Origin of the sequence: Lysobacter dokdonensis DS-58 (assembly GCF_000770795.1) — a bacterium.
Lineage (GTDB): Bacteria > Pseudomonadota > Gammaproteobacteria > Xanthomonadales > Xanthomonadaceae > Noviluteimonas > Noviluteimonas dokdonensis.
The window spans coordinates 1-56,537 of sequence record NZ_JRKJ01000010.1; the positions used below are offsets into that span (position 1 = coordinate 1).

At 67.8% G+C, this 56,537-nt stretch carries 51 protein-coding genes and 1 pseudogene (1 of these 52 running past the window's edge); 33 read left to right on the forward strand and 19 right to left on the reverse strand.

Annotation, left to right across the window (positions count from 1 at the left end; translation table 11 throughout):
* Nucleotides 1–2,419, reverse strand: a 2,419-nt coding sequence (gene rne / locus LF41_RS09080; RefSeq protein ID WP_036168823.1) for a ribonuclease E, incomplete at its 3' end; no start/stop codon positions are given.
* 444 nt (nt 2,420–2,863) lie between these two features.
* Between rne and LF41_RS09085 the strand changes: the two genes are divergently transcribed.
* Nucleotides 2,864–3,829 (forward strand): RluA family pseudouridine synthase, encoded by a 966-nt coding sequence (locus tag LF41_RS09085; protein ID WP_052116288.1) that lies wholly within the window; start codon nt 2,864–2,866, stop codon nt 3,827–3,829.
* Here the strand turns inward: LF41_RS09085 and LF41_RS09090 are convergent.
* A complete protein-coding gene (locus LF41_RS09090) occupies nt 3,826–4,176 on the reverse strand; it encodes a 4a-hydroxytetrahydrobiopterin dehydratase (RefSeq protein ID WP_036168828.1) in 351 nt (116 codons plus the stop codon). The genes LF41_RS09085 and LF41_RS09090 overlap by 4 nt on opposite strands.
* A gap of 56 nt (nt 4,177–4,232) precedes the next feature.
* On the opposite strand from LF41_RS09090, the gene LF41_RS09095 reads away from it, so the two are divergent.
* Both LF41_RS09095 and LF41_RS09100 read left to right on the forward strand, forming a co-directional pair.
* Nucleotides 4,233–4,826, forward strand: a complete 594-nt coding sequence (locus tag LF41_RS09095; protein WP_036168830.1) for an NfuA family Fe-S biogenesis protein — start codon at nt 4,233–4,235, stop codon at nt 4,824–4,826.
* 30 nt (nt 4,827–4,856) lie between these two features.
* Nucleotides 4,857–6,578, forward strand: coding sequence for a hypothetical protein (locus LF41_RS09100; protein ID WP_052116289.1), 1,722 nt, complete (start codon nt 4,857–4,859; stop codon nt 6,576–6,578).
* Nucleotides 6,579–6,648: 70 nt separating this feature from the next.
* Here the strand turns inward: LF41_RS09100 and LF41_RS09105 are convergent, their stop codons facing one another.
* A complete protein-coding gene (locus tag LF41_RS09105; protein WP_036168832.1) occupies nt 6,649–7,083 on the reverse strand; it encodes a c-type cytochrome in 435 nt (144 codons plus the stop codon).
* 8 nt (nt 7,084–7,091) lie between these two features.
* Entirely contained in the window at nt 7,092–7,511 is a 420-nt protein-coding gene (locus tag LF41_RS09110) for a c-type cytochrome (RefSeq protein ID WP_036168967.1), read from the reverse strand.
* Between the two features lie 320 nt (nt 7,512–7,831).
* Here LF41_RS09110 and LF41_RS09115 point away from each other — a divergent pair, with 320 nt between their 5' ends.
* Genes LF41_RS09115 through LF41_RS09125 form a run of 3 tightly spaced genes read left to right on the forward strand, consistent with a single transcriptional unit; the run spans nt 7,832 to nt 15,594 of the window.
* The gene (locus LF41_RS09115) at nt 7,832–8,971 is read left to right on the forward strand and encodes an efflux RND transporter periplasmic adaptor subunit (protein ID WP_036168834.1); all 1,140 of its coding nucleotides are present in this window, start codon (nt 7,832–7,834) and stop codon (nt 8,969–8,971) included.
* Nucleotides 8,972–8,998: 27 nt separating this feature from the next.
* Nucleotides 8,999–12,493 (forward strand): efflux RND transporter permease subunit, encoded by a 3,495-nt coding sequence (locus LF41_RS09120; RefSeq protein WP_052116290.1) that lies wholly within the window; start codon nt 8,999–9,001, stop codon nt 12,491–12,493.
* Entirely contained in the window at nt 12,490–15,594 is a 3,105-nt protein-coding gene (locus tag LF41_RS09125) for an efflux RND transporter permease subunit (protein ID WP_036168836.1), read from the forward strand. Before LF41_RS09120 ends, LF41_RS09125 begins: the two co-directional genes overlap by 4 nt.
* Here LF41_RS09125 and LF41_RS09130 read toward each other — a convergent pair whose 3' ends face one another.
* The 7 genes from LF41_RS09130 to ykgO all read right to left on the reverse strand — a co-directional run bounded on the left by LF41_RS09130 (nt 15,595) and on the right by ykgO (nt 21,000).
* Nucleotides 15,595–16,818 carry a TraB/GumN family protein gene (locus LF41_RS09130; RefSeq protein WP_036168838.1) on the reverse strand — a complete coding sequence of 408 codons (1,224 nt, stop codon included), beginning with the start codon at nt 16,816–16,818 and terminating at the stop codon, nt 15,595–15,597.
* A gap of 26 nt (nt 16,819–16,844) precedes the next feature.
* Nucleotides 16,845–17,771, reverse strand: coding sequence for an alpha/beta hydrolase (locus LF41_RS09135; protein WP_036168840.1), 927 nt, complete (start codon nt 17,769–17,771; stop codon nt 16,845–16,847).
* Between the two features lie 19 nt (nt 17,772–17,790).
* A complete protein-coding gene (locus LF41_RS09140) occupies nt 17,791–18,399 on the reverse strand; it encodes a TetR/AcrR family transcriptional regulator (protein WP_036168842.1) in 609 nt (202 codons plus the stop codon).
* Nucleotides 18,400–18,448: 49 nt separating this feature from the next.
* Complete coding sequence (locus tag LF41_RS09145) at nt 18,449–19,339, reverse strand: carbon-nitrogen hydrolase (protein ID WP_036168844.1); 891 nt, start codon at nt 19,337–19,339, stop codon at nt 18,449–18,451.
* Entirely contained in the window at nt 19,336–20,373 is a 1,038-nt protein-coding gene (locus LF41_RS09150) for an agmatine deiminase family protein (protein ID WP_036168846.1), read from the reverse strand. The genes LF41_RS09145 and LF41_RS09150 overlap by 4 nt, the downstream gene beginning before the upstream one ends.
* Complete coding sequence (locus tag LF41_RS09155; protein WP_036168849.1) at nt 20,373–20,750, reverse strand: hypothetical protein; 378 nt, start codon at nt 20,748–20,750, stop codon at nt 20,373–20,375. The genes LF41_RS09150 and LF41_RS09155 overlap by 1 nt, the downstream gene beginning before the upstream one ends.
* 124 nt (nt 20,751–20,874) lie before the next feature.
* Entirely contained in the window at nt 20,875–21,000 is a 126-nt protein-coding gene (gene ykgO, locus LF41_RS09160) for a type B 50S ribosomal protein L36 (RefSeq protein WP_010342887.1), read from the reverse strand.
* 102 nt (nt 21,001–21,102) lie between these two features.
* On the opposite strand from ykgO, the gene cmk reads away from it, so the two are divergent.
* From cmk to LF41_RS09205, 9 genes and pseudogenes are all read left to right on the forward strand, one after another.
* Nucleotides 21,103–21,789 carry a (d)CMP kinase gene (gene cmk / locus LF41_RS09165; RefSeq protein ID WP_036168850.1) on the forward strand — a complete coding sequence of 229 codons (687 nt, stop codon included), beginning with the start codon at nt 21,103–21,105 and terminating at the stop codon, nt 21,787–21,789.
* 98 nt (nt 21,790–21,887) lie between these two features.
* The gene (rpsA, locus tag LF41_RS09170; protein WP_036168852.1) at nt 21,888–23,573 is read left to right on the forward strand and encodes a 30S ribosomal protein S1; all 1,686 of its coding nucleotides are present in this window, start codon (nt 21,888–21,890) and stop codon (nt 23,571–23,573) included.
* Between the two features lie 75 nt (nt 23,574–23,648).
* A pseudogene (locus LF41_RS09175) lies at nt 23,649–23,963 on the forward strand (integration host factor subunit beta); the annotation flags it as partial.
* A 48-nt stretch (nt 23,964–24,011) separates the two neighbouring features.
* Complete coding sequence (locus tag LF41_RS09180; RefSeq protein WP_052116291.1) at nt 24,012–24,284, forward strand: lipopolysaccharide assembly protein LapA domain-containing protein; 273 nt, start codon at nt 24,012–24,014, stop codon at nt 24,282–24,284.
* A 3-nt stretch (nt 24,285–24,287) separates the two neighbouring features.
* Nucleotides 24,288–25,469, forward strand: a complete 1,182-nt coding sequence (gene lapB, locus LF41_RS09185) for a lipopolysaccharide assembly protein LapB (protein ID WP_425599472.1) — start codon at nt 24,288–24,290, stop codon at nt 25,467–25,469.
* Nucleotides 25,469–26,461, forward strand: a complete 993-nt coding sequence (locus LF41_RS09190) for an MraY family glycosyltransferase (RefSeq protein WP_052116292.1) — start codon at nt 25,469–25,471, stop codon at nt 26,459–26,461. Before lapB ends, LF41_RS09190 begins: the two co-directional genes overlap by 1 nt.
* Entirely contained in the window at nt 26,458–28,365 is a 1,908-nt protein-coding gene (locus LF41_RS09195) for a polysaccharide biosynthesis protein (RefSeq protein WP_036168857.1), read from the forward strand. Before LF41_RS09190 ends, LF41_RS09195 begins: the two co-directional genes overlap by 4 nt.
* A complete protein-coding gene (gene galU / locus LF41_RS09200) occupies nt 28,365–29,285 on the forward strand; it encodes a UTP--glucose-1-phosphate uridylyltransferase GalU (RefSeq protein ID WP_036168859.1) in 921 nt (306 codons plus the stop codon). The genes LF41_RS09195 and galU overlap by 1 nt, the downstream gene beginning before the upstream one ends.
* A gap of 19 nt (nt 29,286–29,304) precedes the next feature.
* Nucleotides 29,305–29,820 carry a hypothetical protein gene (locus tag LF41_RS09205; protein ID WP_036168860.1) on the forward strand — a complete coding sequence of 172 codons (516 nt, stop codon included), beginning with the start codon at nt 29,305–29,307 and terminating at the stop codon, nt 29,818–29,820.
* A 21-nt stretch (nt 29,821–29,841) separates the two neighbouring features.
* Here the strand turns inward: LF41_RS09205 and LF41_RS09210 are convergent, their stop codons facing one another.
* The 3 genes from LF41_RS09210 to LF41_RS09220 are packed head-to-tail and all read right to left on the reverse strand — an operon-like array spanning nt 29,842 to nt 34,103.
* Nucleotides 29,842–31,047: an acetyl-CoA C-acyltransferase gene (locus LF41_RS09210; protein WP_036168862.1), complete on the reverse strand. Its 1,206-nt coding sequence runs from the start codon at nt 31,045–31,047 to the stop codon at nt 29,842–29,844.
* 5 nt (nt 31,048–31,052) lie between these two features.
* Complete coding sequence (locus LF41_RS09215; protein WP_036168864.1) at nt 31,053–33,428, reverse strand: 3-hydroxyacyl-CoA dehydrogenase/enoyl-CoA hydratase family protein; 2,376 nt, start codon at nt 33,426–33,428, stop codon at nt 31,053–31,055.
* 54 nt (nt 33,429–33,482) lie between these two features.
* A complete protein-coding gene (locus LF41_RS09220; protein WP_036168866.1) occupies nt 33,483–34,103 on the reverse strand; it encodes a TetR/AcrR family transcriptional regulator in 621 nt (206 codons plus the stop codon).
* A gap of 258 nt (nt 34,104–34,361) precedes the next feature.
* On the opposite strand from LF41_RS09220, the gene ndk reads away from it, so the two are divergent.
* From ndk to LF41_RS09275, 11 genes are all read left to right on the forward strand, one after another.
* Complete coding sequence (gene ndk / locus LF41_RS09225) at nt 34,362–34,787, forward strand: nucleoside-diphosphate kinase (protein ID WP_036168868.1); 426 nt, start codon at nt 34,362–34,364, stop codon at nt 34,785–34,787.
* A 34-nt stretch (nt 34,788–34,821) separates the two neighbouring features.
* Nucleotides 34,822–35,973: a dual-specificity RNA methyltransferase RlmN gene (gene rlmN / locus LF41_RS09230; protein ID WP_237577705.1), complete on the forward strand. Its 1,152-nt coding sequence runs from the start codon at nt 34,822–34,824 to the stop codon at nt 35,971–35,973.
* Nucleotides 35,960–36,778 carry a type IV pilus biogenesis/stability protein PilW gene (gene pilW, locus LF41_RS09235; RefSeq protein ID WP_036168873.1) on the forward strand — a complete coding sequence of 273 codons (819 nt, stop codon included), beginning with the start codon at nt 35,960–35,962 and terminating at the stop codon, nt 36,776–36,778. The genes rlmN and pilW overlap by 14 nt, the downstream gene beginning before the upstream one ends.
* Nucleotides 36,775–37,602: a helix-turn-helix domain-containing protein gene (locus LF41_RS09240; RefSeq protein ID WP_036168875.1), complete on the forward strand. Its 828-nt coding sequence runs from the start codon at nt 36,775–36,777 to the stop codon at nt 37,600–37,602. The genes pilW and LF41_RS09240 overlap by 4 nt, the downstream gene beginning before the upstream one ends.
* Nucleotides 37,603–37,698: 96 nt before the next feature.
* The gene (locus LF41_RS09245) at nt 37,699–38,337 is read left to right on the forward strand and encodes a YfgM family protein (RefSeq protein WP_036168876.1); all 639 of its coding nucleotides are present in this window, start codon (nt 37,699–37,701) and stop codon (nt 38,335–38,337) included.
* Nucleotides 38,337–39,542, forward strand: coding sequence for an outer membrane protein assembly factor BamB (gene bamB / locus LF41_RS09250; protein WP_036168878.1), 1,206 nt, complete (start codon nt 38,337–38,339; stop codon nt 39,540–39,542). The genes LF41_RS09245 and bamB overlap by 1 nt, the downstream gene beginning before the upstream one ends.
* Before the next feature lie 16 nt (nt 39,543–39,558).
* On the forward strand, nt 39,559–40,959 hold the full coding sequence (der, locus tag LF41_RS09255) for a ribosome biogenesis GTPase Der (protein WP_036168880.1): 1,401 nt from the start codon (nt 39,559–39,561) through the stop codon (nt 40,957–40,959).
* A 6-nt stretch (nt 40,960–40,965) separates the two neighbouring features.
* Nucleotides 40,966–41,529 carry a molybdenum cofactor guanylyltransferase gene (gene mobA / locus LF41_RS09260; protein ID WP_036168883.1) on the forward strand — a complete coding sequence of 188 codons (564 nt, stop codon included), beginning with the start codon at nt 40,966–40,968 and terminating at the stop codon, nt 41,527–41,529.
* A gap of 1 nt (nt 41,530) precedes the next feature.
* Nucleotides 41,531–42,748: a molybdopterin molybdotransferase MoeA gene (locus LF41_RS09265; RefSeq protein WP_036168885.1), complete on the forward strand. Its 1,218-nt coding sequence runs from the start codon at nt 41,531–41,533 to the stop codon at nt 42,746–42,748.
* A 23-nt stretch (nt 42,749–42,771) separates the two neighbouring features.
* On the forward strand, nt 42,772–43,899 hold the full coding sequence (moeB, locus tag LF41_RS09270; protein ID WP_036168887.1) for a molybdopterin-synthase adenylyltransferase MoeB: 1,128 nt from the start codon (nt 42,772–42,774) through the stop codon (nt 43,897–43,899).
* A gap of 31 nt (nt 43,900–43,930) precedes the next feature.
* Nucleotides 43,931–44,941: a DUF2272 domain-containing protein gene (locus LF41_RS09275; protein WP_161786944.1), complete on the forward strand. Its 1,011-nt coding sequence runs from the start codon at nt 43,931–43,933 to the stop codon at nt 44,939–44,941.
* A 1-nt stretch (nt 44,942) separates the two neighbouring features.
* Here the strand turns inward: LF41_RS09275 and LF41_RS09280 are convergent, their stop codons facing one another.
* From LF41_RS09280 to LF41_RS09290, 3 genes are read right to left on the reverse strand one after another with little or no spacing between them, the layout of a single operon-like run.
* The gene (locus LF41_RS09280; RefSeq protein WP_036168888.1) at nt 44,943–45,140 is read right to left on the reverse strand and encodes a hypothetical protein; all 198 of its coding nucleotides are present in this window, start codon (nt 45,138–45,140) and stop codon (nt 44,943–44,945) included.
* Nucleotides 45,140–45,928, reverse strand: a complete 789-nt coding sequence (locus LF41_RS09285) for an alpha/beta hydrolase (RefSeq protein WP_036168889.1) — start codon at nt 45,926–45,928, stop codon at nt 45,140–45,142. Before LF41_RS09285 ends, LF41_RS09280 begins: the two co-directional genes overlap by 1 nt.
* A complete protein-coding gene (locus LF41_RS09290) occupies nt 45,925–46,239 on the reverse strand; it encodes a DUF1244 domain-containing protein (RefSeq protein WP_036168890.1) in 315 nt (104 codons plus the stop codon). Before LF41_RS09290 ends, LF41_RS09285 begins: the two co-directional genes overlap by 4 nt.
* A 77-nt stretch (nt 46,240–46,316) precedes the next feature.
* On the opposite strand from LF41_RS09290, the gene folD reads away from it, so the two are divergent.
* From folD to tadA, 5 genes are all read left to right on the forward strand, one after another.
* Complete coding sequence (folD, locus tag LF41_RS09295) at nt 46,317–47,189, forward strand: bifunctional methylenetetrahydrofolate dehydrogenase/methenyltetrahydrofolate cyclohydrolase FolD (RefSeq protein ID WP_161786945.1); 873 nt, start codon at nt 46,317–46,319, stop codon at nt 47,187–47,189.
* A 42-nt stretch (nt 47,190–47,231) separates the two neighbouring features.
* Nucleotides 47,232–48,689 carry an IMP dehydrogenase gene (guaB, locus tag LF41_RS09300; RefSeq protein ID WP_036168892.1) on the forward strand — a complete coding sequence of 486 codons (1,458 nt, stop codon included), beginning with the start codon at nt 47,232–47,234 and terminating at the stop codon, nt 48,687–48,689.
* A 48-nt stretch (nt 48,690–48,737) separates the two neighbouring features.
* A complete protein-coding gene (gene guaA, locus LF41_RS09305; protein WP_036168893.1) occupies nt 48,738–50,309 on the forward strand; it encodes a glutamine-hydrolyzing GMP synthase in 1,572 nt (523 codons plus the stop codon).
* Nucleotides 50,310–50,419: 110 nt separating this feature from the next.
* On the forward strand, nt 50,420–50,836 hold the full coding sequence (locus LF41_RS09310) for a YciI family protein (RefSeq protein WP_272913790.1): 417 nt from the start codon (nt 50,420–50,422) through the stop codon (nt 50,834–50,836).
* 26 nt (nt 50,837–50,862) lie between these two features.
* Nucleotides 50,863–51,312 (forward strand): tRNA adenosine(34) deaminase TadA, encoded by a 450-nt coding sequence (gene tadA, locus LF41_RS09315; RefSeq protein ID WP_052116298.1) that lies wholly within the window; start codon nt 50,863–50,865, stop codon nt 51,310–51,312.
* Between the two features lie 13 nt (nt 51,313–51,325).
* On the opposite strand, the gene LF41_RS09320 is transcribed toward tadA, so the two are convergent.
* Complete coding sequence (locus LF41_RS09320; protein WP_036168900.1) at nt 51,326–51,787, reverse strand: DUF2721 domain-containing protein; 462 nt, start codon at nt 51,785–51,787, stop codon at nt 51,326–51,328.
* Between the two features lie 41 nt (nt 51,788–51,828).
* Here LF41_RS09320 and orn point away from each other — a divergent pair, with 41 nt between their 5' ends.
* Nucleotides 51,829–52,401 carry an oligoribonuclease gene (gene orn, locus LF41_RS09325; protein ID WP_036168902.1) on the forward strand — a complete coding sequence of 191 codons (573 nt, stop codon included), beginning with the start codon at nt 51,829–51,831 and terminating at the stop codon, nt 52,399–52,401.
* Nucleotides 52,402–52,435: 34 nt separating this feature from the next.
* The gene (locus LF41_RS09330; RefSeq protein WP_152599966.1) at nt 52,436–55,270 is read left to right on the forward strand and encodes a ligand-binding sensor domain-containing diguanylate cyclase; all 2,835 of its coding nucleotides are present in this window, start codon (nt 52,436–52,438) and stop codon (nt 55,268–55,270) included.
* Here LF41_RS09330 and ppsA read toward each other — a convergent pair.
* Nucleotides 55,267–56,537 carry the 3' portion of a phosphoenolpyruvate synthase gene (gene ppsA, locus LF41_RS09335; protein ID WP_036168906.1) on the reverse strand. The gene runs 1,099 nt beyond the window's last position, so 1,271 of the gene's 2,370 nt are visible here — the last part of the coding sequence; its start codon lies beyond the right edge, outside the window — the gene reads right to left on this strand; it ends in the stop codon at nt 55,267–55,269. The two genes, LF41_RS09330 and ppsA, sit on opposite strands and share 4 nt — an antisense overlap.

Here is a 56,537-nt window from a genome sequence, read left to right on the forward strand (position 1 = left end):
CTTCGACGCCGTCGGCCTCGTCGTGCTCCATGCCTTCGACGTTGGCCTCGTTCGCCATTTCGCCTTCCGCGCCACCCTGGCCGCGACGACGGCGACGGCCACCACGACGTCCGCGACGGCGACGGCCGCCGCCTTCGCCGGATTCGGCCTGCGCGTCCTGCACGAACTCGTTGCCACCGGCGGCCGGCTGCGCGGCCTCGGCGGCCTGCGATGCATCGGCGACAGCCACCACGGCATCCGCGGCGGGTGCGTTCATCGCGGGCACGATGGCGACGGCTGCAGCCTGCGCGTCCGAAGGCTTCGCTTCGGCGGCCTTCGCCGCGTCGGCTGCGGCCTGCTGCTCGCGCTGCTGGCGCTTGGCTTCGTTGCGCGCCAGTTGGTCCGCACGCTGCTGTTCGGCACGCTGCTGCTGTTCGAGACGGCGCTGTTCCTTCTGCGCTTCGTCGAGCTGCGGCTTGGGCTGCTTCTGCTGCTGTTGCTGCTTGGGCTGCTGCGGTTGCTTGGGCTGCTGCGCTTGCTGCGGGCCCTTCTGCTGCTGGCCGGCCTTCTGGTCGCGGCGTTGGTCGTCGCGGCGGCCCTGCTGGTTGCGGTTGCGTCCGTCGCGCTGGTCACGGCGGCCATCGCGGTTGCGATTGCGCTCGTCCTGCGAACGGGCCGCGGGCGAGGGCGATGCGGCCACCGGTTCTGCGCCCCCGAACAGGCGCTTGAAGAAGCCGGCGAGTCCGCCGCTCGAACGTGCGGCCACCGGCGCTTGCGCGACGGCGACGGGCGCGGCGGCCGGCTTGGCTTCCTCGCGCACTTCTTCGCGCACGGGCGCGGGCTGCGCGGGACGCACGTTGGTGACGGCCGGCAGGTTCGGGATGTTGAGGTGGGCCTTGGTCAGCGCATGCGTGGCGAGCTTGCGCGGCGTGCCGCGCTGGTAGCTCGGCTTGCTGCTTTCTTCGCCGAGTTCGTTCTCGCGGATGCGGGTGACTTCGAAGTGCGGCGTCTCGAGCTGATCGTCTGCGACGATGACGATCGGCGCGTCGTGGCGCTTTTCGATCTCGCCGAGCGCGCGGCGCTTTTCGTTGAGCAGGTAGTTGGCGATTTCCGTCGGCGCCTGCACCAGCACCTGGCCGGTGTTTTCCTTCATCGCGTGTTCTTCGGCAAGGCGAAGGATGGACAGCGAGAGGGATTCGACGCTGCGCATGCGGCCGTGGCCTTCGCAGCGCGGGCAGACGAGCTGGCTGGATTCGCCCAGGCTCGGGCGCAGGCGCTGGCGCGACATCTCCAGCAGGCCGAAGCGCGAGATGCGGCCGAGCTGCACGCGCGCGCGGTCGTACTTGAGCGAGTGCTGCAGCTTGTTCTCGACTTCGCGCTGGTGCTTGTTGGACGCCATGTCGATGAAGTCGATGACCACCAGGCCGCCGAGGTCGCGCAGGCGCAACTGGCGGGCGACTTCTTCGGCCGCTTCCAGGTTGGTCTGGAACGCGGTTTCTTCGATGTCGCCGCCCTTGGTGGCGCGCGCGGAGTTCACGTCGACCGCGGTCAGGGCTTCGGTCTGGTCGATCACCAGCGCGCCGCCGGAGGGCAGGCGCACGGTGCGCTCGTACGCGTTCTCGATCTGCGATTCGATCTGGAAGCGGTTGAAGAGCGGGGTGTCGTCCGTGTAGTGCTTGAGCTTGCGCATGTTGTGCGGCATGACCTGCTGCACGAACTCGCGGGCTTCGTCGAACATTTCCGGCGTGTCGACGAGGATCTCGCCGATGTCGGCGCGCATGTAGTCGCGCAGGGCGCGGATGATCAGGCGCGATTCCTGGTAGATCAGGAACGGGCTCGGCTTGCTGAGCGCGGCCTCGGCGATGGACTTCCACACCTGCAGCAGATAGTCGAGGTCCCACTGGAGTTCTTCGGCATCGCGGCCGACGCCGGCGGTGCGGATGATCACGCCCATGTCGTCGGGGATCTGGAGCTTGTCCATCGCCTCCTTGAGGGCGGCGCGGTCGTCGCCCTCGATGCGGCGCGAGACGCCGCCGGCGGTGGGCGAGTTGGGCATCAGCACCATGTAGCGGCCGGCGAGCGAGATGAACGTCGTCAGCGCCGCGCCCTTGTTGCCGCGTTCTTCCTTGTCGACCTGGACCACGATTTCCTGGCCTTCGCGCAGGAGTTCACGCAGGCCGGCCTTGTTGTGGTCGACGCCCTGCTGGAAATAGTCGCGGGAGATTTCCTTGAGCGGAAGGAAGCCGTGGCGCTCGCCGCCGTATTCGACGAAGGCCGCTTCGAGCGAGGGCTCGAGGCGCGTGATGCGGCCCTTGTAGATGTTGGACTTCTTCTGTTCCTTCGACGGTTGTTCGATGTCGATGTCGTAAAGGGTCTGACCGTCGACGATGGCGACGCGCAGTTCTTCCGCCTGCGTCGCGTTGATGAGCATTCGCTTCATTGTGCGTTCCTCGCGCGCTGTCGCACGCGGAACGCCGTGGGCGTTCGCCTCTGGATACCGCGGCGCCATCGGCGCGCCATCGCAGGCGCATCGCTGTCGCGTCTTGATATGCCAGCGCTACGACACCACGGCATGCCGCGGGAGCGCTTGTATTGCCTATGTCCAATTTGCGGGCCGGCGACGTGGCGGCCGGGGGGCGTTCGCGTCGCGCGGGTCGTTGTTCAGCGCCGATGTCTGACGCATCGGGCGATGGCCGGGCCTGCCGACGAGCCGCTAACATGGCCGCCCCGGGGGCGGTGGTCGCGCACTGTGTCGGGGATCGCGGGAGGCGGGCTTTCGGCCCGTTGGCTGCGCGGGAACGCGGGTTTCGCGGTCCTTCGCGCAATCTCCCTGCGAAATCAAACCCTTACTTCGCGCGGCGAGTGTAGCAGGTCAAAGGCGACGATGGACCCCACGCAACCGGCCCCGAGCCGCCCCGCGGCTCCCGCGCGCACCGTGAAGGTGCCCGAGGATCGCGACGGGCAGCGCCTCGACAACTTCCTCCTTGGGCAGTTGAAGGGCGCGCCGCGCTCGCTCGTCTACAAACTGGTGCGCTCCGGCCAGGTGCGCGTGAATGGCGGCCGCGCGAAGGCCGAGCGCAAGCTCGAAGCCGGCGACGAAGTCCGCATCCCGCCCGTGCGCCTGGGGGAAGAAGCCGACCGGGGCACGCCCGCGCGCGGTTTGCTGGAGGCGATGGACGCCAGCATCGTCTTCGAGGACAACCGGCTGCTCGCGATCAACAAGCCTTCCGGCGTGGCCAGCCACGGCGGCAGCGGCATCAGCTTCGGCGCGATCGAAACGCTGCGCGCGCTGCGGCCGAAGGACAACCTCGAACTGGTGCACCGACTGGACCGCGATACCTCCGGCTTGCTGGTGCTCGCGAAGAAGCGCTCGGCGCTGACCGAACTCCAGGCGTTGATGCGCGAAGACGGCGGCATCGCCAAGCGCTACCTCGCGCTGCTGGTCGGTCGCTTGCCGAACGGCACGATGACGGTCGACGCGCCGCTCCACATCGGCCTGCGCCAGGGCGGCGAGCGCCACGTGCAGGTGCATGCCGACGGCAAACCGTCGGTGAGTCACTTCAGGGCGCTGGAACGCCGCGGCGGCCAGTCTTATTGCGAAGTGCGCATCGAAACCGGCCGCACGCACCAGATCCGCGTGCACGCGCAGCACATCGGGCATCCGATCGCCGGCGACGACAAGTACGGCGATCCGGCCGCCAACAAGCGCCTGCGCGAACAGGTGGGGCTGAAGCGGATGTTCCTGCACGCCTCGACGCTGGAATTCGCGCTCGATGGCGGGAAAGCGCCGTACTCGCTCAACGCGCCGCTGGCGCCGGAGCTGGTCGACGTCCTGGATCGCCTCGCCTAGGCCTTCGGGCCGGCGAGGCGCTCGGTCTTCGCCGCGAGGATGAAGTCGTTCTCGCTCAGGCCGCCCACGTCGTGCGTGGAGAAGCGGACCACGCAGCGGTCGTAGTGAACTCCGAGGTCCGGGTGGTGGTCTTCGGCATTGGCGATGTATGCCAGTGCGTTCACGAACCCCATCGTCCGGTAGTAATCCTTGAAATTGAACGTCTTCACGAGCGCGTGGCCGTCCTCGGCCAGCTCCCAGCCGGGAATCTGCGGCAACAGCTCGCGCACGCGGGCTTCGTTGAGCTTGTGCTCGGTGCCGCGGCGCGGGATGCAGTGGGCGTCGGCGAGGGCGATCAGGTCGGACATGGGGCGGCTCCGCTGCGTTGCGCGCTGTACCGGAAGGGGTGGCTAGAATAGCCCGCATGATCCAACTCTCCGAATCCGCGCAGGCGCATTTCCGCCGCCTGATCGAACGCGAAGCCCTGCCGGGCCTCGGCGTCCGCCTTTCCGCCGTGCATCCCGGCACGCCCCGCGCCGACGTGCGCCTCGAATTCGCCGAGCCGGCCGATCTCAGCGGTAACGAGTGGGCCATCGATTGCGAGGGCTTCACGCTCTACATCGACCCGGCGAGCGCGCCGTTCCTCGATGCGGCCGAGATCGACTTCGTGCAGCAGCCCACCGGCGGGCAGTTGCAGATCCGCGCGCCCAAGATCAAGGGCGAAGCGCCGGCGGAGACCGCATCGCTGGTCGAGCGCGTGCGGTGGGTGGTCGAACATGAGGTCAATCCGCAGCTCGCGCAGCATCGCGGGCATGTGTCGGTGCAGGAAGTGACGGCAGACGGCGTCGTGCTGTTGCGCTTCGGCGGTGGTTGCCACGGCTGCGGCATGGCGGATGTCACGCTGAAGCAGGGGATCGAGCAGACGCTGATGACGCGCGTGCCCGGCGTCACCGCGGTGCGCGATGCGACCGACCATGCGACAGGCACGGCACCTTACATGCCGCGCGACGCCGCCTGACCGTTCGCGTCGAGAACGGCTCCCCTCCGAGTGTTCTCCGCCGCCGACATCATCGAAGCCCTCGCGCACCGGCGCCGGGTGAAGTCCATCCGGCCGCAGGCGCCGGGCACGTTTCCGCCAGGCTGGCAAGCGTGGTTCGACGGCATGCACGCCTCGCCGCATGCGGTGAAGGGCGCGCTGCCTGCGACGTTCATCGAAGAACTCGTGCAGCGGCCGCTCGCATCGCCGCCGGCGCGCGATGCGCAGCTCAATCGCTGGCGCGCGTTCGCGACCTTGTGGCGCCAGCAGTGGCATCCACCGATCCCCGAAGAGCGCGGGTTGCGGTGGTTCGCTGCGTCGTTCAGCGCGGTGCTGCATTTGTGTTTCGCATTCCTGCTGTTGTGGCTGGCATACGTGTTCGTTCCACCGCCGCCACCGGCGGGCGAGGGCGAGCAGGTGGTGCAGGCCGAGTTCATCGGCACCGGCACGCCGGAGGAAACCGGCGGCGGCGCGCCCGAAGGACCGCAACCGGAACCCGCGCAGACTGCGGCTGCGCCGTCTCCGCCCGCGGCCACGCCGCAACCGTCGAACGCACCGGTGCAACCGCCACCGCCGCCGCAGCCGGAAGAACCCGCGCCGGCGCCTGAAACCCCGGTCGCCGCGCAACCGCCGCCGCAGGCCGAACCGGAACCGCAGCCCGTCGTCGAAGTCCCGCCCGCACCGCAACCTCTGCAGGTGACGGAAGTGCCGCAGCCCGACACGTCGTTCGTGTTGCCGCCGCCGCGGCCGCGCGAAGTGGACGTCGCGCCGCGTGACCTGGCGGTGCCGCAATTGCGCCAGCCGACGCAGGCGATCTCGCGCGTCGAAACGCAGCGGCAAACCATCGACACGCAACGCGTCGAAGTGCAACGCATCGCGATCACGCCGCCGCAGGTGCGCGGCGAAGAGTCGGCGCGGTTGACGCAGCAGATCCGGATCACCACCGCGCCGTCGCAATCGCGCGAGATCGCGTTGCCGACATTGCGCGGTGAAACGCGCGCGATCCCGATGCCGTCGCGCGGCACGACACCGGGCGCGACGGCGCCGGGAGCGTCGACGTCGAATGCACCGTCGAGCGCGCCAGGGTCGTCGACCGCAGCGACGAGCGCCGCACCGGGCGGACAGCAAGCGCCGGGCAGCGGCACGTCGCCCGCCGCGCAACCGGGCGCCGGCACGACGCCGAATGCACCGCCAGGCGCATGGCCCTCGCCGAACCGGGGCGACGATTGGGGCGTGGGCACGCGCAACACGCCGGGCGGCAAGCCGGGGTCGGGCGCGAAGCCGGGCATCTACGATGCGCAGGGCCGCCCGAATCTCGGCGAACCCCCGACGCCGGGGCAGAACGCGCCGGGCACGATGGAAGCGCACATCGCCAACCTGGATCGCGCGGGCCGCTGGCTCAAGCGCCCGCCGATGGATTACACGCCGACGACGTTCGACCAGTACTGGGTGCCGAACGAAACCCTGCTGCAGGAATGGGTGCGCAAGGGCATCAAGTCGCTGTCGATCCCGATCCCGGGCACCGACAAGAAGATCTCCTGCGTCATTTCGATCCTGCAGTTCGGTGGCGGTTGCGGCCTGACCGATCCGAACGCGAACGCGCAGGCCGCGCGTGCACGACCGCCGCCGGACGTGCCCTTCAAGCCTTGGTTGCAGGAAGACAACGGCAGCATCAAGAAAGCGCCGCCGCCGCCGAACACGTCGGTGCAGCCGCCCGCGAGCACGAATCCGTAGACGCAGAAAGGCCCGCATTCGCGGGCCTTTTTCCAACCGGTTCCCCGCGTGGCGGGGAAGGGATTGTCCGTTACTGCACGTTGTGCAGGTCGGACAGGTGGCTTTCCGTCGAGTGGAAATACGCACCGAGGTCGGCGATCTGCTGGTCGGTGAGTTCCTTCGCCTGTGGGCTCATCAGCGCGTTCTCGCGATCGCCCTTGCGGTAGGCGAGCAGCGCGTGCTCGATGTAATCGGAGTACTGGCCGCCGAGCTTCGGGTAGGTCTTGTCGGTCGGCACGTTGCCTTCGGCGCCGTGGCAATCCACGCACGCGAAACCGTTGCGCTTGGTCGTGGCGAGCTTCATGCCCGCTTCGATGTTGCCCGACGGCAGGCCGGCGGACGAGGACTTCGGCGCTTCGCCTTCCGCGTGGCCGCCTTCGGTGTGGCCTTCCTCGCCGTTGCCGGAGCAGGCGGTGAGCGCGAGGGCGAGCAGGGCGATGGCGAACGCGGGCTTCTTGATCGTCATGGGGTGGCTCACTTCTTCGCGTTCACGGTCGAGAGATAGGCGGCGATGTCGGCGATGTCCTGCGCCGAGAAGCTTTCCGCCTGCGCCTGCATGGTCGGATGCTTGCGGTTGCCTTCGCGGTATTCGGTGAGCGCCGAGGCGATGTACTGCGGCGACTGGCCGCCGATGCGCGGCACGTGGTAGCTCGGGTAGGCGTTCTTGTAACCCTCGATGCCGTGGCAACCGCGGCAGGTGAAGGTGAGTTCCTTGCCCTTCGCCGGATCGCCCTGGAGGTCGGCGGCCTTGGCTTCCGCGGGCGCGGCCGGCTTGGCGACCGAAGCGGCTGCCGGTGCGGCGGCCGTGGCCGGCGCGGCGGCGGTCTGCTGCGCGTGGGCAGCGAAGAGCAGGGGCGCCAGCAGCAGGCCGGCGGCGATCGTCAGCGGTCGCATCATGAAGTCAGTCCACGGTGGAAGTTCGGTCGCGCGACGCGTGCGTCATGCGGGCGTCTCGCAAGCGGCGAAGTATAGCTTGCACGTGAATGGAACCGGCAAACGGGTGGCCGCGATCGCCTTGCGCGCGCGTGCAACCGGTCGGACGCCCGCCGCATCCATTGATCGATCACGCGCAACTCCACTCGCAACCAGCGTCCGCTTCTCTCCTTCTGCGCATCAAGCAGGAATCCTCCGTGAAGTCACCATGACCTATGGCGCATGGCGGTAACAAAGAGGGAGTGATTTACTTGACTACAACACCCAAGGGGTCAGCCCACATGTCCGCCAACGCCTCCATCCACGGCCGCACGCTGCGCGCCGGTGCCCTCCTGATCGCCTGCGCCCTGGCGCTGACCGCCTGCAAGAAGGGGGACGGAGACGCCCAGGCCAAGGGCAAGGAAGGGGAAAAGGGCCCCGAGGCCATCCCGGTCGAGGTGATGGCCGCCACCAAGCGGCCGATCGCCGCCAGCTACACCGGCACCGCGCCGCTGGAAGCCCGCGGCGAATCGCAGGTGGTCGCCAAGACCTCCGGCGTCGCGCTCCAGGTGCTGGTGCAGGAAGGCCAGCAGGTGCACGCCGGCCAGGTCCTCGTGCGCCTGGATTCCTCGCGCGCCGCGTTGCAGGCCGCGCAGACCGCCGCGCTGATGGGCAAGCTCGAAGCCAACTACAAGCGTTCGGTCACGCTCGCCGAGCAGAAGCTCATGAGCGCCAACGACATCGACACGATCCGCTACGACCTCGAGAACGCGCGCGCCGCCAATCGCCTCGCCAATCTCGAACTGTCGTACGCGAACGTCGTCGCGCCGATCTCCGGCGTCATCGCCGAACGCAAGATCAAGGACGGCAACTTCGTCCAGATCAACACGCCGATCTTCCGCATCGTCGACACCTCGCGCCTGGAAGCCACGCTCAACGTGCCCGAACGCGAAGTCGCCACGTTGCAGCAGGGCCTGAAGGTCGACCTCGCCGTCGACGCGCTGCCCGGCAAGAAGTTCGCCGGCACCATCGACCGCATCGCGCCCGTCGTCGACGCGGGCAGCGGCACGTTCCGCGTGATCTGCTCCTTCGAAGGCGGCGGCGCGCTGCAGCCGGGCATGTTCGGCCGCATCCGCATCGACTACGACCAGCGCACCGACGCGCTCGTCGTGCCGCGCATGGCGCTGCTCGAAGACGAAGGCGATCCGGCCGTGTTCGCGGTGAAGGCGGGCAAGGCCGTGCGCGTGCCGGTGAAGCTCGGTTACCTCGACGGCCAGTGGGCCGAAGTGCGCGAGGGCCTGAAGCCGGGCGACCAGGTCGTCACCGCAGGCAAGGTGGCGCTGCGCGAAGGCAGCGCGGTGCAGATCGTCGGCGACCAGGCCAAGCCTGCCGCGCCGGCGGCCGGCAAGGGTGGCGTCGCCGCCGCCACCGCCGCGCGCTGATCGACGACAACGCCCCGGAGCTCGCGCGTGAATCATTCCTCCGATCCTGCATCGTTCAACGTCGTCGAGTTCTCCACGCGTCGCCGCGTCACGGTGATGATGGCGACGCTGACGTTCCTCATCTTCGGCTTCATCGCGTTGACCAACCTCAAGGTCAACCTGCTGCCGGACCTCAGTTATCCGACGCTGACGGTGCGCACCGAATACACGGGCGCGGCGCCGGCGGAAATCGAAACGCTGATCACCGAGCCGGTGGAAGAAGCCGTCGGCGTGGTGAAGGGCCTGCGCAAGCTCAAGTCGGTGTCGCGCACGGGACAGAGCGATGTCGTGCTCGAGTTCGCGTGGGGCACCGACATGGACAAGGCCTCGCTCGAAGCGCGCGACAAGATGGAAGCGCTCGCGCTGCCGCTGGAAGCCAAGCCGCCGGTGCTGTTGCGATTCAATCCGTCGACCGCGCCGATCATGCGCCTGGTGCTCGCCAACAAGGGCCAGGATTCGCAGGGCGCGCTCACCGCGTTGCGCCGTTACGCCGACGATGACCTGAAGAAGAAGCTCGAACCGGTCGAAGGCGTCGCCGCGGTGAAGGTCGGTGGCGGTTTGGAAGATGAAGTGCAGGTCGACATCGACCAGCAGAAGCTCGCGCAGCTCAACCTGCCGATCGACACCGTCATCCAGCGCCTGCAGCAGGAGAACATCAACATCTCCGGCGGCCGCCTGGAAGAAGGCTCGCAGCGTTTCCTCGTGCGCACGGTCAACCAGTTCGCGACCGTCGACGAGATCCGCGACATGCTCGTCACCACGCAGGCCGCCGGTGGCGGCAGCGCGCAGAGCGCGGCCGAAGAAATGGCGCGCGTGGCCGCGGCCACGGGCAATGCCGCCGCGATGGCGGCCGCCTCCGGCGTGCAGAGCGCATCCAACGGCAGTTCCGCCGCGGCCGGCGGCATGCCGATCCGCCTGAAGGACATCGCCGACGTGCGCCAGGGCTACAAGGAGCGCGAGGCGATCATCCGCCTCGGCGGCCATGAAGCCGTCGAGCTGGCGATCTACAAGGAAGGCGACGCCAACACGGTGTCGACTGCCGACGCGATCCAGTTGCAGATCGATGCGATCAAGAAGCAGATGCCGCCGGACATCGAACTGACCGTCATCGACGACCAGTCGCAGTTCATCCGCCACGCCATCGCCGACGTGAAGAAGGACGCCATCATCGGCGGCCTGCTCGCGATCCTCGTGATCTTCCTGTTCCTGCGCGATGGCTGGAGCACGTTCGTCGTCGGCCTGTCGCTGCCGGTGTCGATCATCACCACGTTCTTCTTCATGGACCAGTTCGACCTGAGCCTCAACGTGATGTCGCTCGGCGGCCTGGCGTTGGCGACGGGCCTGGTGGTCGACGACTCGATCGTGGTGCTCGAATCGATCGCCAAGGCGCGCGAACGCGGCCTGGGCATCGTCGAGGCGGCGATCGCCGGCACGCGCGAAGTCTCGATGGCGGTGGTCGCCTCCACGCTCACGACGATCGCGGTGTTCCTGCCGCTGGTGTTCGTCGAAGGCATCGCGGGGCAGCTGTTCCGCGACCAGGCGCTGACGGTCGCGCTCGCGATCTTCATTTCGCTCGTCGTGTCGATGACGCTGATCCCGATGCTCTCCTCGATCCGCGGCCGCGCGCCGCTGGCGTTCAAGGAAGAAGCGCCGCATCCGCGCTGGGAACCGACGCGCTGGTGGCAGATTCCCTTCGCGTGGGTCGGCCGCATCATCGGCATGCTCTTCCGTTTCCTCTCGCTCGGTTTCTTCTGGTTGTTCGTGCGTGGCTGGCGCGGCCTGGTGGCCGTCGTCGGGCCGGTGATGCGCACCGCCAGCCGCTTCGCGATGGGCATCTACGAACGCCTGGAAGCCACGTACCTGCGTACGCTGCCCAACGCGCTCGAACATCCGCGCAAGGTGCTCGCCATCGCCGCGCTGGCGTTCTTCGCGACGCTCGCGGTCGTGCCGTTGCTCGGCGCCGACCTGATCCCGCAGCTGGCGCAGGATCGTTTCGAAATGACGGTGAAGCTGCCGCCCGGCACGCCACTGCGCGACACCGACCAGGTCGTGCAGGAACTGCAGCGCCAGCACGGCAAGGACGAGAATCTCACCGCGTTGTACGGCGTGAGCGGCACCGGCACGCGCCTGGATGCCAGCCCGACCGAAAGCGGCGAGAACATCGCCAAGCTCTCGGCCGTGATGAAGGACGGCGGCAGCGAAGCAGTCGAAGCGGAAGTCACCGAAAAGCTGCGCGCGAGCATGGCCAATCGCACCGACGCGCAGCTCGACTTCAGCCGCCCGGAACTCTTCAGCCTCTCCACGCCGCTGGAAATCGAACTGCAGGGCCCGGACTTGCCGCAGATCGAAGCCGCCGGCCGCAAGTTCGCCGCAATGCTGCGCTCGAACGACCACTACGCCGACGTGACCTCGACGGTGGAGCAGGGCTTCCCGGAGATCCAGATCAAGTTCGACCAGGACCGCGCGGCCGCGCTCGGCCTGACGACGCGCCAGATCGCCGACGTCGTGGTGAAGAAGGTGCGCGGCGAAGTCGCCACGCGCTATTCCTTCCGCGACCGCAAGATCGACGTGCTGGTGCGTGCGCAGGCGACGGACCGTGCGTCGGTCGACGACATCCGCAACCTCATCGTCAATCCGAACAGCAGCACTCCGGTGCGCCTGTCGTCGGTCGCCGACGTCGTCGCGGGCACGGGTCCGAGCGAAATCCACCGCGCCGACCAGGTGCGCGTGGCGATCGTCTCGGCCAACCTGCGCGACATCGACCTCGGCGCGGCCGTGCAGGAAGTCCGCAAGATGGTGGCCGACTCGCCGCTCGGTGCGGACGTGGGCATGCACATCGGCGGCCAGGGCGAGGAACTCGATCGCTCGGTGAAGTCGCTGCTGTTCGCCTTCGGCCTCGCGGTGTTCCTCGTCTATCTCGTGATGGCCTCGCAGTTCGAATCGCTGCTGCACCCGTTCGTCATCCTCTTCACGATTCCGCTCGCCCTCGTCGGCGCGGTGCTCGCGTTGCTGTTGACGAATTCCGCGATCTCGGTGGTGGTCTTCATCGGCCTGATCCTGCTGGTCGGCCTGGTGGTGAAGAACGCGATCATCCTGATCGACAAGGTGAACCAGTTGCGCGAGGAAGGCGTGCCCAAGCGCCAGGCCTTGATCGACGGTGCGCGTTCGCGCCTGCGCCCCATCGCGATGACCACGCTCTGCACGCTGTTCGGTTTCGCTCCGCTCGCATTGGCGATGGGCGAGGGCGCCGAAGTGCGCTCGCCGATGGCGATCACCGTGATCGGCGGCCTGCTGGTGTCGACGCTGCTGACGCTGGTCGTGATCCCGGTGGTGTACGACCTGCTGGATCGCCGCTCGGACGAGTACTACGCCGAGAAGCTGCGCAAGCAGCGCGCCGAAGCGAAGAAGGCCAAGTCGCTCATCGAACATGACCAGGATCCGTTGAACGGTTCGGGCGACTCCGCGCCGGAGGCCGCCCAGTGAGCGTCGCCGAGCTCAGCATCCGGCGGCCCGTCACCACGATCATGTTGTTCGTGTCGATGGTGGTCGTCGGACTGATCGCCGCGGTCCGCCTGCCGCTGGAAGCGATGCCCGACGTCTCTGCACCGTTCCTCTTCATCCAGCTGCCCTACGCGGGCTCCACGCCGGAAGAAGTCGAGCGCACGATCCTGCGGCCCGTCGAGGAAACGCTCTCGACGATGACCGACGTCAAGAGCATGGAAGGCAACGCGACGTCCGAGCAGGGCAGCGTGTTCGTCATGTTCTCCGACTGGGACCGCGACATCGAGATCGCCGCGGCCGAAGCGCGCGAACGCATCGACGCCATCCGCGACGACCTGCCCGACGACATGCAGCGTTATTTCGTCTGGAAGTGGTCGACGAGCGACGAGCCCGCACTCGAGCTGCGCCTGACCAGCAAGTCGCTCGACCTGACGAAGGAATTCGATCGCATCGACCGCGTCTACAAGCGGCGCCTCGAACGCCTGCCGGGCGTGGCGAAGGTCGAAGTGGAAGGCGCGCCGCAGAACGAGGTCGAAATCGCGATCGACCAGGACCGCCTCAACGCGCACGGCCTGGCGCTCAACGATCTCGACCAGCGCCTGCGCGCGGTCAACTTCTCCGTGTCCGCCGGCCAGATCGACGATGGCGTCCAGCGCCTGCGCGTGCAGCCGATCGGGGAGCTCACCGACCTGCAACAGTTGCGCGACATCTCGCTCGCTCGCGGCGTGCGCTTGTCCGACGTCGCCGACGTGCGCCTGAAGCCCGAAAAGATGCCCTACGGCCGTCGCCTCGACGGGCGCCCGGCGGTGGGGATCGACGTTTACAAGGAACGTGACGCCAACCTCGTCGACGTCTCCCGCAACGTGCGCGCCGAACTCGACGCGATCAACGCCGAGCAAGGCACCAACGACATCGACCTGCTGGTGCAATGGGACGCGGGCGAGAGCGTCACCGGCTCGCTGCTGAGCCTGGCCGAGGCCGGCGGCATCGGCCTGCTGCTGTCGATCGCCGTGCTGTACTTCTTCCTGCGCCACTGGCCGTCGACGATGATGGTCACGCTGGCGATCCCGATCTGTTTCATCATGACGCTCGGCTTCATGTACTTCGCCGGCGTGACGCTCAACGTGCTGTCGATGATGGGCCTGCTGCTCGCCATCGGCATGCTGGTGGACAACGCGGTCGTGGTGGTGGAGAGCATCTACCAGGAACGCGAACGCCTCGGCGGCGAGCCCAAGCTCGCGTCGATCATCGGCACGCGCCACGTCGCCATCGCGCTGTCCGCCGGTACGTTGTGCCACTGCATCGTGTTCGTGCCGAACCTGTTCGGCGAAAAGAACATGATCAGCATCTACATGGGCCAGATCGCGATCACGATCTGTGTCTCGCTGCTCGCCTCGTGGCTGGTGGCGGTGAGCCTGATCCCGATGTTGTCGGCGCGCATGAAGACGCCGCCGGCCGTGCGCGACGAGAACGGCCTGATCTCGCGCCTGCAGCGCCGCTATGCGCGCCTGCTGCGCTGGACGCTGAACCATCGCGGCGCGAGCGTGCTTGGCATCCTGATCATCGTCGTGGCCAGCATCGGCCCGGTGATGTGGACCAAGTCGAACATGTTCGGCGGCGACGATGTCGGCGAGATCGACATCTTCTATCAGTGGAAGGGCGCCTACACCAAGGAACAGATGTCGGCCGAAATCCTGAAGGTCGAGAAATACCTCGACGCGCACCGCAAGGAATTCGGCATCGACCAGGTGTTCTCGCGCTATCGCGAGCAGGGCTGGGCGGGCACCAACGTCAAGCTGGCGACGAAGGACCGCGAAGCGGTCGCCAAGATCACCGAAGCGATGCGCAAGGACCTGCCGAAATCGGCACGCGCCAACATCGGCATCGGCGACCAGGGCGGCCCGGGCGGCGACCAGCAGGGCAAGGAAGTGCAGGTGATGCTCGTCGGCGACTCCACGCAGACGCTCAACGAGATCGCCGAAGACGTCGTGCCGCTGCTCGCGCGCCACAAGGAATTGCGCGACGTGCGCGTCGACAGCGGCGACCGCAACAGCGAGCTGACGGTGCAGGTGGATCGCGATCGCGCGGCGGCGTTCGGCTTCAGCGCGAACGACGTGGCGACCTTCGTCGGCCTGGCGTTGCGCGGTGCCCCGTTGCGCGAGTTCCGCCGCGGCGACACCGAAGTGCCGGTGTGGGTGCGTTTCGCCGGCGCCGACGATTACGGCACGGAAGACCTCGCCAGCTTCACCGTGCGTGCGCCCGACGGCCGCAGCGTGCCGCTGCTGGCGATGGTGAACGTGCAGGTGCGTCCGGCGGCTTCGTCGATCGAGCGCACGAACCGCCAGACGACGCTGACGATCACCGCCGGCATCGCCGAGAAGTCCACGCAGCCCGAAGCGAAGAAGGCCATCGAGGACACGCTGGAGAAGGCGCGCGAAGGCTTCCCGCCGGGGTACAGCTATTCGTTCGACCGCCCGCAGTTCATGAGCGACGACGCGGCCGTCAAGCAGATGATGTTCAACCTCGGCATCGCGCTGTTGATGATCTACGTGGTGATGGCGGCGGTGTTCGAATCGCTGCTGTTCCCCTCGGCCATCATGAGCGGCGTGCTGTTCTCGATCTTCGGCGTGTACTGGCTGTTCTGGCTCACCGGCACCGAGTTCAACATCATGGCCTTCATCGGCATCCTGGTGCTGATGGGCGTGGTGGTGAACAACGGCATCGTGATGGTCGAGCACATCAACAATCTGCGCCGACGTGGACTGTCGCGCACCGATGCGCTGGTCGAAGGCAGCAAGGAACGCCTGCGCCCGATCCTGATGACGATGGGCACGGCGATCCTGGCGATGGTGCCGATCGCGGTGGGCAATACGCAGATGGCCGGCGACGGCCCGGCGTACTACCCGATGGCGCGTGCGATCGCCGGTGGCCTGGCGTTCTCGACCGTGGTCAGCCTGCTGTTCCTGCCGACGATCTACGCGATGCTCGACGACCTGCGGCTCGGCACGGTGCGCACGATCCATCGTGCGCGCGGGAAGACCACGCCCGTCGCCGCGTCGGTGACTGCGATCAGCGCGGACTGATCAGCCGAGCAACTTGCCCAGCATGCGGGCACCGCCGAGCCACACACCGACGGCGGTGCCCAACGAGGTCATGAAGAAGTTGAGCAGCACGCGTGCGACGCGATTGCGGTACCAGCCGCGCACGCTCTGCACGTCGTCGCGCAGTGCCATGAAATCGGCGTAGGTCGGCTTGCGCACCCATGCTTCCACCAATGCGCTGATCGTGCCGGACGCCAGCGCCGGATGCAGTGGCGTCACGGGCGATGCGAAGAACGCGGCGATGATGCTGAGCGGATGACCGCCCGCCGCCGCGCAACCGACCGCGCCGAGCGAACCGGTGATCAGCACCCAGTACAGCATCAGGTCCGCGCCGACATCCAGGCCGCCGCGCCAGAACCCGAACGCGAATCCGCCGAGCACGAACACCGCCAGGATCAGCGTGAACCACGGGAAGGACGACTTCTCCTTCACCGTTTCGAGCTCGGCGCGGATGTCGGCCGGCGAACGCGTTTCGTCGCGCAGGTGCTTCGCCAGGCCTTGCAGGTGACCCGCGCCGACCACGGCCAGCACGTTGCGCGCGCCGCTTTGCGACGTCGCGCTCTCGCGCAGGCGCGCGGCCATGTAGCGGTCGCGCTCGCCGATGACGGTGTCGTACAGCTCGGGGCTTTCCTGGGCGAATTCGCCGAAGCTCGATTCGAGCAGGTCGCCTTGCTTGAGCTTCTCGATTTCGTCGTGGCCGACTTCCTCGTCACCGAACAACGAGGCGACGATGCCGCCGCCGAGTTTCGCGCGGCCCCACCAACCGAGCCGTTGCGAGGCGCGCTTGAAGGTCAGGCCGACATCGCGGTCGATCAGGTGCACGGCCAGTTCGCGTTCGCGCGCGTCGTTGACGGCGGCCTTGAGTTCGGCGCCCGGTTCGATACCGAGTTGTTCGGCGAGGCGGCGCTGGTAGGCGGCCAGGCCCAGGTTCGCCGCGAACAACGCCGTCTTGCCCTCGCGCAACACTTTCACCAGGTCCATGCGCGCCAGCGCATCGGGATCGCTCAGCGCGGCGAGGCGTTGCGGGTCGAGTTCGACGGCGACGGTGTCGTAGTCGCCACTCGCGATCGCCGCGTGCACGGCATCGACGCTGGCGCGCGAGACGTGCGCGGTGCCCAGCAAGGTGTAGGTGACGCCATCGCGTTCGACGCGGGCGTGCGGCTGGTCGACGAGCGGGGCGGGGGACTGCGCGGTGGGGTCGGTCATCCGCGCAGTATCGCCGTTCGCCTCCGTCAGGCGAAGCCGTACGGCAGGTTCGGCGAGGACACCACGCGGTCTCCGACGGTTTCACCGTGCGCGAAGCGCAGCGCCGCCGCGATGACGCCGGCGTCGCCCGCGATGCGGTTGTGGCCCAGGCCACGCGTGCTGAGCAGGTGCGAGTCGGGCCAGTAGCGCGCGTAGCGCTCGCCTTCCGACCACGGCACCTCGCGGTCCTCGACGTCGTGCACGATGAGCGCGGGCCGCGCGATGCACGGCGCGTTGCGATGCGCCTGCAAGTCGTCGAAGGCGATGCCCACGTGCCGCTCGAACGAGCGGATCAGCGCCCGCCACAGCCGCTGCGGCAGGGCGATGGTCGTGGCGAAGCGTTCGGTCGCCGCTTCCGGATCCGCCGCCGGCGCGATCAGCACGACGCGATCGGCCTGCAATCCGTGCGCGAGCGCGACGCTCGCGGCCGCGCCGCCGAGCGAATGCGCGACCAGCAATGCGGCCGGTCCGAAGCGTGCGCCCACAGCGAGCAGGGTGTCGGCGAATGCGGGCAGCGTGGCGTGTTCGCCCGTGCTGCGGCCATGCGCCGGCTGGTCGAACGCGACGACCGCATAGCCTTCGGCGCGCAGTCGCGGAACCCAGGGCAGGAAGCGCGTGCCGTGGCTCGACCACCCATGCGCGAACAACACGTACGGCTGGCGACGCGGATCGCCCCATGTGTAGGTCGCGATGCGCTTGCCGTCGACCGTGATCTCCTCGATGCGCGCGTCGCCGCAGGGCGCGGCGAGTGCACGGGCGCGGCTGGAGCGGAAGGGCGTGGAAAACAACTTGCCCGCCGCGCGCAGTGTCGGCTTCGGATTCAGCACGCCGAAGACACGGAAGCCGAGACGGATGGTCGCGAGCTGCAGGGAAGCGCGAACGGTCGTGCTAATTGTGGAGGTGTTCTTGGCCATGGGGGCCTCCGTCGTGCGATCAGCGTTGGGGGGAGTTCGACGCGATCCACCGTTCGACGGCCACATCGCCGTGGCGGCGCGCGACGTCGTAGCCGAACAGGCCGGCTTCGTGGTGGACGGTCAGCGGGATGGCGTAGAGCTCGAAGACGTATTGGTCGACATCGCCGGCGGCGAGATGGCCCGCATCGATGGACAGTTGCACCGCGCGCGCGAGTTCGCTGCGCCAGCGGCGTTCGTTGTGGACGACCTGGTCGTGCAATGCACCGGGGCGGTCGTCGTATTCCATGACCGACGCCATGAGCACGCAGCCGCCGCCCGCGGTGTTGCGCACCCATTCGAACCAGTTCTGCATGATCGCGCGCACGCGCGGCAAGCCACGCGGTTGCGACAGCGCGGGCATCAACACGGCGTTGCCGAAACGCAGCGCCGCTTCTTCCAGGACGGCGAGCTGCAGGTCTTCGCGCGAACCGAAATGCGCGAACACGCCGCTCTTCGACATGCCCACCGCGGCGGCGAGCGGACCGATCGACAAGCCTTCGACGCCCGAGGCGCGGGCGATGTCGTAGGCGCGGCCGACGATCGTGTCGCGGGTGGCGGCGCCTTTCGGGGTGGCGGTCGGGGTACTCATGGTCGCGGACAATAGCACGACCGTTCGTTTGTGGATGACCGCTCGTCGGTCAATCCCGATATCGTTTCAGGAGATCCTGGTAGGCATCGATGCGACGGTCGCGCAGGAACGGCCAGATGCGGCGGACGTGCTCGCTGCGTTCCATGTCGACCTCGGCCATCAACACCTGGGGCTCGTCCGTCTGGGCTTCGGCGAGGAACTCGCCCTGCGGGCCGAGCACGTGGCTCGAACCCCAGAAGCGGATGCCCGAGGCGCCGATGGGCGAGGGCTCGTGCCCGACGCGATTGCAGCTCAACACCGGCAGGCCGTTGGCGACCGAGTGCCCGCGATGGCTGAGGATCCACGCGTTGCGCTGTCGGTCCTTCTCGGATTGCTCGTCGTCGGGGTCCCAACCGATTGCCGTCGGGTAAAGCAGCAGTTCCGCGCCGGCGAGCGCCATCAGGCGCGCACCTTCCGGATACCACTGGTCCCAGCAGACCATGACGCCGAGGCGGCCGACCGAGGTGTTGATCGGTTCGAATCCCAGATCGCCCGGCGTGAAGTAGAACTTCTCGTAGAAGCCCGGGTCGTCGGGGATGTGCATCTTGCGGTACTTGCCCGCGGTGGAGCCGTCGCTGTCGAAGACGACCGCGGTGTTGTGGTACAGGCCCGTCGCGCGTTTTTCGAATAGCGAGGTCACCAGCACGACATTGTGCTGTTTCGCCAACTTCGACAGTCGCTCGGTGCTCGGGCCCGGGATCGTTTCGGCGAGGTCGAACTCGCACACGTTCTCGTGCTGGCAGAAGTACGGGCCGTTGTGCAGTTCCTGCAGCATCACCAGCTTCGCGCCGTTGCCCGCCGCTTCCGCCACGCGTGCTTCGATCACTTCCAGGTTCGCATCGGCCGCGCCGTGGTTGCGTTCCTGGATGAGCGCGACGGGCAGGGAAGTCTTGGGATTCATCGGACGAGTCCTTGCGGCAATTGCATGGTGATGCAGTGGAGGCTGCCGTTCTGCCAAATGAGCGGACGGCACGGGACCTGCACGATCTCGCGGCCGGGGTAGGCCGTTCCAAGCACGGCGGCTGCCGCCGGATCCGCGGGGTCGCCGTAGGCCGGCATCAATACCGCACCGTCGATGATCAGGTAGTTCGCATAGCTGGCTGCGAGTCGACGGCCTTCATCCAGCACCGGCCGTGCCCACGGCAACGGGAACAGGCGATAGGGCTTGCCGTCCTTCGTGCGCAGCGCCGCGATTTCGTCGGCCATCGCGCCCAACTCGGCGTAGTGCGAATCCGAAGGGTCGTCGCAGGCCTGGAACACGATCGCATCGTCGGGCGCGAGGCGGGCGAGGGTGTCGATGTGCGCATCCGTGTCGTCGCCCTCGAGATACCCATGGTCGAGCCACAGCACGCGATCCTGGCGCAGCCATTCCTTCAGGCGCGCATCGAGCGACGCGCGATCGGACTCCGGATGGCGCTCGTGCAGGCACTTCCACGTGGTGAGCAACGTCCCGGCGCCGTCGGTTTCGATGGCGCCGCCTTCCAGTGCGAAATCGATGGACGTGCGCTCCGCGTTTTCGAACACGCCTTGCTCGACGAGGCGTTCGATCAACTGGTCATCGCGGCTGGCTTCGAACTTGCCGCCCCAACCGGTGAAGCGGAAATCGAGCAGGCGGAAGCCGTCGGGCGTGCGCAGCGTGATCGGGCCCGAGTCGCGCAGCCACGTGTCGTCGTATTCGACTTCCACGAAGCGCACGCGCGACAGGTCCACGCGCGCCGAGCGCAGGCGCGCTTCGGCATACGTCTGCAGGTCTTCGTCGGCGACGCACACGATCACGCGCGTGTACCGCACCAGCGCCGCCACGAGCGCGATGTAGGTCTCCTCGACCTCGCCCAGGCGATCGGCCCAGTCGGTGTCGGCGTGCGGCCATGCGATCAGGACCGCGGACTGGGACTCCCATTCCGCGGGGAAACGTTCGACAGCGTGTTGGGGCATCAGCGGATGGCGGGTTTCGGGCCCACTTCGTTGGCGTCGGCCTTGTTGGCCACCGCATCGATGACGCGGTTCTTTTCGAAGTAGACGGTGAAGGTGGGGTAGGTCCAGCGGTTGATCGTCGGCCACTGGCGCTTCTGGCCGCCGCGCGGGTCGAGCTTGCTGCTCGGCGCGCCGAATTTGGATTCCACTTCCTGCGCGCTCATGCCGCGGGGGGGCATGGCGGCGGTGTTCTCTTCGCGCACGCGCTCGATGAGCAGCGTGTCGCCTTCGGTGACGCGGACGGCCTGGACGGGCGTGCCCGTCGCGGTGTCCTGCGCGAAGGCGGGGCCGGCGAAGGCGAGGGCGAAGACGGATACGGCAATGATGCGAACGACCATGCGAGCTCTCCCCGGAGGCATTCAACCTGAATGCAGTGGGCGGATTGTAAGCACAGGGCGGAATCCAAAAATGCGAAAGCCGCCTCGCGGCGGCTCTCGACGTACCGGCAAATCGCGGCCCGGCTTAGCGCTGGCGCGCCTTGAAACGCGGGTTGGACTTGCAGATCACGAAGACCTTGCCACGACGGCGGACCACCTTGCAGTCGCGGTGACGGGCCTTCGCCGACTTCAGGGAGGACAGGACCTTCATGATACGAACCTCGGCAACGGTTGAATGGATGGATGACGCGAAGCCGCGCATTCTGACGGGTTTTCTTCGGCCGCTCAAGTGGTTGCACTACAATCCCGTGCCATGACCGACGCCCCCCTTCAGACTTCCCTCCCGCCCGTCCTCACCATCGACGGCCCTTCCGGCTCCGGCAAGGGCACCATCAGCCGCCACGTGGCCCAGCGCCTGGGCTGGCATTACCTCGATTCGGGCGCGTTGTACCGCGCGGTGGGCATCAGCGCCAGCTGGAACGATATCGACCTTTCCGACGCTTCGGCGCTCGTTCGCTGCACGTTCGACACCGTCATCGACTTCCGCGAGGACGATGGCGGCGAGCCGCGGGTCATCGTCAACGGCGTTGACGCCACCGATGAGCTGCGCACCGAGACCGCCGGCGCGGCCGCTTCCGCCATCGCGGCCATCCCCGAAGTCCGCGCTGCGCTCAAGGACGCCCAGCGCGCCTACCGCCGCCCGCCGGGCCTGGTGGCCGACGGCCGCGACATGGGCACCGTGATCTTCCCCGACGCCGCCATCAAGGTCTTCCTGACGGCCAGTGCCGAGGAACGGGCCGAAAGGCGCCATAAGCAGTTGAGCGACAAGGGAGTTTCCGTTACATTGCCCGGTCTGCTGCGGGAGATCCTCGCCCGCGACGCCCGCGATGCGAACCGGGCAGTGGCACCGCTGCGGCCGGCCGATGATGCCGTCCGCATCGATACCACGGGCCTGTCCATCGAGACCGTCGTCGAGCGCGTGCTCGCACTGATGCAGTAAAGCCCACGGCGCGCATGGGTGCGCGTCGCGGTTCATTCCTCCAACCCCCTGGCGCTTCATCCCGAAGCACCGCCTGAGAATTTCCAATGTCCGCTGCAATGACCGAATCTTTTGCCGAACTGTTCGAACAGAGCCAGGCCAGCCTGGCCAAGCTCAAGCCCGGCTCCATCGTCACCGGTGTCGTCGTCGAGGTCCGCACGGACGTCGTCGTCATCAACGCCGGCCTGAAGTCCGAAGGCATCGTGCCGATCGAACAGTTCCGCAACGACGCCGGCGAAATCGACGTGGGTGTGGGCGACGAAGTGAAGGTCGCGCTCGACTCGCTCGAGAACGGCTTCGGCGAAACCGTGCTGTCCCGCGAAAAGGCCAAGCGCGCGATGGTGTGGGACGAACTCGAGCAGGCCCTCGAGAAGAACGAAACCATCACCGGCCGCATCAGCGGCAAGGTCAAGGGCGGTTTCACCGTCGACATCAAGGACGTCCGCGCATTCCTGCCCGGTTCCCTGGTTGACGTGCGCCCGGTCCGCGACCCGGTGTACCTGGAAGGCAAGGAACTCGAGTTCAAGCTCATCAAGCTTGACCGCAAGCGCAACAATGTCGTCGTCTCCCGCCGTGCGGTGGTCGAGAGCGAACATTCGGAAGAGCGCGAGCAGCTGCTCGAGAAGCTGGTCGAGGGCGCGGTGCTCAAGGGCGTCGTCAAGAACCTCACCGACTACGGCGCGTTCGTGGACCTCGGCGGCATCGACGGCCTGCTGCACATCACCGACATGGCCTGGAAGCGCGTGCGCCATCCGTCCGAAGTCGTGGAAGTCGGCCAGGAACTCGACGTCCGCGTGCTCAAGTACGACCGCGAGCGCAACCGCGTCAGCCTCGGCCTCAAGCAGCTGGGCGAGGATCCGTGGGACAACATCGCCCGTCGTTACCCGGCCAACACCCGCGTGTTCGGCAAGGTCTCCAACGTCACCGATTACGGCGCGTTCGTCGAAATCGAGCCGGGCGTCGAAGGCCTGGTCCACGTGTCCGAAATGGACTGGACCAACAAGAACGTCAACCCGTCCAAGGTGGTCCAGGTCGGCGACGAAGTGCAGGTCATGGTGCTCGACGTGGATGAAGAGCGCCGCCGCATCTCGCTCGGCATGAAGCAGGTCACCAGCAATCCGTGGGAAACGTTCGCGGCGATCCACAAGAAGGGCGACAAGGTGTCGGGCCAGATCAAGTCGATCACCGACTTCGGCATCTTCATCGGCCTGGATGGCGGCATCGACGGCCTGATCCACCTGTCGGACATCAGCTGGAACTCCACCGGCGAAGACGTCGCGCGCAACTTCAAGAAGGGCGACAACCTCGACGCCGTCGTGCTCGCGGTCGACCCGGAACGCGAGCGCATCTCGCTGGGCGTCAAGCAGCTCGAGCAGGATCCGTTCGGCCAGTACATGGCCGCCAATCCGAAGGGCTCGAAGGTCAAGGGCACCGTCAAGGAAGTGGACGCCAAGGGCGCGACCATCGACCTGGGCGACGGCGTGGAAGGCTATGTGTCCGTGCGCGACATTTCGCACGACCGCATCGACGACGCCACCCAGCACCTGAAGGCCGGCGACCAGGTCGAAGCCAAGTTCATCGGCATGGACCGCAAGGGCCGCACGCTGCAGCTGTCGATCAAGGCGAAGGACGAGGCGGACACCGCCGAAGCCCTGGCCGAGTACAACAAGGCATCGGACGCTTCCACGGGCACCACGCGCCTCGGCGCGCTGCTCCGCGAGCAGCTGAACAACAAGTCCGAGTAAGGTAGTCCCGCGAAGGCGGCCCGGTGACCCGGGCCGCCTTTCGCACAAGCAAGACCCGCACGTCCCGCCAGCGACCGACGAGCCCGAATGACCAAGTCCGAACTGATCGAGATCCTCTCCGCGCGTCAGGGCCACCTGAAGGCGGACGACGTCGATCTCGCGGTGAAGTCGTTGCTCGAGATGATGGGCGCCTCCCTCAGTGGCGGCGAACGCATCGAGATCCGCGGGTTCGGCAGCTTCTCGCTGCACTACCGCCCGCCGCGCCTCGGGCGCAACCCGAAGACCGGCGACTCCGTCGCGCTTCCGGGCAAGCACGTGCCGCACTTCAAGCCCGGCAAGGAACTGCGCGAACGCGTCAGCGGCGTCGTGCCCGTCGAACCGGACGCCTGACCCATCGGCTAAGCTGATCCCTCGTATGCGAAGGAGCCGCAGCGCCGAATGATCCGCCTCATCCGAATCCTCATCGCCCTCGCATGCCTCGCGGCAGGCATCGTCGTGGGCGCGCTCAATCCGCAACCGGCGGTGCTCGACTTCGGTTTCGCGCGCGCGACCAGTTCGCTCGGCGTCATCGTGCTGGTGTCGCTGCTCGTCGGCGTCGTCGCCGGCGGCCTCGCGCTTGCGGCCAGCGTCATCCTGCCCCTGCACCACCGCCTGCGTCGCGCGCAGAAGCCTGGCGACGCTCGTCCCCCCATCGACCGGCCGATCCCCTGACGCATGCTGCAATTCGTCAACCAGTGGTTCTGGTTCTTCCTGCTGCTGCCGCTCGCGGCGTGGAGCGGGTGGCTCATCGGCCGCCGCGGTGGCGAGCGCCACAGCGACACGCAGGTCAGTCGTCTGTCGACGACGTACTTCCGCGGGCTGAACTACCTGCTCAACGAGCAACCCGACAAGGCGATCGAAGTCTTCCTGCGCATCGCCGAGCTGGACAAGGACACGTTCGAAACGCAGGTCGCCCTGGGCCACCTGTTCCGCCGTCGCGGTGAAGTCGATCGCGCGATCCGCCTGCACCAGGCGCTCGTGCAGCGGCCCGACCTGTCCGACCAGCAGAAGGTGCAGGCGCTGCTCGCATTGGGCGAGGACTACATGCGCTCGGGGTTGCTCGATCGCGCGGAGACCGTCTTCAGCGACCTCGTGCGCCTCGACATGCGCGCACCGCAAGCGCTCAAGCATCTGATCGGCATCTACCAGGCCGAACGCGATTGGGCGAAGGCGATCGAGAACGCAACGCGCTTCGAGGAAATCACCAGTGAGCCGATGGGCAAGCTGGTCGCGCAATTCGAATGCGAACTCGCCGACCGCCATCGCGCCGCGGGAGAAGTGGAAGCCGCACGCGCCGCCGTCGCCCGTGCGTACGAAGCCGATGCCAACTCCGTGCGCGCCGGCATCCTCGAAGGCCGCATCGAACTGGACGACGGCAACGACGCCGCCGCGATCCGCGCGTTCGAGCGCGTCGCGCGCATCGACGCCGACTACCTGCCGGAAATCCTCCCGCAGCTGCTGCCCGCGTACGAACGCGTCGGCGACCTGTCGGGCGCACGCAGCTTCCTCACCGAGATGATCGAGCACTATCGTGGTGTCGCGCCGGTGCTCGCGCTGACGAAGATGGTCGAGTCGGAAGAGGGCGTCACCTCTGCGCGCACATATCTGGCGCAGCAGCTCAAGGATCGTCCTTCCGTGCGCGGCGAAGCGGCGCTGATCGACCTCACGCTCGCCGACGGCGGCGATCCGGCCGCCACGCTCGAAGACCTCAAGCACATCACCGACCAATTGCTCGTGCGCAATCCGAGCTACCGCTGCAACCGTTGCGGCTTCGGCGCACGCGCGCACCACTGGCAATGCCCCAGCTGCAAGGAATGGGGTTCGATCAAGCCGTTGCTGAACTACGCGGTCGTCTGATGTTCGCCGCCTGGCTGTGCGCCAGCCTGTCGATCGGTGTGGCGGGTACGTGGCTCGCGCGCGTCTATGCGCTGCGCCGCGGCGTGCTCGACGCTCCGGGCGAACGCCGCGCGCATTCGGTGCCAACGCCGCGCGGCGGCGGAATTTCCATCGTGGTCGCGTTGCTGCTCACGGGTCTGTGGTTGCTGCGCGTCGTGAACGATCCGGTCGAACTGGGCTGCGCGCTCGCGGGTCTGGCGCTCGTCGCGGGCGTGGGCCTGGTCGACGACCATCGTCCGTTGTCGCCCTTCCTGCGCCTGGGCGTTCAGATCGTCGCCGCGGGCCTGCTCGCGATGGGCACGTGGCACGCGACGCATGAACCGATCTTCGCTGTCGCGGCATTCGTGCTGGCGATGGCGCTGGCGAACATCTGGAATTTCATGGACGGGATCGACGGCATTGCGGCGTCGCAGGCGCTGCTGTGCGCGCTGGCCATCGGCGTCCTGCATCCAGGGCCGTGGTCTTGGTGGGCCTTCGGAATGGCCGCCGCGACACTGGGGTTCCTGCCGTTCAACTTCCCGAAAGCGCGCATCTTCCTTGGCGACGTGGGGAGCGGGGCGCTCGGATTCGCACTCGCGGCCTTGCTCATCAATATGGTGGCGAACAGTCCGCCCGTGAACGCGTGGTTCTGGGCCTTGCCGCTCTCGGCCTTTACCATCGACGCCACGCTGACGCTGGCCCGGCGCGTGGTGCGCCGGGAACGCTGGTGGCGACCGCACGCCCAGCACCTGTACCAACAGTGGGCGCGCCGCACGGGGTCGCACGCGAAGGTCACGCTCGCTTACGCGGCGTGGACGCTCGCGTCCATCGGTCTGATGGTCGCCCTCGGAAGCCCCGGGCGGAGCGGAACGTGGGTGTCCGCTGTCGCCGTCGCGTGGTATACCGCCGGTGCAGGGGTTTGGTGGATGCTGCAAACGGAAAGGAGTGCCGCGGTGAAGGAATACACCGAATGATGTCGTGGCGTCCGAATTGGGCGTCGGTGCTGCCGCGTACCGCGGTCCTGGCACACGACCTGATGATGGTCTGGCTCAGCTGGAACGGCCTGCGGCTCGTCCGCCATGGCCTGGCCGGCACGCCGGTCGACGTCCCCCCGCTGACCTCGCCCGAAATGCTGCTGGTGCTCTTCGCGCAGGGCCTCGTGCTTTGGCGCGTCGGCCTGTATCGCGGCCTGTGGCGTTTCGCGAGCGTGCCCGACCTGTTCAACCTGGCGAAGGCCGCATTGCTCGGCGTCATCGCGATCACCATCGGCCTGTTCCTCTACAACCGCCTGGACACCGTGCCGCGCACGGTGCTCGTGCTGTATCCCTTCGCGCTCGTCGGCCTGCTCGGCGCGCCGCGCCTGTTGTATCGCGTCTGGAAGGAACATGCGCTCGCGCGCAACCACGCGCAGGGCGTGCGCGTGCTGATCCTCGGCGCGGGCCTGGCCGGCGAAGCGCTCGTGCGCGACATGCATCGCACCGGTGCGTACGAACCGGTCGGCTTCCTCGACGACGCCGCGCAATTGCGTGGCAGCAAGGTGCAGGGCGTGCCCGTGCTCGGGCCGATCGCCGACCTGGAATCCATCGCGCGCGAAACCGCCGCGCGCCTGATCGTCATCGCGATGCCGTCGGTGCACGCCACGCTCCTGCAACGCGTGGTCGCCGTGTGCGAGCGCACCGGCATCCCGTTCCGCATGGTGCCGCGCCTGGACGACATGCTCGAAGGCCGCTCGCAGCCCGGCGAACTGAAGGAAGTCGCGATCGAGGACCTGCTCGGCCGCAGCCCCGTGATGCCCGACTGGAAGGCGATCCGTGGCTGGCTCGGCGGCCGCTCGGTGCTCGTCACCGGCGGCGGTGGTTCGATCGGCGCGGAGCTGTGTCGCCAGTGCGCGAAGCACGGCGCGCGGCGCGTGGCGATCGTCGAGATCGATGAACTCGCGCTCACCACCACGGTCGCGGAACTGCAGCGCGACTTCCCGGACCTGGATTGCGTGCCGCTGCTCGGCGATTGCGGCGACCCCGCGGTCATCGCGCATGCATTGCGCCTGTCGGAACCCGACGCGGTCTTCCATGCCGCCGCATACAAGCAAGTTCCGTTGCTCGAAGACCAATTGCGCGAAGCGGTGCGCAACAACGTGCTTGCCACGGACACGGTGGCGCATGCGTGCCATGACAGCGGCGTCGGGACATTCGTCCTGATTTCCACGGACAAGGCAGTCGATCCGGTCAACGTGCTCGGCGCCACCAAGCGCCTGGCCGAGATCGCGTGCCAGTCGCTGGTCGACCGCCGCTCCACGCGGTTCGTGACCGTGCGCTTCGGCAACGTGCTGGATTCGGCCGGCAGCGTCGTGCCCCTGTTCCGCGAACAGATCCGCAAGGGCGGGCCGGTGACGGTCACCGATCCGGAAGTCACCCGCTTCTTCATGACGATCCCGGAAGCGTGCCAGTTGATCCTGCAGGCCTCGGCGATCGGCTCGCACGAAGCGGTCTACACGCTCGACATGGGCGAACCGGTCGCGATCCGCGTGCTCGCCGAGCAGATGATCCGCCTGGCGGGCAAGCAACCCGGCCGCGACATCGCCATCGTGTATTCGGGCCTGCGCCCCGGCGAGAAGCTGCACGAAACGCTCTTCCACGCCGACGAACGCTATCGCCCGACCTCTCACCCGAAGATCCTGCAGGCCGAACCGCGCGCCGTCTCGCCCGATGCGGTGAGCGAGGCCATCGTGCAATTGCGTTCGGCCTGCGCGCAGTACGACCTCGAGACGATGTCGCGCGTGCTGCGCGCTTCGGTCCCCGAATTCGCGCCTGCACCCGCCGTGCACGCGCCGGCCGCCACCGTGGTGAACTTTCCCGCCCGCAACGCCCGCAGGATCTGATGACCCCCGCATCCCCCAACGCCAACCGCCGCGTGCGCAAGGCCGTGTTCCCCGTCGCCGGCCTCGGCACGCGCTTCCTTCCGGCCACCAAGACCGTGCCCAAGGAAATGCTGCCGATCATCGACAAGCCGCTGATCCAGTACGCCGTCGATGAAGCCATCGAAGCCGGTTGCGACACGCTCGTGTTCATCACCAACCGCTACAAGCACGCCGTCGCGGATTATTTCGACAAGGCCTACGAACTCGAACAGAAACTCGAGCGCGCCGGCAAGCACGAACAACTCGAACTGGTGCGTAACGTCCTGCCGCCCGGCGTGCGCGCGGTGTTCGTGACGCAGGCCGAAGCGCTCGGCCTCGGCCACGCGGTGCTGTGCGCGAAGGAAGTGATCGGCGACGAGCCCTTCGCCGTGCTGCTGCCCGACGACCTGATCTGGAACCGCGGCCCCGGCGCACTGAAGCAGATGACCGACCACGCCGCGCAGACCGGCGCCAGCGTGCTCGCCGTGCAGGACGTGCCGCGCGAGAAGACCGGCAGCTACGGCATCGTGGCGACGGAAGACTTCAGTGGCCGCAACGGCCGCATCAGCGCGATCGTCGAAAAGCCCAAGCCGGAAGATGCGCCGAGCAACCTGGCCGTCGTCGGCCGATACGTGCTCGACGGGCGCATCTTCGACCTGCTCGAACAGGTGCAGCCCGGCGCGGGCGGCGAGATCCAGCTCACCGATGCGATCGCGCAGTTGCTGACCGAACAGGAAGTCCACGCCTATCGTTTCAAGGGCACGCGCTTCGATTGCGGCACGCACATCGGGCTGATCGAAGCGACGATCCGCTACGCGCTCGACCACGAGAAGCTCAGCGAAGCCGCGGCGCGCACGATGCAGACGGCGCTGGACGAACTCGGCGTCGTCGAGCTCAAGTGATGCAGGGCGGGGAGGCGCGATGCCCGTCGCCGATTTCCTCCTCGCCATCGCGCAACTCGGCGTCGCACTGGCGGGTTTCTCCGGCCTGATCGCGGCGATCCGAACGACATCGCCGGATGGCTGGCATCCGCGCGACATCTGGTCGTTGTCGTGGATGCTGGGCACGAGCATCGGCGCGCTCGTACTCGCGCTATTGCCCTTGTGGCTGTCGTTGTTCGACCTTGCGCAGCCCCTCGTCTATCAGCTGTCGAGCGTGGTCGCGTGCGTGCACACGCTGGCGCTGGTCGCGGTCCAGGTGCGCGCCGGGAGGCGGCTCACGCGCGAGGGCTTTCCGCCGCGCGTGCCGTTCTTTCCGTTCGCATTGGTGTCGTTGCTGACGCTCGCCGGCCTCGCCGCGGGCATCGGTGCGCTGGGCGGGTGGGGCGCCGCATTGGTCCCCGTTTACGCCGGATGCCTGCTCGCGTTGTTGCTCGCCTCGGTGCTGGTGCTGGCGATCTTCCTGGTGCTGCTGGCGAGGGCGGCGCGCCGCGAATAGCGAGCGCGCCGCACGCGTGGATCACACCGCTTCGAAGATGCCCGCGGCGCCCATGCCGGTGCCGATGCACATCGTCACCATGCCGTACTTCTGCTTGCGCCGTTGCATGCCGTGCACGATGGTCGCGGTGCGCACCGCGCCCGTCGCGCCGAGCGGATGGCCCAGCGCGATCGCGCCACCGAGCGGATTCACCTTCGCCGGATCGAGTTTCGAATCGCGGATCACCGCCAGCGCCTGCGCGGCGAAGGCTTCGTTGAGTTCGATCCAGTCGATCTGGTCGATCGTGAGCCCGGCCTGTGCCAGCGCCTTCGGGATCGCTGCGATCGGGCCGATGCCCATCACTTCCGGGCGCACGCCGGCGACGGAGAAGCTGCTGAACTTCGCCAGCGGCGTCAGGCCGTAATCCTTGATCGCCTGTTCCGAGGCGAGCAGCACCGCGGCCGCGCCGTCGCTCATCTGCGAGCTGTTGCCCGCCGTGACCGAGCCGCCGAACTGGCCGTTGCGGAACACCGGCTTGAGCTTGGCCAGGCCTTCGAGCGAGGTATCCGGGCGCGGGCCTTCGTCGAGCTTCACCACGCGGCGCACTTCGCGGATGACATTGCCATCGGGGATGTGCGAGACGACTTCGTACGGGGTGATCTCCGCATCGAATTCACCGGCCTGCATGGCGGCGAGCGCGCGCTGGTGCGAGGCCAGCGCGAACGCGTCCTGGTCATCGCGCGTGACCTTGAACTCTTCGGCCACCTTTTCCGCGGTGATGCCCATGCCGTAGGCGATGGCGACGTTCTCGCCGCCCTGGTCGAACACCGACGGGCTCAGCGCGACCTTGTTGCCCATCATCGGCACCATCGACATCGATTCGGTGCCGCCGGCGAGCATCAGGTCCGCATGGCCGAGGCGGATCTGGTCCGCCGCGAGCGCGACGGCCTGCAGGCCCGACGAGCAGAAACGATTGATCGTCTGCGCGGCCACCGTGTTCGGCAAGCCGGCGAGGAGCGCGCCGATGCGCGCGACGTTCATGCCTTGCTCGCCCTCGGGCATCGCGCAGCCGATGATGATGTCGCCGATGCGCGCAGGATCGATGCCCGGCGCCTGCGCGACGACGCTACGCAACACGTGCGCGAGCATGTCGTCGGGGCGGGTATTGCGGAACACGCCGCGCGGCGCCTTGCCCACGGGAGTGCGGGTGGCCGCGACGATGTAGGCGTCCTGTACTTGCTTGGTCATGTCAGTCAGTTCCTGAGCGGCTTGCCGGTCTTGAGCATGTGCGCGATGCGTTCCTGCGTTTTCGGCATCTGCGCCAGCGCCACGAAATGTTCGCGCTCCAGGCGGAGCAGCCAGTCCTCGTCCACCGTCGTGCCGCGGTCGACGGCGCCGCCGCTCAACACCGTGGCGATCCGCGTTGCGATCTCGTAGTCGTGCGGGGAGATGAACCGGCCTTCGAGCATGTTGACGAGCATCATCTTGAACGTCGCGATGCCGACATCGCCCGCGACCTGGATGTTGCGTGCGGGCAGGGGCGGGCGATAGCCGGAATCGGCCAGCCCGCGTGCCTGGGCACGCGCGACGTCGAGCAATTCGAACGCATTGAACACGACGACATCGCCCTCGCGCGCGAGTTTCAACTGCCTGGCTTCCAGTGCCGACGCCGACACCTTGCCCATCGCGACGGACTCGAAGGCCGTCTTGAGTTGCGCGAACACATCGCCGCCCGGACCCGCGGCCTGCGAGGCACGCAGCGCGAGTTCCTTCAGCCCGCCGCCGGCCGGCAGCAAACCGACGCCCGCCTCGACGAGGCCGACATAGCTTTCCAGCGCGAACACCGTGCGCGCCGCATGCATCTGGAATTCGCACCCGCCGCCCAATGCCAGGCCGCGCACGGCTGCGACGACCGGCACGAGCGAATACTTGATGCGCTGGCTGGTGGCCTGGAAGTTGGCGACCATCGCTTCGAAACCCGCGACGTCGCCGCCCTGCAGCAGGCCGAGCGCGCCGGCGAGATCCGCGCCGGCGGAGAAGGGCTCCTTCGGCTGCCAGATCACCAGGCCCTTGAAGTCGCGTTCGGCGATCCCGACCGCTTCCTGCAGGCCATCGAGCACGAAGTTGTTGACCGTCTGCAGCTTGGTCTTGAAGCCGACCACCGCGATGTCGTCGCCTTCGTCGACCCACATGCGCACGCCGTCGTTCTCGAACACGGTGCGGCCTTGCGAGAACTTCTCGCCGAGCACCGGATCGGGGAAGCGCTGGCGCTGGTACACCGGGTTGGCCGAACGCGGCACCATTGCGCTGCGTGCGGGGCTGTAGCTGCCGGCGGCGCCGTGGACGCCTTCGCGGCCATCGAACACCCAGTCCGGCAACGGCGCATTCGCCATCGCCTGGCCGCCGACGATGTCTTCGGCGATCCAATCGGCGACCTGCTTCCAACCCGCGGCCTGCCACGTTTCGAACGGACCGAGCGACCAGCCGTAGCCCCAGCGGATCGCGAGGTCGACGTCGCGCGCGGTGTCGGCGATGTCGGCCAGGTGGTATGCGGTGTAGTGGAACGTGTCGCGGAAGCACGCCCACAGGAACTGCGCCTGCGGATGTTCGCTGGCGCGCAATGCGGCGAACTTCTTCGCGGGGTCGCGTTCTTTCAGGAGTTCGGCGACCGACGGGTCGAGTTCACCGGCGCTGGGCACGTAGTCCTGCTTCGCCAGGTCGACGACGAGGATGTCCTTGCCGCGCTTGGTGTAGAACCCCGCACCGGTCTTCTGGCCGAGCGCGCCCTTCGACACCAGCGCCTGCAGCCACGCCGGCGCGTTGAAGTACTGATGCCACGGGTCGTTCGGCAGCGTGTCGGCCATCGTCTTGATGACGTGGGCCATCGTGTCCAGGCCGACGACATCCGCGGTGCGATACGTCGCCGACTTCGGACGGCCGATCGCGGGGCCGGTCAGCGCATCGACCGTGTCGAAGCCCAGGCCCAGGCGCTGCGTGTGGTGCATCGCGGCCAGCATCGAGAACACGCCGATGCGGTTGCCGATGAAGTTCGGCGTGTCCTTCGCGTAGACGACGCCCTTGCCGAGCGTGGTGACGAGGAAGGTTTCGAGGCCTTCGAGGATGTCCGGGTCGGTGGTGTGCGCCGGGATCAGTTCGGCGAGGTGCATGTAACGCGGCGGGTTGAAGAAGTGCACGCCGCAGAAGCGGTGGCGCAGGGCTTCGGGCAGCACGCCGGCCAGCGCGTTGATGCCCAGGCCCGAGGTGTTGCTCGCGAGCACCGCGTGGTCGGGCACGTAATCCGCGATCTTGCGATAGAGGTCCTGCTTCCAGTCCATGCGCTCGGCGATCGCTTCGATCACCAGATCGCAGCCGCGCAGCAGGTCCAGCCCGGTGTCGTAGTTCGCCGGCACGATGCGCTCGGCCAGCGCCTTGTCGGCGAGCGGAGCGGGGGAGAGCTTCGCGAGGTTGGCGATCGCCTTCATCGCGATGCCGTCGGGCGGGCCTTCCTTCGAAGGCAGGTCGAACAGCACCGTATCGACGCCGGCGTTGGTGAGGTGCGCGGCGATCTGCGCGCCCATCACGCCCGCGCCGAGCACGGCGGCCCGGCGTACAAGCAATTTCTTCGACATGTTACGTAAGCCCTTGAACGGGAAAGTGGAAGTCGGACAACTTCATGTATTGCTTCAACTCTTGAAGCCGGCGGCCGCGAAGCGGATCAGCTCCTCGGCGGCATGCTTGCGGTGCGTGGCTTCGGACACGCCGGAGGGCCGCTTGATCAGCCCGAAGTCGGCCATCGCGTACGTCAGCGCGCCCGACAGGAAATCCAGGCGCCAGTACAGCGCCTCCTTCGACAACCCCGGCATGCAGCCGGCGATGGCCTTCGCGAATTCGCGCAGCACGTGGCCGTACTGATCGGACAGGAACTTGCGCAAACCGTCGTTCTTTTCCGCGTACGCGCGTGCGATCACGCGGATGAACGCGCCGCCGCCGTGGCGGTCTTGCGCCATCGCCAGCGCCGGTTCGACGAAGGCAGCGAGGATGGGTTCGAGTTCGCCCGGGTGGTCGTGCATCGCGGCCTTCAGTGCGTCGAGGCGGTGCGCGCTCATGTCGTCCATGCGGCGGCGGAAGACCTCGTTGACCAGGTTCTCCTTGCTGCCGAAGTGGTAGTTGACCGCGGCGATGTTGACGTCCGCGCGGCTGGTCACTTGGCGCAGGGACGTGCCCGCGAACCCGAACTGGGCGAAGAGCTCCTCGGCGGCCCCAAGGATGCGGTCCTTGGTGGAGAAGTGGACGGTGGCAGGCATCGGGGCTCCTTCGGACGGCGGATTCAAGCGCGTGGTTCAAACGCTTGTTCGATCCTATTGCGTACGCAGGCGTATCGTCAAACGGTCGATTGAATGCGGCCGCTTACGCCGGGTTGTGTTCCACGCGTGCAAGTGCCGCGTGCAACGGCTAGAATCACCGCCAGCCATATCGGCTAAACCCGCGTTCCGTCGCGGGTTTTTCTGTTATCCTCGGGCTCGCGCGCATGTCGCGAGCCCGCCTGCCCGGAGAGTTTCCCCATGGCGCTGGAGCGCACCCTGTCGATCGTCAAGCCCGATGCCGTTGCCAAGAACGTCGTCGGCGAAATCTATTCCCGCTTCGAGAAGAACGGCCTGAAGGTCGTCGCCGCGAAGATGAAGCACCTGTCGAAGCAGGAAGCCGAAGGGTTCTACGCCGTGCACCGCGAGCGCCCGTTCTTCGGCGCGCTGGTGAACTTCATGATCTCCGGCCCGGTGATGATCCAGGTGCTCGAAGGCGAAGGCGCCGTGCTGAAGAACCGCGACCTGATGGGCGCCACCAATCCGAAGGACGCCGCCGCGGGCACCATCCGCGCCGACTTCGCCGACTCCATCGACGCCAACGCCGTGCACGGTTCGGATTCGCTCGAGAACGCCGCGATCGAAATCTCGTACTTCTTCCCCGCCACCGACGTCTACGCCCGCTAAGGCACAGGCAATCAAGGTCATCGACACGAACGCAGTGAACGCGATTTCCACCAAGCAGAACCTCCTCGAGCTCGATCGCGAGGGCCTGGAAAACTTTTTCGCCGACACGCTCGGCGAGAAGCGTTTCCGCGCGCACCAGGTGATGAAGTGGATCCACCATCGCTACGTCACCGATTTCGCGGAGATGACCGACCTCGGCAAGGCGCTGCGCGCCAAGCTTGAGGAATCGGCGGTAATCGTCGTGCCGAAGGTGCAATTCGAAAAGCCTTCGGCCGACGGCACGCACAAGTGGCTGCTCGGCATGGATGGCGGCAACGCCATCGAGACGGTGTTCATTCCCGACAAGGGCCGCGGCACGCTGTGCGTGTCCTCGCAGGTGGGCTGCGCGCTCAACTGCCAGTTCTGTTCCACCGCCACACAGGGCTTCAACCGCAACCTCTCGACTGCCGAGATCATCGGGCAGGTGTGGGTGGCCGCGCGCCACCTCGGCAACGTGCCGCACCACCAGCGCAAGCTCACCAACGTCGTGATGATGGGCATGGGCGAGCCGCTGGCCAATTTCGACAACGTGGTGCGCGCCATGAGCGTGATGCGCGACGACCTGGGCTTCGGCCTGGCCAACAAGCGCGTCACGCTGTCCACCGCGGGCATGGTCCCGATGATCGACAAGCTGGGCGAGGTGAGCGACGTCTCGCTCGCCGTGTCGCTGCATGCGCCGAACGACGAGCTGCGCAGCGAGCTGGTGCCGCTCAACAAGAAATACCCGATCGCCGAGCTGCTGGAATCGTGCGTGCGTTACGCATCGCGCAAGAAGGGCACGTCGATCACGTTCGAATACACGCTCATGAAGGGCGTCAACGACCAGCCGCAGCACGCGAAGCAACTCGCGCGCCTGATGCACAAGTTCGACAACGCCGTGCAGATGAAGGACGCGGCGAAGGTCAACCTCATTCCGTTCAACCCGTTCCCCGGCACGCGCTTCGAGCGTTCGGCGGACGAGGATATCCGCGCGTTCCAGAAAACCTTGCAGGAAGCGCGCGTGCTGGCCACGGTGCGCCGCACCCGCGGCGACGACATCGACGCCGCGTGCGGCCAGCTGAAGGGGCAGGTGCTCGACCGGACACGGCGGCAGGCCGAGTTCCGCAAGCGCCTGGCCGAACAGGGGATCGGCGATGCGGCGGCCTGAGGTCGCCGCCCTCGCACTCCTCGTGGCCCTGGCCGGGGCCGGCTGTTCGCGCGTGGCCTTCGTCAAGACCGACCCCTCGCGCAAGGACTTCGAGTCCACCACCGAGCCGGTGGTCGTCCACGAAACCGCCGCGAGCCGCAACCGCCTCACCGCGCGCAATTCGCTCACCTTGTCGGAAGAACGCCTGCGCTCCGGCGATTTCGCCGCCGCGGAAAAGTATGCGAAGCAAGCGCTGAAGGCCGATCCGAATTCGCCCGACGCCTACACGATGCTCGGCGCGATCGCCGACGTGCAGGGCCAGTCCGCACAGGCCGGCCAGCAGTACCAGCGCGCCGCGGACATGGCGCCCACCGACGGGCGCACGCTCAACAACTACGGCGCCTGGCTGTGCAAGAACGGGCAGGCGAGGGCCTCGCTCGACTGGTTCGACCGCGCGCTGCAGGCCCCGGGCTATGGCTCGCCCGCGGCCGCACTCGCCAACGCGGGCAGCTGCGCACTGGATGCCGGAGACACGGTCCGCGCCGAGCGCGACCTACGCCAGGCCATCGACGCATCGCCCGAAAACCCGGTGGCGCTGGGCGCGTTCGCACGCGTGCAGTTCCGCGCGGGCCGCTACCTCGAAGCGCGCGCGTTCTCCGAGCGCCGACTGGCGGCTGCCCCGGCGGACGCCGAAGCGCTAATACTTGCGTCACAGATCGAAGACAAACTCGGCGACAGTGCCGCGGCGGCGCGCTACGTTCGCCGCCTGAGGGAGGAGTTCCCCGGCGCTGCGCAGGGGAACGCGGGGGGATCGAAGTCGCAATGAACAGCGAACACGACAACGCCTACGCATCCGGCGGAGAGCCCGGTGTCGGCGAGCGTTTGCGCAAAGCGCGCATCGCCGCCGGCCTGAGCATCGACGAGGTGTCCGCGCGCCTGAAGATGCCGGTCCGCGTCGTCGAGGCAATGGAATCCGAAGACTGGAAGCGCCTCGGCGCGCCGGTGTACGTCCGCGGCCAGTTGCGCAGCTACTCGCGACTGCTCGGCCTGGTCACCTCGACCACCATCGCCGCCTCCGGCATCGCGCCCATCGAACCCACGCCGATCGTCGCGCGCAGCTACACGCCGCGCATGGCGCGCTGGTTCGAACAGGGCAAGCGTCGCCTCGTCTACATCATCCTGACCGCCGCGCTGGTCGTTCCCGCGTGGCTCGCCACCAAGCCGCACATCATGGGCCGAACGGATCCGGCGACGGTGCAGTCACTCGACGCGCCCCTCGTCGGCGCGCCCACCGTCGGCGCCACCGATGCGGCCACGCCGGTCGTGAACGAACCCACCGTCGTCGCGTCGATGACGCCGACGTTGTCGCCGCGTCCTGCGGCCAAGTCCGCACTCGTGCTGCGCCTGACCGGCGACAGCTGGGTGCAGGTGCAGGCACCGGACGGCCGCACGATCGAAAAAGGCCTGCTCTCTGCAGGCACGATGCGCTCGTACGCGGCGGGTGAAGTCGGCCGTGTCACGTTGGGGAATGCGTCCGCCGTCGTCGTCCAGCAGGGCGATCGCGCACAGGACCTCGCGCCCTTCCAGCGCGCGAACGTCGCGCGCTTTACGGTATCCTCTGACGGCTCCCTGGCGCCGGTCCGCGACTGACCCGCGCATTCCGGGGCCCGCAAGCCAGGCGCAGGCGCGGTGCGCCTGACGCACGCGCGGCATCGCCCCCCGACAGCAACAAGCCCAAGAGGCAGCATGGTCGACCATTTGCTCGATGAGCACGAACAAAGCGAACGCGTCCGCGGTTGGCTGCGCCAGAACGGCGCCGGCCTGATCGCGGGCATCGCCCTGGGCCTGGCCGTCATCGGCGGCTGGAACTGGTGGCAGAACGAACAAGCGGGCAAGCGCGCGCAGATGGGCCAGCATTACGGCGCCGTCGTCGACGCGATCGCCGCGAAGGACATGAAGAAGGCCTCCGCCGAGTTCAGGACGCTGGCCGAAGGCGACACCGAATACGCAGCGCTCGCCGGCATGCAGCTGGCGCGCGCGCAGGTCGAACAGGGCCAGCGCGACGCCGCGATCGCCACGCTCAAGGGCGTGCATGCGAAGGACCCGGCCATCATGGGCGTGGTGAACTCGCGCCTGGCGCGCCTGTACCTGGACGCCGGCAAGCCGAAGGACGCGCTCGCGCTGCTCGGCGACAAGCCCGAAGGCGCGGCCGCCATCGAAGCCCGCGGCGATGCACTTTTCGCGCTCGGCCGTGTCGAAGACGCGCGCGCCGCCTACACCCAGGCGCTCGCCAAGCTCGACGTCGCCACCCCGGCGCGTCGCCTCGTCGAACTCAAGCTCATCCAGGTCGGCGGGACGCCGGCCCGTTCGGAGACCAGCATCTGATGTCCTCCCGCAACAATCGCATCGTGACGCGCGCGGCCCTCGTGCTGGCGTGCGTGGTCGCCCTCGGCGGCTGCACCACCATCAAGGGCTGGTTCGGCGGCAAGGACGACAAGAAGGCGTCCGAGCCCGCCGAACTCACCGACATCAGCGCGTCCGCGCAGGTTTCCAGGCTGTGGTCGGCCGGCGTCGGCAAGGGCGAAGGCAAGATCGGCGTGCGCCAGGGCCCCGCGGTCGCGGACGGCAAGGTGTATGTGGCGGCCATCAAGGGCGGCGTGCGCGCGCTCGACCTGCAGACCGGCGCCGTGGCGTGGACGTACGAACCGGCCGAAGTCGAAGACAAGCCCGACGTGCGCCTCTCCGGCGGCCCCGGCGTGGGCGGCGGCGTGGTCGCGGTCGGCGGCCTCGACGGCGAAGTGATCGCGCTCGACGCCGCCACCGGCGCCGAGAAATGGAAGGGCAAGGTCGGCGCCGAAGTGATCGCCGCGCCGGCCATCGGCGAGGGCCTCGTGCTCGTGCGCAGCAACGATGGCCGCGTCACCGCGTTCGACGCCGAAACCGGCGCGCGCCGCTGGTTCTGGCAGCGCGACCTGCCTGCGCTCACCGTGCGCGGCAACGACGCGCCGCTGCTCGGCCCGGGCTTCGTGTTCGTCGGCAACGACGACGGCTCGGTCGCCGCGCTGTCCACGCAGGACGGCCGCCTGTTGTGGGAACAGGCGATCGCGCAGCCCGAAGGCCGCAGCGAACTCGATCGCATGGCCGACGTCGACGGCACCCCCGTCCTCGACGGCACCACGATCTACGCCACCAGCTTCAAGAAGGAAACCATGGCGATCGACGGCCCCACCGGTCGCCCGCTGTGGCAGCGCGAAAACGGCGGCGCCGGCCGCATCGGCAACGCGCCGGACCGCGTGATCGTCGCCGACCCCGCCGGCACCGTGTGGGCCATCGACAAGGCCACCGGTGGCGCGTTGTGGTCGCAGCCCGCGCTCGCACGCCGCAAGGTGACGGGCGTGGCGGTGCAGGGCGACTACGCGGTCGTCGCCGACTACGACGGCTACGTCCACTGGCTCAAGCTCTCCGACGGTGCCTTCGCCGCGCGCGAACGCGTCGGCGGCGATGCGGTCAAGGCCGCGCCCGTCGTCGCCGACGGCGTGTTGCTGATCCAGAACACCGACGGCGAAGTCACGGCGTTCCGCCTGCAGTAAGAAGACACTCCACAACATGCTCCCCCTCGTCGCCCTCGTGGGCCGCCCGAACGTCGGTAAATCGACGCTGTTCAATGCGTTGACCCGTTCGCGCGACGCCCTCGTGCACGACGAGCCCGGCGTCACGCGCGACCGCAACTACGGCGTGTGCCGCCTGGAGCCCGAGCGTCCGTTCGTGCTCGTCGATACCGGCGGCATCGCGGGCGTCGAAGAAGGCCTGGCCGGCGCCACCGCGCGCCAATCGCGCGCGGCGGCCGAAGAAGCGGACCTGATCCTCTTCATCGTCGACGGCCGCGAAGGCGCCTCCGCGCTCGACGACGAAATCCTCGCGTGGCTGCGCAAGGCCGACACGCAGACGTTCCTGGTCGTCAACAAGATCGACGGCCTGGACACGCAAACCGCGCTGAACGAATTCGCGCGCTACGGTTTCAAGCAGGTGCTCGCCGTTTCGTCGTCGCACAAGACCGGCATCGACGAGCTGCTGGCGCAGACGCTGGCCGCGCTGCCGAAGGACGGCGACGCCGAAATCCTCGACGATGATCCCGAGCGCATGCGCGTGGCCTTCGTCGGCCGCCCGAACGTCGGCAAGTCGACGCTGGTCAACCGCATCCTCGGCGAAGAACGCATGATCGCGTCCGACGTCCCGGGCACGACGCGCGATTCCATCGCCGTCGACCTCGAACGCGACGGCCGCAAGTACCGCCTGATCGACACCGCCGGCCTGCGCCGCAAGGGCCGCGTCGAGGAGGCCGTGGAGAAGTTCTCCATCGTCAAGACGTTGCAGGCGATCGAGCAATGCCAGGTCGCCGTGATCATGCTCGACGCCGTCGAAGGCGTGACCGACCAGGACGCCAGCGTGCTCGGCGCGGTGCTCGACGCCGGCCGCGCGCTCGTCGTCGCGATCAACAAGTGGGATGGACTGACCGACTACCAGCGCCAGCAGAACGAAGCGCTGCTCTCGCGCAAGCTCGCGTTCGTCGATTGGGCCGAAGCGGTGCGCATTTCCGCGCTGCACGGCTCGGGCCTGCGCGAACTGTTCAAGGCCGTGCATCGCGCCCACTCGTCCGCGACCCGGCAATTCACGACCGCGGAAATCACGAAGGCGATGGAAATCGCCTACGAAACCAACCCGCCGCCGGTCGTGCGCGGGCACGTGGCCAAGCTGCGCTTCGCGCATCCGGGCGGCGAGAACCCGCCGACGTTCATCGTGCACGGCACGCGGCTTCGCACGCTGTCCGAGTCGTATCGCCGGTACCTCGAGAACTTCTTCCGCAAGCGGTTCAAGCTCGTGGGCACGCCGGTGCGTTTCGTCTTCAAGGAAGGCGAGAACCCGTACAAGGACAAGCCGAAGAACGCGCTCACCGACCGCCAGGTCGCGAAGAAGCGCCGCCTGATGCGGCACGTCAAGGGCAAGTAAGCCCGCGTGCTCGCAGCGGGCGACATCACGCTCGGGATCCTGGCCGGTGGTCGCGGCACGCGGCTGGGCGGCATCGACAAAGCGTGGATCGTGCGCGGCGGCGTCACGCAGGTGCAGCGGCTGTCGCAACGGTTCGCGAGCGAAGTGTCGCGGACACTCGTCAGCGCGAACCGCGACCCCGAAAGATTCGAATCGCTCGGATTCACCGTCGTGGTGGATCGCATGCCCGGCCTCGGTCCCATCGGCGGCCTCGATGCGCTCGCGCATGCCTGCGACACGCCGTGGTTGCTGTCGTTGCCTGTCGACCTGGTGTTCGTCAACGATTGCCTGATCCAGACGCTCGCCAGCGCGGGCGGGCAGGGGGCGTGCATCGAGGATGACGATGGGGTGCAACCGTTGGTCGCGTTGTGGAATGTCGAGGCGCTGCGCGCCGCGTTCCCCCGCCCCGATCTGTCGGTGCAGTCGCTGCAACGCGACATGGGCCTTGCGCGCATCCGCCTGACCGGCGTCCGTCTCGGCAACCTCAATACCCCTGGCGATCTCGCCGCCGCCGATGCGACGCTGCCCTGAGATGCGCGACGATTTCCCCACGCAACTGACCTTCGACGAAGCGCAAGCGATCGTCGACGCCACCGCGGCCGAAGACCGCTTGCCCGCCGAGCGCCTCGCGATCGCGCGCACGCAGGGCCGCATCCTCGCGCAGGAGGTGGTCGCGCCGATTCCGCAGCCGCCGTTCGACAACAGTGCGATGGACGGTTACGCGATCCGCCACGCCGACGTCGCGGAGGGTGGAACGACCTTGCAACTGGCTGGCGAACAATTCGCGGGCCGTGCCTTGGACCTGCGCGTCGAACCGGGCCAATGCATCCGCATCACCACCGGCGCACCGATGCCCGCCGGCGCCGACACCGTCGTCGTGCGTGAAGTCGTGCGCGTCGAGGGCGATCGCATCGCCATTCCCGCCGGAATCCGCGCGCAGGCCAACGTGCGCCGCGCCGGCGAAGACGTGCGGATCGGCGATTGCGTGCTGTCGCCGGGCCAGGTACTGACGCCCGCGCGCGTCGCGACCACCGCGTCGCTCGGCATCGACCAACTCACCGTATCCGCGCGCCCGACCGTCGCCGTCTTCACCACCGGCGACGAACTCATCCCGCCCGGCATTCCGCTCGAACCCGGCCAGATCCACGACAGCAATCGCGAACTGCTGATGGGCCTGCTGCGCGCCGACGGCCTGGAACCCACCGCGTGGCCGACCTTGCCCGACGATCCGGTGCGCATCGCCTCGATGCTGCGCGATGCGGCGTCGAGCTTCGATGTCGTGATCACGTGCGGCGCGGTGTCGGCGGGCGAGAAGGACCACATCCCCGCGTTGCTCGATACGCATGGCCGCATCCATTTCTGGAAGGTGCGCATGAAGCCCGGCATGCCCGTGTTGTTCGGGGATCTCGGGACCGCGCGCTTCCTGGGATTGCCCGGCAACCCCGTGTCCGTGTTCGCCACCTACGCGACACTCGGGCGCAGGCTGCTCGACGGCCTGCAGGGCCGCACCGAACCGCGCCGCGCTTTCCGCGCACGGCTCGCCGCACCGATCGACAAGGCGCATGCGCGCCGCGAATTCGTGCGCGGGCGCCTCGAAGCCACCGAGGACGGCACCCTGCGCGCGCACCCCGACGCGGCCACCGGCTCGCACCGCCTGCATGCGGCGGCCATGGCCGATGCGCTGATCGTCGTTCCGGAAGGGCCCAGGCAGCTTTCCATCGGCGATGTCGTCGACGTGCTGCCGTATTGACGCGCCAGGCGGATAATCCCGCCATGGCCGTCCACGAACTGACTCCCGCCCAGGCGCTCGCGCGCCAGCAGGCCGGCGCGTTGCTGGTCGACGTGCGCGAAGACCACGAGCGCGCGCTGGGCACCGCGCACGGCGCACGGGGCATCGCGCGCGGCGAACTCGAAGCGGATCCGTCGGCGCACCTGCCGGACCGCGCCGCCGAAATCCTGCTGATCTGCCAGAGCGGCCGCCGCTCGCAGTTCACCGCCGATGCGCTGGCCGCGCGCGGCTACACGAACCTCGCATCGATCGCCGGCGGCACGCTCGCCTGGTCCGCGGCGGGGTTGCCCATGGACGCGCCCGCGCTCGACGACGATTTCAGCGATCGCTATTCGCGGCACCTGCGATTGCCGGAAGTCGGCCTGGCGGGACAGAAACAACTGGAAGCCGCGACCGTGCTCGTCATCGGCGCCGGCGGCCTGGGTTCGCCGGTCGCGTATTACCTGGCGGCCGCGGGCATCGGCACGTTGCGCATCGCCGACGACGATGTCGTCGACCGCAGCAACCTGCAGCGCCAGATCCTGCACACCGATGCGCGCATCGGCGCGCCGAAGGTCGAGAGCGCACACGCCGCGCTCAGCGCGCTCAACCCGCGCACGCGCATCGAGGCGGTACGCGAGCGTGTCACGTCGGCGAATGTCGAACGCCTGCTGGAAGGCGTCGATGTCGTCATCGATGGCGCCGACAACTTCCCCGCGCGTTACCTGCTCAACGATGCGTGCGTGAAGCTCGGCAAACCGCTCGTGTACGGCGCGGTGCATCGCTTCGAAGGGCAGGTGAGCGTGTTCGATGCGGGGCGTCATCGCGGCTCGGCGCCGTGTTATCGCTGCCTGTTCCCCGAGCCGCCGCCGCCCGAAGCCGCGCCCAATTGCGCCGAAGCCGGCGTGCTCGGCGTCGTGCCCGGATTGATCGGCTTGTTGCAGGCGACCGAAGCGATCAAGTTGGTCCTGCGCATCGGGACGCCCCTCACCGGGCGCTTGTTGCATGTCGATACGCTCGGGCTGCGCTTCCGCGAAACGCGGCTGTCGCCCGATCCCGATTGCCCCGTGTGTCCTCCCGGGCGTGATTTTCCCGGTTACATGGACTATGCGAGGTTCTGCGCAGGGGGCTGACGAGCGGCCCCACGACGGGACCGGGGGTGACATGGAAGTTGGCGTTCGGAAGCTGTTGTCGTCGTTGCTGTTGTTGGTCGCGCTCGTCCTGGCCGGCATGCATGAAGCGCGCGCGGGCGAACCGTGCGACGTCGCAGCGCCGCCGGCCACCACGTGGGGCCAGCGCGTCGCCGCCGTGGCGTGCGCGGAAAGCCGCCTGTGGTATTCGCCGTTCCTGGACGACCAGGGGCGCCTTGCGAGCATCCGCATCGCCGAAGCGGAGAACAGCCGCCTGCAGGACGGCAGCACCACCGCATGGCGGCGCGTGGTCGATTACTGGAAGGCGACTGGTCTGCTCTCCGGCATGGCAGGGCACATGGGCGCGAGCGAATGCGGAATGTCGCTCGATCTGTGGCCAGGCTCCGCGGCGTGCCGCGCCTTCGTCATCGACACGCCGTGGTCGGCGGTGTTCGTCTCGTTCGCGTACATCCGCGCGGGCGTGCCGGGCTTCGCGCCGTCGGCGAGTCATTTCGATTTCGTGCGGCAGGCCTTGAAGGGCGGGGCGGATGCGCCGTTGCGATTCGCGGACATCGACACCGAAGCGCCCGCCGTCGGCGATCTGTTGTGCTTCACGCGCGGGAACGGTGCGCCGCTGGGGCCCGCGGGAATCCGGGCCTACGCATCGCGCAGCGGTGACGCGATCGCGATGCATTGCGACATCGTCGTGTCGATCGACAATGGCAAGCTGTACGCCGTCGGCGGCAACGTGCTGCAGGGCGTCACGATGCGCACGCTGCACGTCAACCGGACCGGCGCGTTGTGGAACCTGCCGCACAAGGGCGCGATGGGCGCGGTGTGTTCGCCCGGTGCGAGCGCCGGGTGCACTTTCAACCGCCAGGATTGGGTGGCGCTGCTGAAACTCGAACCCAAGGCGAGCGCGCCGCCGCCGATGCCGGCGACGCAATGCTGCACGCTGTGTCCGCTGCCGATGCCCGCGAACATGCAGCGTTGCCCCGTCCAACAGAAACCGGTGGCGCCGCAGGCCGTGCCCGCGACGCCCTGAATCACGCCGCCGGCGCCGCGCGCTTCGGCCGCGGCTTGGTGCGCTCGTCCATCTGCACGCCGAGCACGGCGTTGCAGTGGATGCACGAGAAGGTCATGACGCGTCGTTGCTTGGCATCGCCGTCGACGGTGGCGACCGCCTGTTCGACGTTGACGTGCAGCACGCGCTTGTCGCACTTCGGGCATTGCGATTGATTCATCACGGGGTCCCCACGAAAGCGGCGAGTGTGCGCGCGTAGGTCGTGCTGGCCGACACGCTGGAATGGTCGGCGTTGGGCAGGTTCAGCACTTCGGCCTTGTTGCGCAACGATGCGATCAGTTGATCGGTGCTCGCGGGCGGGACGACGTCGTCGCGGCCTGCGCGCACGATCAGCAACGGACCCTTGTAGGCCCGCAGGTAGGTCGCCTGTTCGTACTTGTCCTGCAGGATCCAGCGCACCGGCAACCACGGGTAGTGCGCCTGCGCGACGTTGGCCATGCTGTCGAAGGGCGTGACGAGCACGAGTTTCGCGACGGGGCGTTTGGATGCGACGTAACTCGCGACCGCGCTGCCGAGGCTGCGCCCGATGACGACGATGCGCGCACCGGGCTGCCGCGCCTGGACCTGGTCGTAAACCGCGAGCGCGTCTTCGAGGATGTCGGCTTCGGTCGGTTTGCCTTCGCTCGCGCCGTAGCCGCGATAGGGCACCAGGTAGGTGCTGGCATCGGGGAACAGCCGCGCGAAGTCCGCCTTGCGGTCCTCGATGCGTTCGGCATTGCCGCCGAAATACACCACCGCGCCGGGCTGGCCGATGTTCACGAGCCACCCGTTGAGCATCACGCCGTTGCGCGCGATGCCGAAGTCGGTTTCGTTCGGGTCGGCCTTGGTGGTCTGCGGCAGGTAGAGCAGGTCGCGCTGCTTGGCGTACATCCATCCGCACAGGCCTGCGTAGGCGAGGACGGGGGCTGCGGCCATCAGGCTGATGACGACGGGTTTGCGGAGTTTCATCGCGGTGCCTCCTTGCGTTGCGCGGCGTCGAACGCGGCGAGCTGCTCGGGCGTCGCCTCGCGCTGGTGCTTGTCCTTCCAGTCGCGGAAGGGTTCTCCGTACACGGCCTCCCGGGCCTCTTCCTTGGTCAACGCAATACCGCGTTGTTCCGCGGCCTCGCGATACCAATCGGCCAGGCAATTGCGGCAGAAGCCCGCCGCGATCATCAGGTCGATGTTCTGCACGTCCGTCCGCTCGCGCATCAAATGTTCGACGAGGCGGCGGAAGACCGCTGCCTCGATCTGGATGTTCTCGAAATCCTGCCCGGTCATGCGGCCTGCCTGTCGTCCCAACATCGGGTCGGCAATACTATGCGGCCCGACTCCACCATATGGCCGGTCGCCTGCGCATGACGACGCCCCCCGCACGCATCCTCGACGGCAAGCGCATCGCCGACGACCTGCTCGACTCGCTCGCCGCCCGGGTTTCGGCGCGGGTGGCCGCGGGCAAGCCCCGTCCCGGCCTGGCCGTGGTGCTGGTGGGCAACGACCCGGCCTCCTCGGTCTACGTGCGCAACAAGCGCCGGGCCGCGGAGAAGGTGGGCATCCGCGCCATCGACCACGATCTGCCCGAATCCACGACGGACGCCGAGCTCCTGGCGCTGGTCGACCGGTTGAACGCCGACCCGGAGGTCCACGGCATCCTGGTCCAGCTGCCCCTGCCGGACCGGCGCGACGCCACCGAGTTGATCCACCGCATCGACCCGCGCAAGGACGTCGACGGCTTCCACCCCGAGAACGTCGGCCACCTGGCCCTGCGCCAGTTCGGCCTGCGCCCGTGCACGCCGCGCGGCATCACGACCCTGCTGGCCTACACCGACCGCCCCGTGCGCGGCGCGAGCGCGACCATCGTGGGCGTCTCCAACCACGTCGGCCGCCCCATGGCGCTGGAACTGCTCATCGCCGGCTGCACGGTCACGGCCTGCCACAAGTTCACGCCCCCCGAGGTCCTCGAGGCTTCGGTGCGCAACGCCGACATCCTCGTCGTCGCCGTGGGCCGCCCGCGCCTGATCCCCGGCGAATGGGTCAAGCCCGGTGCGGTGGTGATCGACGTGGGTATCAACCGCCTCGACGACGGCCGCCTGGTGGGCGATGTGGGCTTCGAAGCGGCCGCGCAACGCGCCAGCTGGATCACGCCCGTGCCGGGCGGGGTGGGGCCGATGACCGTTGCGACACTCATGCAGAACACACTGGAGGCAGCGGAGGCTTCGGACGCGGGCTGATCTCGGGTTACAATTCATCGCTTCCCGCACTCGGGTCGCCCAATGCTCCGCATCCTGGCCGAAGCGCTTACCTACGACGACATCTCGCTCGTCCCCGCGCATTCCACGGTCCTCCCCAAGGACGTCCGCCTCGCCACGCGCCTCACGCGCAACCTGCGCCTGAACATGCCGATCGTTTCGGCCGCGATGGACACCGTCACCGAAGCCCGCCTCGCCGTCACCATGGCGCAGCTCGGGGGCATCGGCATCCTCCACAAGAACATGTCGGTCGAACGGCAGGCGGCGGAAGTCGCACGCGTCAAGAAGTTCGAAGCCGGCGTGATCAAGGAACCCTTCACCGTCGGGCCCGAAGCCACGATCGGCGAAGTGCTCCGGCTCACGCGCGCACGCAACATCTCCGGCGTGCCGGTGGTGGAGAACGGACAGCTCGTCGGCATCGTCACCGGGCGCGACATGCGCTTCGAGACCAAGCTCGACGATCCGGTCCGCCACATCATGACCAAGAAGGATCGCCTCATCACCGTGCGCGAAGGCGCCAGCGACGATGAAGTGATCCAGTTGCTGCACAAGCACCGCATCGAGAAGGTCCTCGTCGTCAACGACGGTTTCGAGCTGCGCGGCCTGGTGACCGTCAAGGACATCCAGAAGAAGCAGGACAACCCCAACGCCGCGTACGACCCGAGCGAGCGCCTGCTCGTCGGCGCCGCGGTCGGCGTGGGCGGCGATACCGAGCAACGCATCGAGGCGCTCGTCGCCGCCGGCGTCGACGTGATCATCGTCGACACCGCGCACGGCCATTCGCAGGGCGTGCTCGACCGCGTCGCATGGGCCAAGAAGTCCTTCCCGAAGCTCGAGGTCATCGGCGGCAACATCGTTACCGGCGATGCGGCGCTCGCGTTGATGGATTCGGGCGCCGATGCGGTGAAGGTGGGCGTCGGCCCGGGGTCGATCTGCACCACGCGCATCGTCGCGGGCGTCGGCGTGCCGCAGGTCACCGCGGTGTCGATGGTCGCCGAAGCGTTGCAGGACCGCATCCCGCTCATCGCCGACGGCGGCATCCGTTACTCGGGCGACATCGGCAAGGCGATCGTCGCCGGCGCATCGAGCGTGATGATCGGCGGCCTGTTCGCCGGCACCGAGGAATCGCCGGGCGAGACCGAACTCTTCCAGGGCCGCAGCTACAAGAGCTACCGCGGCATGGGCTCGCTGGGCGCGATGGAGAAGGGGTCGAAGGACCGCTACTTCCAGGATGCCAGCGACGCCGACAAGCTCGTGCCCGAAGGCATCGAAGGCCGCGTGCCCTATCGCGGCCCGCTGAGCGGCGTGGTGCATCAACTGGCCGGCGGCCTGCGCGCGACGATGGGTTACGTCGGCTGCGCGACCATCGAGGAGATGCGCACCAAGCCGTCCTTCGTGAAGGTGACCGCCGCCGGCACGCGCGAGTCGCACGTGCACGACGTGCAGATCACCAAGGAACCGCCGAATTACCGCGCTTCTTGATCCTCCCTGCGCCGGCTTCTTGCCGGCGCTTTCGCATCGGGCCCCCGCATGACGCACGACATCCACAGCGACAAGATCCTCATCCTCGACTTCGGCGCGCAGTACACGCAGCTGATCGCGCGCCGCATCCGCGAGCTCGGCGTCTATTGCGAAATCTGGGCGTGGGACCACGACCCATCGGAGATCGCCAAGTTCGGCGCGAAGGGCATCATCCTGTCGGGCGGCCCGGAATCCACCACGTTGCCGGGTGCGCCGAGCGCGCCGCAGGAAGTGTGGGATTGCGGCTTGCCGTTGCTCGGCATCTGCTACGGCATGCAGACGATGGCCGCGCAGTTGGGCGGTGCGACGGAGGCCGCGGACCAGCGCGAGTTCGGTCATGCGCAGGTGGAAATCGTCGCGCACGATGCGTTGTTCGACGGACTGAAGGACCACCCCGGTTCGCCGCCGCGCCTGGACGTGTGGATGAGCCACGGCGACCACGTGTCGCACGCGCCGCCGGGGTTTACCGTCACCGCGCGCACCGATCGCATTCCCGTCGCCGCGATGGCCGACGAATCGCGGCGCTGGTACGGCGTGCAGTTCCATCCCGAAGTCACCCACACGCGGCAGGGGCAGGCGCTGCTGCGCCGCTTCGTCGTCGACATCTGCGGCTGCGACACGCTATGGACCGCCGCGAACATCATCGACGACCTCGTCGCGCGCGTGCGTGCGCAGGTCGGTTCGGATGAAGTGATCCTGGGTTTGTCGGGCGGCGTGGATTCGTCCGTCGTCGCGGCGTTGTTGCATCGCGCGATCGGCGACCAGCTGACGTGCGTGTTCGTCGACACCGGGTTGCTGCGGTTCGAGGAAGGCGACCAGGTGATGGCGATGTTCGCGCAACACATGGGCGTCAAGGTGCTGCGCGTCGATGCGGCGCCGCGTTACTTCGCCAAGCTCGAAGGCGTCGCGGATCCGGAAGCCAAGCGCAAGATCATCGGCAATCTCTTCGTCGACATCTTCGACGAAGAATCGGCCAGGCTGCAGAACGCCAAGTGGCTCGCGCAGGGCACGATCTACCCGGACGTCATCGAATCCGCCGGCAGCAAGACCGGCAAGGCGCACGTCATCAAGAGCCACCACAACGTCGGTGGCTTGCCCGAACACATGAAGCTCGGGCTGGTGGAACCGCTGCGCGAGTTGTTCAAGGACGAAGTGCGCCGGCTCGGCGTCGAACTCGGCCTGCCGCCGTCGATGGTCTATCGCCACCCGTTCCCGGGCCCGGGCCTGGGCGTGCGCATCCTGGGCGAAGTGAAGCCCGAGTACGCCGACCTGCTCGCCAAGGCCGACCACATCTTCATCGACGAGCTGCGCAAGAACGGCCTGTACGACAAGGTCAGCCAGGCCTTCGCGGTGTTCCTGCCGGTGAAGTCGGTGGGCGTCGTCGGCGATGCGCGCGCGTACGAATGGGTGATCGCGCTGCGCGCCGTGGAAACCATCGACTTCATGACTGCACATTGGGCGCACCTGCCGCACGAGTTCCTCGGCACGGTGTCCAACCGCATCATCAACGAGCTGCGCGGCGTCTCGCGCGTGGTCTACGACATCAGCGGCAAGCCGCCGGCGACGATCGAGTGGGAGTAGGGCGGCCTCACAAATGAATTCCGGGGGCGTGTCGATTTTCGCCCCCTTCGTTCGTCGTCAAGGGTAAGGGCCGACACGGCCTGCCAACGAGGAGATCGACAATGCGTGTCATGGTGTTTGCCAAGGTGCCCGCGGACATGTCCATGGAGCCCACGCCCGAGCAGGTGGAAGCCTTCGCCGCGATGGACCGCTACACCGACGAGCTCGTCGCCGCCGGTGTGTTCGTGGCCGGCGCCGGCCTCAAGCCCGAATCCGAGTCCAAGCGCGTCGTCGACCAAGGGTCCGAACGCATGGTCGTCGACGGTCCGTTCGCCGAAGCGCGCGAAGTGGTCGCCGGCTTTTCGATCTGGGAAGTGAAGGACATGGACGAGGCGCTGGCCTGGGCCATGAAGGCCCCGAACTTCGGCATGGGCGCGGTCGAGATCCGCCCGTTCTTCGAAGCGGCGGACCTGGAAGGCTTCGTGTCGCCGGAAGAACTCGCGGCGGCGCCGCGCGAGGGCGAACGCGGCAGGCTCGGGGTCGCGTGAGCGGAACCGACGCCGACATCGCGTGGATGCAACGCGCGCTCGCACTGGCCGAACGCGCGGAGCACGAGGACGACGAGATCCCCGTCGGCGCGCTGCTCGTGTCGGCGGACGGCGAGGTCATCGGCGAAGGCTGGAACCGCAACATCACCGACCGCGATCCCACCGCGCATGCCGAGATCGTCGCATTGCGACAGGCCGGCACGCGCGTGGGCAATCATCGATTGCTCGGCAGCACCTTGTACGTGACGCTGGAGCCCTGCGCGATGTGCGCGATGGCGATGGTGCACGCGCGCGTCGCACGCGTCGTGTACGGCGCGAGCGATCCGAAAACCGGCGCCGCCGGCAGCGTCTTCGACCTGCTGGCCGACCCGCGGCACAACCATCGCGTCGAAGTGGTGGGCGGCGTGCTCGCGGGAGAAGCGGGCACAAGGCTGACGAACTACTTCCGGAAGAAGCGGGGCAAGCCGGCGATCTGAAGGACGCCGCGCCTCACTTCCGCTTGCGCTGCATCTCCTGCTCCATCTCCAGGTCGAAGCTCGATACGGAGAGGCTCACTTCGCTGCCCATGACGATGCTCGCGAGCAGCAGGAACAACACGCCGAGGACCGCGAGCGCTGTCGGGATCACGCCGAGGCGGAATCCGGTGAAGGCATCCACCGCCAGGCCGAGGCTCGTGCCCACGAAGGCGCCGAGCGCGCCGTAGAGCAACTGGCACGCGCGCAGCACCAGGTGCGCGCGGCGACGGTGGCGGTTGATCTGGTCCTGGCGTTCGGTGGCGTCGGGTGCGTCGAATTCCCAACTCACCATCAGCGCGCGGAGGCGGTCGACCACGCGGGCAAGGCGCGCGTTGGCCGAAGTCAGCAGCGAGGCGGTGGCGGCCATCAGCAAGGCCGGGGCCAGCATCGCGGTCAGGATGGCGTAGTGGGCGAGGGCGGATTGGAGCTGGGGCATCGGGCTATCATGCGACAGGTCCCGTTTCCCAAGCGAGCACGATGTCGAACCACATGGACAGTGAAGGCCGGTTGATCTGGATCGACCTGGAAATGACCGGGCTCGATACCGGACGGGACTCGATCCTCGAGATCGCCACCATCGTCACCGACTCCAACCTGCAGGTCCTCGCCGAAGGCCCGGAGCTCGCCATCGCGCATCCGGAATCGGTGCTCGATGCGATGGACGAATGGAATCGCAACCAGCACCGCAAGTCGGGCCTGTGGCAGCGCGTGGTCGACAGCCGCGTGACCCTCGACGAAGCCGAGGCACGCACGCTGGCCTTCCTGTCCGAGTGGGTGCCGGGCAACGCCTCGCCCATGTGCGGCAACTCGATCTGCCAGGACCGCCGGTTCCTGCATCGCCTGATGCCGGCGCTGGAACGCCACTTCCACTACCGCAACCTCGACGTCAGCACCGTCAAGGAACTCGCGCGCCGCTGGGCGCCCTCGGTGCTGGCCGGGGTGCGGAAGCAATCCGCACACACGGCCCTGAGCGACGTGCGCGATTCCATCGCCGAACTGACCTACTATCGGCGCCACATGGGGCCTTTGTCCGGACTGCCGACGGGGTAAGGTGGGGCGCTTACTCGCACTGCTTCTGCTGTGCATGCTCGCTGCCGGCGCAAACGCCGCCGGCAAGCCCGTCAACGCCTACTTCCGCGAAACCTGGACCACCCGCGAAGGCCTGCCGCACAACCAGGTCAACGCGATCGCGCAGTCGCCCGACGGCTATCTGTGGTTCGGCACATGGGAAGGCCTGGTCCGTTACAACGGGCTCGAATTCCACGTCATCGACCGCCGCAACACGCCGGCCTTGCGCGACAACGGCATCCGTTCGATCCGCGTCGCGCCCGATGGCGCGCTCGTCGTCGGCACGTCGCGCGGTGGCGTCAGCGTGCTGCGCGATGGCGCGTGGCGCACGTACGGCAAGCGCGAAGGGCTGGCGCAGGAAGAAGTCATGGACGCGGTGCTCGATGCGAAGCACCGCCTGTGGGTCGCCACGGAAAGCGCGGGCTTCACGCGCATCGATCCCGACGGCCGCGCGCACCAGTACAACCAATCGACCGGCGTGCCGACGAACATCACCTTCGGCCTCGTGCGCGATCGCGACGACTCTGTGTGGGCCTCCACCGCCGCGGGCGTCCTGAGGTTCGTTGGCGACAAGGCGCCCATCGTCTACAACGAAGACGACGGCCTGCCGAACGCGCCGATCTTCCACCTCGAACAGATGCCCGACGGCACGCTGTACGCCGGCACCGAACGCGGCGCGTACCGCCGCGTCGGCGAACGCTTCGAGCCGGTTTCGGCCGCATTGCCCGCCGACGGCGTGCCGAGCCTCGTGCGCGATGTCGGCGGCGATCTGTGGGTCGGCACGATCAACCACGGCCTGTTGCGCCTGGGCGCCGACGGCACGCTCGATGCGCTGAGCAGCCAGAAGGGGCTGCCGAACAACCGCGTCGCCGCGTTGTTCGTCGATCGGGAGGGCAGCCTGTGGGCGGGCACGAACGCGGGCCTGCTGCGCCTGCGCGACGCGCCGTTCACCACATTCAACACCGAGCAGGGCCTCAGCGACGACTACGTGCGCGCGATCGTCGAAGGCCGCGACGGCAGCATCTGGATCGGCACCAGCCGCGGCCTGAATCGCTGGAAGGACGGCAAGGTCGTCGATGTGCTGACGAGCGCGGACGGCCTGCCGGGCGACTCGATCCTCAGCCTGCTCACCGAAGACGACGACAGCCTCTGGGTCGGCACGTACGTCGGCGGCTTGTTGCGATTGCGCGACGGCAAGGTCGTCGAACACTACGACACCGGCAACGGCATGCCGGGGAGCAACCAGGTGCGCGCACTCGCGCACGGGCGCGATGGATCGCTGTGGATCGGCACGTCACGCGGGCTCGTGCAGCGGAAGGACGGCCGGTTCCGTTTGTTCGGCGCAGCCGCGGGATTGCCGCGCGATTTCGTGCTCGCACTGCACGTCGCGCGCGATGGGGCGGTTTGGGTCGGCACGGCGAACGGCGCCGCACGCGTCATCGACGACCGCGTCGAACCGATCGACCTCCACGCGATGAACGACGCGCAGGACGTCTTCGATTTTCATGAAGACAGCGATGGGTCGGTGTGGATCGCGACCGACCGCGGTCTCGTGCGTTATCGCAACGGACGTATCGCTGCGATCGGCCTGGCGCAAGGCTTGCCGATCGACACGCTGTTCCAGGTTGTCGACGACCAGGCCGGCAGCCTGTGGCTCACGTCGAATCGCGGCGTGCTGCGCGTCGCGCGCCGCGATGCCGAAGCGGTGCTCGCCGGAACGCAGCGCACGGTGAATCCAGATCAATTCGGCGAACCCGATGGTCTGGCGAGCAGCCAGGCGAACGGTGGCTCGGGCCCCGCGGCGATCCGCGATTCGAAGGGGCGCCTGTGGGTGGCCACCGCGCGCGGCGCGGCGATGGTCGATCCGAAAGTGCTCCACAGTTATCGCCGCCACTTGCCGCCGGTGGTGATCGAACAAGTCCTCGCCGATGATCGCGAACTGCCGGCGCAATCGCGCATCGTGTTGCCGCCGGGCACGCGCAAGCTCGAATTCCACTACGCCGGCCTGAGCTTCCAGATGCCGCGCCTGCTGCGGTATCGCTACCGCCTCGAAGGCGTCGACGCCGGCTGGAACGAACGCGGCAACCAGCGCGTCGCGCAATACACCAACCTGGCGCCGGGCAAGTACCGGTTCTTCGTCACCTCATCCGCGCCGGGGCTGGGGCAGGGGTGGAACACCGATGTCACGACGCTGGAAATCGAGATCCAGCGGCGCTTCTGGCAGAACGCGTGGTTCATGGCGCTGTGCGGCGTCGGCCTGTTGTTACTGGTGTTGTTCTACATCCGCTGGCGCACGCGCAGCCTGCGCATGCGTGCGCTGGAACTGGAGCGCGTCGTCGAAGAACGCACGCGCGACCTGCAGCGCCAGGCGCGCGAGGATGCGCTGACCGGCTTGCAGAATCGGCGCAGCCTCGACGAACGCCTCGCGCACGCATTCGACACGGCCGTGCGCACGCAGCAGCCCCTGAGCTTCGCGCTGCTGGACATCGACCATTTCAAGCACATCAACGACGAGTATTCGCACGCCGCGGGCGACGAGGCGCTGCGCGAAGTCGCGCGCGTCCTACTTGAGGCGCTGGATCACGACGCGCTCCTGGCGCGCTGGGGCGGCGAAGAATTCGCCGTACTGTTTCCCACATCGACGCTCGAGGAGGCGCGCGCACGCTGCGAGCTCGCGCGCGCCGCCATCGAGAACCTCAACTGCGATGCGTTCGCGCCGGGCTGGCGCATGACGCTGAGCGGCGGCGTGTGCGACCGCACGGGCCTGGCGCACCACGAACGCCTCGTACGGCGCGCCGATCAGCTGCTGTACGAGGCGAAGCGGGCAGGGCGCAACCGGATCGTCGGTTAGGCCTTCGCCTTCGCGAGGGCCAGCCACGTATCGACGACGGTGTCGGGATTCAGCGACACCGACTCGATGCCCTGTTCCATCAGCCACAGCGCGAGGTCCGGGTGGTCGCTCGGGCCCTGGCCGCAGATGCCGACGTACTTGCCCTTGGCGCGTGCGGCCCGGATGGCCATCGATAGCAGCTTCTTGACCGCCGGGTCGCGCTCGTCGAACAGATTCGCGACGATGGCCGAGTCGCGGTCCAGGCCGAGCGTGAGCTGCGTGAGGTCGTTCGAACCGATCGAGAAGCCGTCGAACATCTCGAGGAATTCATCGGCCATCAGCGCGTTGGATGGCACCTCGCACATCATGATGACCTTCAGGCCATCCTTGCCTTGTTCGAGTCCGTTTTCCTTCAGCACGTCGAGCACGCGGCGGCCTTCGTCGAGCGTGCGCACGAACGGGATCATCACCCAGCAGTTGGTGAGGCCCATCGTGTCGCGCACCTTGCGCACGGCCTGGCATTCCAGCGCGAAGGCGTCCTTGAACGATTTGTCGACGTAGCGGCTCGCGCCGCGGAAGCCGATCATCGGGTTTTCTTCGTGCGGTTCGTACTTCGAACCGCCGATGAGGTTGGCGTATTCGTTCGACTTGAAGTCCGACAGGCGCACGATGACCGGATGCGGCGCCACCGACGCGGTGATCGTCGCGATGCCTTCGGCCAGGCGGTCGACGTAGAAGTCCACCGGGCTGGCGTAGCCGGCCATCTTGGCGTCGATCTTCTGCTTCGTGGCCGCGTCCTGCTTCGAATACTCGAGCAGCGCCTTCGGATGCACGCCGATGTGCGAGGCGATGATCATTTCCAGGCGCGCCAGGCCGATGCCCGCGTTCGGCAACATGCCGAAGTCGAACGCGCGGTCGGGGTTGGCGACGTTCATCATGATCTTCAGCGGCGCGGGCGGCATGTTGGCCAGGTCCGTCGTCGTGCGCTCGAAGGGCAGGGTGCCTTCGTAGATGAAACCCGTGTCGCCTTCGGCGCAGCTCACGGTGACGGCATTGCCATCCTGGATCAGGTCGAGCGCGTTGCCCGTGCCCACGACCGCCGGCACGCCGAGTTCGCGCGCGATGATCGCCGCGTGGCACGTCCGTCCGCCGCGGTTGGTGACGATGGCCGAAGCGCGCTTCATCACCGGCTCCCAGTCGGGGTCGGTCATGTCGGCGACGAGCACGTCGCCCGGCTGCACGCGGTTCATGTCGTCGAGCGAGCGCACGACGCGCGCCACGCCCGCGC

What these genes read in the sequence shown, in the direction of transcription:
- LF41_RS09085 (WP_052116288.1), top strand. Translation starts at nt 2,864, where the DNA reads ATGGACCCCACGCAACCGGCCCCGAGCCGCCCCGCGGCTCCCGCGCGC.
- LF41_RS09090 (WP_036168828.1), bottom strand. Translation starts at nt 4,176, where the DNA reads ATGTCCGACCTGATCGCCCTCGCCGACGCCCACTGCATCCCGCGCCGC.
- LF41_RS09095 (WP_036168830.1), top strand. Translation starts at nt 4,233, where the DNA reads ATGATCCAACTCTCCGAATCCGCGCAGGCGCATTTCCGCCGCCTGATC.
- LF41_RS09105 (WP_036168832.1), bottom strand. Translation starts at nt 7,083, where the DNA reads ATGACGATCAAGAAGCCCGCGTTCGCCATCGCCCTGCTCGCCCTCGCG.
- LF41_RS09110 (WP_036168967.1), bottom strand. Translation starts at nt 7,511, where the DNA reads ATGCGACCGCTGACGATCGCCGCCGGCCTGCTGCTGGCGCCCCTGCTC.
- LF41_RS09115 (WP_036168834.1), top strand. Translation starts at nt 7,832, where the DNA reads ATGTCCGCCAACGCCTCCATCCACGGCCGCACGCTGCGCGCCGGTGCC.
- LF41_RS09130 (WP_036168838.1), bottom strand. Translation starts at nt 16,818, where the DNA reads ATGACCGACCCCACCGCGCAGTCCCCCGCCCCGCTCGTCGACCAGCCG.
- LF41_RS09135 (WP_036168840.1), bottom strand. Translation starts at nt 17,771, where the DNA reads ATGGCCAAGAACACCTCCACAATTAGCACGACCGTTCGCGCTTCCCTG.
- LF41_RS09140 (WP_036168842.1), bottom strand. Translation starts at nt 18,399, where the DNA reads ATGAGTACCCCGACCGCCACCCCGAAAGGCGCCGCCACCCGCGACACG.
- LF41_RS09145 (WP_036168844.1), bottom strand. Translation starts at nt 19,339, where the DNA reads ATGAATCCCAAGACTTCCCTGCCCGTCGCGCTCATCCAGGAACGCAAC.
- LF41_RS09150 (WP_036168846.1), bottom strand. Translation starts at nt 20,373, where the DNA reads ATGCCCCAACACGCTGTCGAACGTTTCCCCGCGGAATGGGAGTCCCAG.
- LF41_RS09155 (WP_036168849.1), bottom strand. Translation starts at nt 20,750, where the DNA reads ATGGTCGTTCGCATCATTGCCGTATCCGTCTTCGCCCTCGCCTTCGCC.
- ykgO (WP_010342887.1), bottom strand. Translation starts at nt 21,000, where the DNA reads ATGAAGGTCCTGTCCTCCCTGAAGTCGGCGAAGGCCCGTCACCGCGAC.
- cmk (WP_036168850.1), top strand. Translation starts at nt 21,103, where the DNA reads ATGACCGACGCCCCCCTTCAGACTTCCCTCCCGCCCGTCCTCACCATC.
- rpsA (WP_036168852.1), top strand. Translation starts at nt 21,888, where the DNA reads ATGACCGAATCTTTTGCCGAACTGTTCGAACAGAGCCAGGCCAGCCTG.
- LF41_RS09180 (WP_052116291.1), top strand. Translation starts at nt 24,012, where the DNA reads ATGATCCGCCTCATCCGAATCCTCATCGCCCTCGCATGCCTCGCGGCA.
- lapB (WP_425599472.1), top strand. Translation starts at nt 24,288, where the DNA reads ATGCTGCAATTCGTCAACCAGTGGTTCTGGTTCTTCCTGCTGCTGCCG.
- LF41_RS09190 (WP_052116292.1), top strand. Translation starts at nt 25,469, where the DNA reads ATGTTCGCCGCCTGGCTGTGCGCCAGCCTGTCGATCGGTGTGGCGGGT.
- LF41_RS09195 (WP_036168857.1), top strand. Translation starts at nt 26,458, where the DNA reads ATGATGTCGTGGCGTCCGAATTGGGCGTCGGTGCTGCCGCGTACCGCG.
- galU (WP_036168859.1), top strand. Translation starts at nt 28,365, where the DNA reads ATGACCCCCGCATCCCCCAACGCCAACCGCCGCGTGCGCAAGGCCGTG.
- LF41_RS09205 (WP_036168860.1), top strand. Translation starts at nt 29,305, where the DNA reads ATGCCCGTCGCCGATTTCCTCCTCGCCATCGCGCAACTCGGCGTCGCA.
- LF41_RS09210 (WP_036168862.1), bottom strand. Translation starts at nt 31,047, where the DNA reads ATGACCAAGCAAGTACAGGACGCCTACATCGTCGCGGCCACCCGCACT.
- LF41_RS09215 (WP_036168864.1), bottom strand. Translation starts at nt 33,428, where the DNA reads ATGTCGAAGAAATTGCTTGTACGCCGGGCCGCCGTGCTCGGCGCGGGC.
- LF41_RS09220 (WP_036168866.1), bottom strand. Translation starts at nt 34,103, where the DNA reads ATGCCTGCCACCGTCCACTTCTCCACCAAGGACCGCATCCTTGGGGCC.
- ndk (WP_036168868.1), top strand. Translation starts at nt 34,362, where the DNA reads ATGGCGCTGGAGCGCACCCTGTCGATCGTCAAGCCCGATGCCGTTGCC.
- pilW (WP_036168873.1), top strand. Translation starts at nt 35,960, where the DNA reads ATGCGGCGGCCTGAGGTCGCCGCCCTCGCACTCCTCGTGGCCCTGGCC.
- LF41_RS09240 (WP_036168875.1), top strand. Translation starts at nt 36,775, where the DNA reads ATGAACAGCGAACACGACAACGCCTACGCATCCGGCGGAGAGCCCGGT.
- LF41_RS09245 (WP_036168876.1), top strand. Translation starts at nt 37,699, where the DNA reads ATGGTCGACCATTTGCTCGATGAGCACGAACAAAGCGAACGCGTCCGC.
- bamB (WP_036168878.1), top strand. Translation starts at nt 38,337, where the DNA reads ATGTCCTCCCGCAACAATCGCATCGTGACGCGCGCGGCCCTCGTGCTG.
- der (WP_036168880.1), top strand. Translation starts at nt 39,559, where the DNA reads ATGCTCCCCCTCGTCGCCCTCGTGGGCCGCCCGAACGTCGGTAAATCG.
- LF41_RS09265 (WP_036168885.1), top strand. Translation starts at nt 41,531, where the DNA reads ATGCGCGACGATTTCCCCACGCAACTGACCTTCGACGAAGCGCAAGCG.
- moeB (WP_036168887.1), top strand. Translation starts at nt 42,772, where the DNA reads ATGGCCGTCCACGAACTGACTCCCGCCCAGGCGCTCGCGCGCCAGCAG.
- LF41_RS09275 (WP_161786944.1), top strand. Translation starts at nt 43,931, where the DNA reads ATGGAAGTTGGCGTTCGGAAGCTGTTGTCGTCGTTGCTGTTGTTGGTC.
- LF41_RS09280 (WP_036168888.1), bottom strand. Translation starts at nt 45,140, where the DNA reads ATGAATCAATCGCAATGCCCGAAGTGCGACAAGCGCGTGCTGCACGTC.
- LF41_RS09285 (WP_036168889.1), bottom strand. Translation starts at nt 45,928, where the DNA reads ATGAAACTCCGCAAACCCGTCGTCATCAGCCTGATGGCCGCAGCCCCC.
- LF41_RS09290 (WP_036168890.1), bottom strand. Translation starts at nt 46,239, where the DNA reads ATGACCGGGCAGGATTTCGAGAACATCCAGATCGAGGCAGCGGTCTTC.
- folD (WP_161786945.1), top strand. Translation starts at nt 46,317, where the DNA reads ATGACGACGCCCCCCGCACGCATCCTCGACGGCAAGCGCATCGCCGAC.
- guaB (WP_036168892.1), top strand. Translation starts at nt 47,232, where the DNA reads ATGCTCCGCATCCTGGCCGAAGCGCTTACCTACGACGACATCTCGCTC.
- guaA (WP_036168893.1), top strand. Translation starts at nt 48,738, where the DNA reads ATGACGCACGACATCCACAGCGACAAGATCCTCATCCTCGACTTCGGC.
- LF41_RS09310 (WP_272913790.1), top strand. Translation starts at nt 50,420, where the DNA reads ATGGTGTTTGCCAAGGTGCCCGCGGACATGTCCATGGAGCCCACGCCC.
- tadA (WP_052116298.1), top strand. Translation starts at nt 50,863, where the DNA reads ATGCAACGCGCGCTCGCACTGGCCGAACGCGCGGAGCACGAGGACGAC.
- LF41_RS09320 (WP_036168900.1), bottom strand. Translation starts at nt 51,787, where the DNA reads ATGCCCCAGCTCCAATCCGCCCTCGCCCACTACGCCATCCTGACCGCG.
- orn (WP_036168902.1), top strand. Translation starts at nt 51,829, where the DNA reads ATGTCGAACCACATGGACAGTGAAGGCCGGTTGATCTGGATCGACCTG.
- LF41_RS09330 (WP_152599966.1), top strand. Translation starts at nt 52,436, where the DNA reads ATGCTCGCTGCCGGCGCAAACGCCGCCGGCAAGCCCGTCAACGCCTAC.